Below are 45,604 nucleotides of genomic sequence, written 5' to 3'. Positions count from 1 at the left end.
GGGCGAACGGCCGCGGGCCGCCCGCAGGGGCGAACGGCCGCGGGCCGCCCGCAGGGGCGAACGGCCGCGGGCCGCCCGCAGGGGCGTGCGACCACAGGCCGACCGCAGACGCATGCGCCCACGGGCCGCCCGGGCCGTACGGCCGCGGGCCGCGCGCCCACAGGAGCGCCACAGCGGGCTCACCGGTCCTCCTGAGCCCGCCGCCCTACCGTCGGGGCACGCGCTCGCACAGGGGCGCGCCGACCGGAGGCGGGGCGACGATGAGCGGACGCAGGCAGCAGCAGGACGGGCAGGCCCGGCGGTGGGCGGCCGGGGCCTCCCTGTGGACGCGGGCGGTACGCGGCCCCTGGACCGTGGTCTGTGTTCTCGCGGCGGTCGTGGTCGGTCCGGCCGTCGCCACGGCCTCCGCGCTCGACCGGGCCAACGCCGCGCCGCTGCATGTACCGGCCCGGGAGGGCGCCAAGTCCCTTGTGTGACAAGGAAATCGGGCTTGTTTGCAACTTGGCGCAACGCTTCGGGCACCCTAACCTTTTCAGGGCAAAAGTGAGGCAGGAGTGAGTGACCGGCGGTCGGGTTGTGCCGCGCACTGGCCACTCCCGCCGTCGTCCTGCGGGGCTCCGCGCGTGTGCGGTACGGTGCGTGCGGTCCGGCGAAAGCGGGAATTACGGGGGTTTCCAGGCACGAAGCAGCCTCCAGCCGTACGGTCACCGACCGTGGGGTGAGGGGGAGTCAGGGGTGGGCGACGGTGACCTGCTCGCACTCGGCTGGCGCAAAAGCAGCGCATGTGATCCGTACGAGTGCGTGGAAGTCGCCCTGACGGACGGGGGAGTTCGGGTGCGTGTGTCGCATCGTCCGGACGGGCATGTCATCGCCTTCGAGGCTCCGGCCTGGGAGGAGTTCCTGCGCGCGTTATGCGGTAGAACCCTGGAAGGGCCGGCATGAGGGGGAGACTTCCGGCCATGGGACCGGGGCGAGGACAGGGACGGGGGTGGCTGTGCTTCGATTGGGCCCAGCAGTGACAAGACATCCGCATCACCACCAGAGTCCACTTCAGCCGCCTGGGGGCGAGATGGGGGAATCCGCCAATACACCGCTTCTTGCCGGGAACGCGGACCGGCCGCGGGGCAGAGCGCTACTGCCCCTGGTCGTCCTGCTCGTCGTCGGCTTCGTACTCACGGGCGGTACGGCGACGCTGGTGGGTGTGCTGCTGTCCCTGGCGGTGGCGCCGGAGTTGCGGCCGTGGGTGTGGGGGGTGTCGGGCGCGGTGACGGCGGCCCTCACGGGAGTGCTGCTCGACCGGGGAGCTACGGCTGCTGCTCGTCGCTTTCCGCAGCTGGCGGCTCGGGCTCAGGCGGACGGGCGGTTCCGGGCGTCGGAGTAGGGGCCGTCGGAGCAGGCGGGTTCTGGGAGCGGTTCCTGCGCCCGGTGCGTATTCGGCGGCCGGCGATGACCAGCGCGCCGGCGCCGCCGAACAGCCACATGCTCAGGTTCACCGCGCCCAGGGACGGGAACGAGCCCGGGGCGATCCGGTGGGCCAGGGCGTGGATGCCGACCGGGATGTGCGGCCGGACCCACAGCACACCGACGGCGACGAGCACCGCCAGAAACCTGAGCAGGGCGCGGGTCGAGCCGAGGACCGTGTGCATGAGGAAGAGCACCAGGTCGTAGAACGTGGGCGGCCGATCCGGCAGGACCTGCCGGGGCGGGGTGATGTCGTTGCCGCCCCCGGTCCCGCCGCCCGGCTGCGGCGCGGGCGGGTCGGGGTCCGGGTCCGAGGTCTCGCCCGGTATCTCCTCGCCGGCCGGCTCCGAGGGCTCGCCCGCGGGCCCGGCCACAGGTGTGCCGGGGCCGGCGCCGCTGCCCGCCCACCACTGCCGTATCCAGGTGAAGACACCCGCCACGGGCCCTCTCCGATCTCTGCCCGACTGTCTCCAGTGCGGTGGAACTGCTAGGACGGGTACTGGGCCAGCACCTCGTCGATGAAGCCGATCGCGTCGTCGCCGGACACGGCCTTGCCGCGGGACTCCTCGAACCTCGCCAGGTACTCGTCGACGGCCTCCTGGTCGTCACGGGTCGTCAGCGCGCCGCCCGGGCCCTCCACGAACAGCGCGTCGTCGCCGTCCCGGAACGTCAGTGCGATCGAGCCGCTGCGCAGCAAGGGGTGCACGCCCAGCGTGAAGGGCACGACGCTCAGCTCCACGTGCGGGATGCGGGCGACGGACGCCAGCCGCTCCAGCTGCTCGCGCATGGTGGCCGCCCCGCCGACCCAGCGGCGCAGTGCCGCCTCGTCGACCAGGAATCTGAGCCGCGGCTCGGCCGCCTCCTCGAGCAGCCGCCGCTGCCGCTCGGCACGCAGCCGGACGATCGCGTCGGTCCGGGCGGCCGGGCGCTCGCCGTCCGCCAGCAGTGCGCGGGTGTAGCCCTCGGTCTGCAGCAGGCCGGGGACGAGCGTCGGATCGTAGGCGGACAGTTCGTGCGCCGCGCTCTCCAGGCCGAGATAGGTGGCGAACTGCGGGGTCACCACCTCCCGGAACGGGGCCCACCAGGGCGGCCGGCGGCTCTCCCGGGTGGCCTGCTCCAGATCACGGCGGATCGTCTCGTCCGTCACGCCGTAGAGATCGAGGAGGGCGCGCAGGTCGGTCACGGACACCCCTACGGAGCCGCCCTCGATGCGGATGACCTTGGACGGTGACCAGGACAGGTGCTCGGCCACCTCGGGCTGGCTGATGTGTGCGTCATTGCGGTAGGTGCGCAGGGCGAGACGCACCCTGCGCCGTTCCAGAGCCGGATCTTTCGATGTCATCTCCTCGCGGTCCTGATTCTTGTCGAGGATGACTTCGAGCCGCCATCGGCAGGTTGCCACCTGGCAGACTGCCCGTGGCAGTCTGCTCGGGGCCTTCTGCTACCTGGCCGCCCTGCGGAATGTGGCTCAGCCTACCCCCGGCGCTCGGAAAACGTGGAACACGCCCCTGGCGCACGGTTTCTGACGGTGTGTCCCGTGGGGCGAGAGGTACTGGGGGAGCAGGTGAATCCGCAGCTCAGGCCGGGAAGAGGGCCGTTCGGCGGGTCGGATGGAACGTTTTCGGTCGAATCCCTCGGCCAAATCAGCCCTTGAAGCGCTCCCAAAGTTTGGGATAAAGCCCGGCGAGGACCGCCTCGTTCTCGAAGTCGACCGGCGTCCCGTCCGGCTCCGCGGGCGCCGGCGCAATACCCAGATCCGGGGCGACGGTACCGGTGAGCTGCTCGTACGCCTCGTCCGCCGCGTAGCCCAGCTCCTCGCCGTCGCCGTCGATCTCCTCGTCGAAGTCGCCCAGCAGCTCGGCCAGCGTGTCCGGCGCGTGCACGGCCCCCTCGAAGACCTCCCGCCCCTGGCCGATCAGCCAGCACCGGAAGAAGTCGAACGCGTCGTCGCTGGCCCCGTCCAGCAGCACCCACGCGGCCCCCCACAGGTCCCAGCGGTAGGCGCGGTTGTAGCGGGCCTCGAAGTGACGGGCGAAATCCAGCACCATGTCCGGGTCCAGCTGGAGCAGCCGGTCCACGAGCAGGTCGGCCTGCTCCTCGGGGTCGCCCTCGGCGGCCTCGCGGGTGGTGTCGATCAGCTCCCAGAACTCCGTCTCGTCCATCACGGCACCAGCATCGGGCCTCGGCCGGTGGGACGCACGCGGAGTGCAGCGGATCGTTATCAGGCGTCCGTACCGCCGTACAGCGCGGCCAGCCGGGCCGCGTCCCCCGCGAACCGCTCCCGCAGGCTCTCCGGGGCCAGCACCTCGGCCTCCGCCCCGAGCGCGGTCAGCTGCGTGTGCGCGACCTCCTCGGACTCCACCGGCAGCGTCACCGTCACCCAGCCCGCCCCGTCCGGCTCGCCCACCCCGCCCAGCGCCTCGTGCGCCGACATCGGATCGACGGCGTACCGCAGCCTGCGCACGCCCTGGGGGGACAGCCGTACGACCACCTCGGCGCGCAGGATCGAGCGCGCGAACCGCTCGGCCTGCTCGGCCCAGTGGCCGGGCAGATCGAAGTCCGGATCACGGACGAAGCGATCCTCCCGGGGATGCACGGCGCCGAACCGGTCGATCCGGTAGGTCCGGAAGGAGCCGCCGGCCGCCCGCGCGCACAGGTACCAGACCCCCGCCTTCAGCACTAGCCCGTACGGCTCCAGAAGCCGCTCCACCTCGTCCTCGCCCCGGCGGTAACGGGCGGTGACGCGGCGGTCGTCCCACACCGCCTCGGCGACCGCCGGCAGCAGCGCGGGCGTCTCCGGCTCCCGGAACCATGCCGGTGCGTCCAGATGGAACCGCTGAGCGGCGCTGTCCGGGGCGTCCCGCAGGGACGGCAGCAGGGCCGCGGAGACCTTCAGCCGGGCGGCGGAGGCGGCGTCCTCCAGACCCATCTCGCGCAGCGCCCCCGGCACCCCGCTCAGGAAGAGCGCCTCGGCCTCGCTGCGCCCCAGTCCGGTCAGCCGGGTCCGGTACCCGCCGATCAGCCGGTACCCGCCGGCCCGCCCCCGGTCCGCATACACCGGCACCCCCGCCTCCGACAGCGCCTGCGCGTCCCGCGTGACGGTCCGCTCCGACACCTCCAGCTCCCGAGCCAGCTCGGCGGCGGTCATCGAGGGCCGTGACTGCAGGAGAAGCACCATCTTGATGAGACGAGCGGCGCGCATGCCCTCCATGATGCCCGGGGCCACTGACACCGGGTGCCGATGCAAAACGTCAGCGGGCGCCGAGACGGGTTCGGCACCGCCGGGGACCGTCGTCGTGGTGTGAGGCGGTGCGGCGGGAAGGGGGCGGGGGGCTTGAAGGCCCCGGTCGTCCCTTCCCGCCGCAGCGGTGCTCGGTCACGAACGTGCGGTCCGGCGGTGCCGAACTCGGCGAAGCGACACCACTAGGCGCCCTGGAGGTCCTAGAGCCCGTACTTCTCCCGGGCCTCCTTGACCGCCGCGGCCTTCACCTCGCCGCGCTTGGCGAGCTGGGCCAGCGCCGCGACGACGATCGACTCGGCGTCGACGCCGAAGTGGCGGCGGGCGGCCTCACGCGTGTCCGACAGGCCGAAGCCGTCGGCGCCCAGCGAGGACCAGTCCTGCTCCACCCACTGCGCGATCTGGTCCGGGACCTGGCGCATGTAGTCGGAGACGGCCAGGACCGGGCCGTCGGCGCCCTGCAGGGCCTGGCGCACGTACGGCACCCGCTCCTCGCCGCGCAGCAGGGCCGCGTCGGCCTCCATCGCGTCGCGGCGCAGCTCCGACCAGGAGGTCGCGGACCACACGTCGGCGGCCACGCCCCACTCCTCGGCGAGCAGCTGCTGCGCCTGAAGGGCCCAGTGGATCGCCGTGCCGGAGCCCAGCAGCTGGATGCGCGGCGCGTTGGCCGGGGTGGTCACACCCGCGGACTCGGCCGTGTTGAAGCGGTACAGGCCCTTGACGATGCCCTCGTCGATGCCGAGCCCGGCCGGCTTGGCCGGCTGCGGCAGCGGCTCGTTGTAGACCGTCAGGTAGTAGAAGACGTTCTGGTCCTCGCCCGGCTTGGCCTCGCCGTACATCCGGCGCAGACCCTCGCGGACGACGACCGCGACCTCGTAGGCGAAGGCCGGGTCGTAGGTCAGGGCGGCCGGGTTGGTCGCGGCGATGACCGGGGAGTGGCCGTCGGCGTGCTGGAGGCCCTCGCCCGTCAGGGTCGTACGGCCCGCGGTCGCGCCCACGAGGAAACCGCGGCCGAGCTGGTCGCCGAGCTGCCACATCTGGTCGGCCGTGCGCTGCCAGCCGAACATCGAGTAGAAGATGTAGAACGGGATCATCGCCTCGCCGTGCGTGGCGTACGCGGTGGACGCGGCGATGAAGTCGGCCATCGAACCGGCCTCGGTGATCCCCTCGTTGAGGATCTGGCCGTTCTTGGCCTCCTTGTAGTACATCAGCTGGTCGCGGTCGACCGGCTCGTACGTCTGGCCCTTGGGGGAGTAGATCCCGAGGGACGGGAACAGTGACTCCATGCCGAAGGTGCGCGCCTCGTCGGGGACGATCGGCACCCAGCGCCTGCCGGTCTCCTTGTCGCGGACCAGGTCCTTGACCAGGCGGACGAAGGCCATGGTGGTGGCCACGTTCTGGGAGCCGGAGCCCTTGTCGAAGGAGGCGAAGGCCTTCTCGGCGGGCGCGGGCAGCGGGGCCAGCGCGTGCGTACGGCGGGCCGGGGCGGGCCCGCCGAGGGCCGCGCGGCGCTCCTGGAGGTAGCGGACCTCGGGGGAGTCGGCGCCCGGGTGGCCGTAGGGCACCACGCCGTCGACGAAGTCGCTGTCCTTGATCGGCAGGTCCAGCAGGTCCCGCATCGCCTTGAACTCGTCCACCGTCAGCTTCTTCATCTGGTGGTTGGCGTTCTTCGACGCGAAGCCCTCGCCGAGGGTGTGGCCCTTGACCGTCTGGGCCAGGATCACGGTCGGCGCGCCCTTGTGCTCCACGGCGGCCTTGTACGCGGCGTAGACCTTGCGGGCCTCGTGACCACCGCGGGAGAGGTGGAAGCACTCGAGGATCTTGTCGTCGCTCAGCAGCTTCGCCATCTCGGCGAGCGCCGGGTCCTTGCCGAAGAAGTCGGCGCGGATGTAGGCGGCGTCGCGGGTCTGGTACGTCTGGATCTGCGCGTCCGGCACCTCGCGCAGACGGCGTACGAGCGCGCCGGTGGTGTCGAGCTGGAACAGCTCGTCCCAGGCGGAGCCCCACAGGGTCTTGATGACGTTCCAGCCCGCGCCGCGGAACTGGGCCTCCAGCTCCTGCACGATCTTGAAGTTGGCGCGGACCGGGCCGTCGAGGCGCTGCAGGTTGCAGTTGATGACGAAGGTGAGGTTGTCCAGCTGCTCACGGGCGGCGAGCGCGAGGGCCGCCGTCGACTCCGGCTCGTCCATCTCGCCGTCGCCGAGGAACGCCCACACGTGCGAGGCGGAGACGTCCTTGATGTCGCGGTTGGTGAGGTAGCGGTTGAAGCGCGCCTGGTAGATCGCGGAGAGCGGGCCGAGGCCCATCGACACCGTCGGGAACTCCCACAGCCAGGGCAGGCGGCGCGGGTGCGGGTAGGAGGGCAGGCCGTTGCCGCCGGCCTCCTGGCGGAAGTTGTCGAGGTGCGCCTCGTTCAGGCGGCCGTCGAGGAAGGCACGCGCGTAGATGCCCGGGGAGGCGTGGCCCTGGATGTACAGCTGGTCGCCGGAGCCGGCGGCCTCCTGGGACTCCTTGCCCTTGAAGAAGTGGTTGAAGCCGGTCTCGTAGAGCCAGGCCGCGGAGGCGAAGGTGGCGATGTGGCCGCCGACGCCGTACTTCGAGCCGCGGGTCACCATGGCGGCCGCGTTCCAGCGGTTCCAGGCGGTGATCCGGGCCTCCATCGCCTCGTCACCGGGAACGCCCGGCTCGGCGGCGGTGGGGATGGTGTTGACGTAGTCGGTCTCGAGGAGCTTCGGCAGCGCGATGCCGCCCGCCTCGGCGCGCTCCAGCGTGCGCCGCATCAGGTACGCGGCGCGGTGCGGCCCGGCCTCCCGGGCGACGGCGTCCAGGGAGGCCTGCCATTCGGCGGTCTCCTCCGGGTCGCGGTCGGGGAGCTGGTCGAGCGCGCTCTGCTGGATGGCGTTGGGGTCGGTCATGTCGCCGCCTTCCTCAGTCGAAGGGGGTTCCCTCATCGGTAAGGGTTCGGGGGTGCCCTAGGTCTTTGGCAGGACAGGGCAGCGGACTTCGGTGGAAGTCCGTCGGCGACTGTAACTCCCTGATCGATGATCGATCAAAGGGGTGAGGGGCAAAACCTCTCGATTTCGAGAAAGTAGGCACGCGGTGCCTTCGTCGATGGCACCGGGTGACGCTGAAGCGCCTTGTTTTCGCAGGTGGGGCGGCGTCTGAGCGGGAGCGCGCTCTACTGAATCAAGCCCGCGGTGCGCAACCGAGGACGTGCGCCTTCACCAGCTCCGCGATCCTCGGATCCCGGCGCTTGAACGCCTGCACCAGCTCCTCGTGCTCCTCCGCGTACGACTGCTGCACCGTGCCCAGCCAGCGGATCGACAGCGCCGTGAAGACCTCGATGCCCAGGCCCTCCCAGGTGTGCAGCAGCACCGAGTTGTCCGCCGCGCGCACCAGCTCGCGGTGGAAGCCGACCGTGTGGCGCACCTGAGCCGTGCCGTCGGCCTTGCGGTCCGCCTCGTACAGCGCCAGGACGTGCGGCTCCAGGGCCGAGCAGTCCTCCGCGAGACGGTCGGCGGCCAGCTCCGCCGCGATGGCCTCCAGGCCGGCCCGGACGGGGTAGCTCTCCTCCAGGTCGGCAGCGGTCAGGTTCCGGACCCGGACGCCCTTGTTCGGGGCGGACTCGATCAGGCGCAACGACTCCAGCTCGCGCAGCGCCTCCCGGACCGGGGTCTGGCTGACCTCCAGCTCGGTGGCGATGCGGCGCTCCACGATGCGCTCGCCCGGCTGCCAGCGCCCGCTGACGATCCCCTCCACGATGTGCTCGCGGATCTGCTCGCGCAGCGAGTGGACGACGGGCGCGGTCATGAGGGCTCCTCGGCAGTGCGGACCCGGCGGGTCGGCGGGACCCTTAGACAATACGGCCGTGGCCCCGGACGGGAGGAGCACGGTTGCTATCGCCACAGGTGATGCCTGTTACAGAGGAGAGGTGCCCGCCAGGCGTGGAAGCATTCCGCTCCGCCGGCGCGGTGCTCCCGGGCGGAACGGCAACTCTGTTGCTCGCCGGGGACGTTGGAGCTCGTGACCGATCGGTGAATCCTGAGCGTGTCGAACCCGAATTCGATTAGGTTGGGTTCGGAGGACGTGACAGGCAGCCGAGGCTGAACGGAACGGGGGCGTGGTGGGCCGGAAGAAGGACCTGGCGGCCAAGAGCGAGGATCTGACCAAGCTGGCCGACGACCTCGGCGCCATGCAGGAGTACCTGACCCGGCAGGTCAAGCGCATGGACGGGCTCGTCGACGAGATCGAGGAGGGCTGGCAGGGGCCCGCGGCGGCCGAGTACCGCAAGCTCCACCACTCGGTGGCCGAGGACGCCGTCCGGATCCGCGAGGTCATGAAGAAGCTGGAGGAGGCCGTGCGGCTGAGCCGGGACGGGTTCACCGAGACGGAGCTCGAGGTACTGGCGCGCATGCGTGCCGTCCACGTGGACGTCGAGGCCGAGGCGGACAAGCTGTCCACGCCCGCCGAGGTGCCGCCGACGCGCCCGCGCAGCGGCCTCGACCGGCTGTGACACCGGCCGTAGCCGGGGAACGACGCGATGCAGGGCGGTGGCGCGACGGTGCTGCTGTCCGGAACGGGGGAGTGCGGCATGGAGGGCGGCAGCGCCGAGGACGACTACATAGCGGTCTCGTTCGGCACGTTGGAACATCTGACCGTCGAGCTCGACGACATCCTCAAGCAGCTCGACGGACAACTGGAGGACCTCTACGCGCGCCTGGTGCCGGTCGTCGCGTCCTGGCGGGGTGAGGCCCGCGATGTGTTCCTCGGCGAGCTCGACAAGTGGGACAAGTCGGCGAGGGATCTGCAGGCGGCCCACAAGTGGCTGCACGAGGTCGTGACCAGTGGTCATCGCGGGTACGCGGCCGCGCACAGCGCGGTGCTGCGGGGATGGGGCGGCGCCTGATGGCCGAGCAGCGGCCCACGGACGAGGAGCGCAAGAAGGAGCGGGCCGAGGCCCGGACCCGCTCGCCCAAGACGGAGGGCGGCGGATTCGACGTACAGCCGCCGCACCTGTACTACACCGCCCTCGTCGTGCGCGACGGGCAGTTCGACTACGACAAGGGCGCAACGGCACTGGTCGGGGTGCTGAACGAGTACAGCCAGTCGGCGGGCGCCGGCTGGGGCGCGGACGCCTTCTCGGCGGCGTACAAGACCGTGAACGAGAAGTTCCTGGAGCTCTGGGCGAAGAGCGTGGTCAGCGTGGGCGGGGTCGCGGTCGGCCTGACGGACACGGCGAACAAGTACCGCCAGGCCGACTGGCAGGCCCGCAGGATGCAAGGGCCCCCGACACCCCCGAAGGCGCCCCCGGCCGTCATCGAGAAGGCGCCCACGTACGGCCCGGTCAACGACATCAAGTGGTCCGGTACCGGCAAGGACGCGGACTCCTCGGAGATCGCCGGCATCCTCGGCGAGATCCCCGACTTCCTCGCCGATGTGATCCGGCCGGCCATCGAGCACGGCCTCAGGCTCGGCAAGATGCACGAGATCACGCCGGGGTGCCGGGACGAGGAGTTCAAGGACATGGCCACCGCCTGGGGTGCGGCCGCGAAGGCCGCCAAGGGCGCGTCCGACGACTTCAACGGTGCCATCAAGTTCATCACCAACAACAAGGGCAACGGTGAGTGGCAGGGCGCCATGAAGGCCTTCTGCCAGACCATCTGGGGCACCACCGAATGGGGCAGGACCTACGACACCCAGATGAACCGGGTCTCCATCGGCCGTAGCTGGAAGACGAACCGCAACGTCGTGCCCGCGAAGCAGCGGCCCATCATCGAGATCCTCCGCAAGACCGCGACCGCAGTGCAGGAGCAGCTCGACGCGCTGGCCGGGGTGGCCGTCACGACCAGGGAGACCACCACCCGGCTCGGCAAGGAGGCGGCGATAGCCACGGCCAAGGACCTGACCGAGGATCTTGACCCGTTCGAGATGACGCGGCTCGCGGCGACCATGGCGTTCGGCGAGATCATCATGAAGTTCCGCTCGCACATGGACGAGGCTGCGGCGAACGCGGCCGTCGAGAAGTACCACACGGCCTTCAGCGACGCCGCCGCCAAGCTGAACGAGCTGGAACCCGAGCTGGACGAGGCACTGCTCAGCGTGCCCACGTTCCTGGCGGAGGAGGCCCGCGCGGAGGGGTACGGAGCCCGCTCCCTCAACGACTTCAAGCAGGAACACAGCTGGCAGCGGCCCGAGAGCACGGTCCCGTACAAGTACTCCATCGATCTTGCGACCGAGGAGGAGCTATACGGTGGGCACAGTATCGACAAGCATGTCGGTCTGACGGACATCCAGCTGACGCAGCGGTTGCGGGACCAGGCGAGCGGAATGGGTGTGCCGGAGATTCCGGCGGCTTCCAGCTTCACCGATCTGGAATCGGCACAAAACTATACGCAGTACAACATCCGATCCAATTCGGCGGCGATCGACAAGTGGCTTCAGGGCAAGCCGCCGACTCCCCCCACGGAGGAATTCACGGTGGGAGCGGTCGACACCGGAAATCACGCGATTCCGGTGGTGACCGGGCGTACGGCGCAGGTGGTCGATGATCACCCGACGCCGGCGAAGGACGCCCACGGGGTCCTGACGGTCCTCAGGTACGAGCCGGGCCTGGACCCGCCCTTCGTCGTCCTGACGTCCATGCCCCAGTGATGTGCGAGGAGACAGTGGTGGCAGAACTCGACGAGCGGTCGTGGGCCGAGGCGATCGGGATGTACGCGCGCCGGTACACCATCGCCAAGGTGACGCGCAGAGAGCATGAGGACTGGGCGCTGGACGTGCACACCCTGATGCGCGGTGACTCGCCGGATGCCCGCGGCTGGCGTGTGAACGACTATCACGCGGGCGAGTTCGAAAGGCTCGATGACCCGTTCTACCCCTTTGTCGATATACCGGACGACCCCGCGAAGGCGGACGTCCTGAAGTCCCGTGTGCATGAAATTCCGCGCTCCTCCGCCAAGAAGTTCCTCGTAGCCCTTTCCACGCTGTGGCTCAACGTCGAGAAACATCCGGACTTCGAGGAACGCAGGCAGGGTCTCGAGGAGAAGGCCGACGTCATCCTGTCGCGTTTCCCTGAGGGTTCCCACTTCTACGCCAATACCGGGCGCGACAGTGCAAACATCGACTACTACAAGCGGATTTCAGGCTGCACCACAATTTCCCGGCACGTCTGGGACCTCGGCCTCTTCCTCGTCTCCGAGGCGGAGGTCGGGATGGTCTGGTCCTTCCACGCGTGGTGAACCAGACGCAGTCCGCCGCCGCATCGCCACGGGAGAAACCTTGCGCACCCGAACCGCCACCTACCCCGACCGTGAAACCGCCCAGTGGGCGACCCAGCACGTGGTCACCCGCAACGAACAGGTCATCCACAGCTGGCTGGCCCAGTCCACCCGGCGGCGGCTGACGATCGAGGCCGCCTGGCCGTCCCGGCAGGAGCCCGTCGGCAGGGTGCTGCTGCAGGCCATGATGCTGGCCGGCCGCGGAGCTGTCGACGTACGGGCCGCCCGGGTCGTGCTGCGCCGTGAGCCGTCCGCTGCGCACGGGTTCGCCGTGCACGCCAGCTTCCCCGTCTACCTGTGAAGGCAGTGGTCCGACCGTGGCGCTGACCCCCCTCGAACACGACCGCAGATACGGCGAGCTGGACCAGGTTCTGCGCGCCTACGTCGGTCGGCCCGCCGATGACACCGAGGAGAGGCCGAGCGCGGCCCTCACCGCCTATCTGCGGCACACCTGGCACACCCGCCCCTGGGCGCTGGCCGCGGCCGAGAGCCAGCTGCGGGAGTACGCGCGCACCCCGCCGGGGCGGCTGCGGGTCCGGCTCGGCGAGTTCTATGACCTGCCGGACGTGGGCCTGGCCGACGCGGAGATCCTCGACTGGCTGACGCTGCTCGCCGACCTCATCCGGCGCAGCGTCGAGGAGGGTCAGGCTCCGGCCCCGGCGAAGCCGGACACGCACTGGGAGTGGCATGCCAGGTTCCCCGAGCTCGGGCAGTTCCTCGGTGGCTGGTTCTCGCAGGACATGCCCGACGAGTTCGGCGGGCACGACGCGGCGGTGGACGACTACGCCGCGACGACCGACCGGCAGCTCGTCGCGCGGCTGGTGGGGGAGATCCGGGAACTGCTGGCCCTCGGGCTCGACGAGGGCGAGCACGCCGTGGGCGCCGCCGAGCTGGGCATGGAGGTCGAGGCCCCGGCCCCGTACGGCGTGAGCGGCTGGCTCGCGCTGGTGGCGGCACGCCTCGCATAGCGGCGTCCGCCTCGTACGACAAAGCCCCCGTCCGGAGAAGAACTCCGGACGGGGGCTTTGTCGTACTGCCTGATCAGGGAGATCAGAGGCCCAGCTCGACCTCGAACTCGCCCGCCTCCAGGATCGCCTTGACCGCCGTCAGGTAACGGGCCGCGTCGGCGCCGTCGACCAGGCGGTGGTCGTAGGAGAGGGTCAGGTAGGTCATGTCGCGGACGCCGATGACCGTACCCTCCTCGGTCTCGATGACGGCCGGACGCTTGACCGTGGCACCGATGCCGAGGATCGCGACCTGGTTCGGCGGCACGATGATCGTGTCGAACAGCGCGCCGCGCGAGCCGGTGTTGGAGATGGTGAAGGTCGCGCCGGACAGCTCGTCCGGGGTGATCTTGTTGGCGCGGACCTTGCCGGCCAGGTCGGCCGTGGCCTTGGCGATACCGGCGATGTTGAGGTCGCCGGCGCCCTTGATGACCGGGGTCATCAGGCCCTTCTCCGAGTCCACCGCGATACCGATGTTCTCGGTGTCGAAGTAGGTGATGGTGCCCTCGGCCTCGTTGATCCGGGAGTTGATGACCGGGTGGGCCTTCAGCGCCTGGGCGGCGGCCTTGACGAAGAACGGCATCGGGGAGAGCTTGACGCCCTCGCGGGCCGCGAAGGAGTCCTTCGCCTTGCCGCGCAGCTTCATCAGGCGGGTGACGTCGACCTCGACGACCGACGACAGCTGGGCCTGCTCGTGCAGCGCCTTGACCATGTTGTCGCCGATGACCTTGCGGATGCGGGTCATCTTGACCGTCTGGCCGCGCAGCGGGGAGACCTCCAGCGCCGGGGCCTTCCTGGCGGCGGCCGGAGCGGCTGCGGCGGCCGGGGCCGGAGCAGCGGCGGCGGCCTTCGCGGCCTCGGCGGCGGCGATGACGTCCTGCTTGCGGATACGGCCGCCGACGCCGGTGCCCTTGACGGCGGCCAGGTCGACGCCGTTCTCGGCGGCGAGCTTGCGCACCAGCGGGGTGACGTAGGCGCCCTCGTCGGTCGCCTGGGCGGCCGGGGCGGGCGCGGCCGGAGCCGGGGTGACCGGGGCCGGGGCCGGGGCGGGCGCCGGGGCGGCGGGAGCCGGGGCAGCGGCGACCGGGGCGGGCGCCGGAGCCGGAGCGGCGGGAGCCGGGGCCGGGGCAGCCGGAGCCGCGGGGGCGGCCGGGGCAGCGGCGGCGGGAGCCGGGGCCGGGGCGGCCGGAGCCGCGGGGGCGGCCGGGGCGGCACCGGGGGCGCCGATGACGGCGAGCTTGGCGCCGACCTCGGCGGTCTCGTCCTCGGCGACCACGATCTCCAGCAGCACACCGGAGGTGGGCGCCGGGATCTCGGTGTCGACCTTGTCCGTGGAGACCTCGAGCAGCGGCTCGTCGGCCTCGACGGAGTCGCCGACCGACTTCAGCCAGCGGGTGACGGTGCCCTCGGTGACGGACTCACCGAGCGCGGGCAGGACCACGTCCGTGCCCTGGGCGCCGCCGGCCGGGGCGGCAGCGGGGGCGGCCGGGGCCTCGGGGGCCGGGGCCGGCGCGGCGGGGGCCTCGGCGACGGGGGCCGGGGCAGGGGCCTCGGCGGCCGCGGGGGCCGGAGCGGCAGCGGGGGCACCCGTGCCGTCGTCGATGAGGGCCAGCTCGGCGCCGACCTCGACGGTCTCGTCCTCGGCGACCTTGATGGAGGCCAGCACGCCGGCGGCGGGGGAGGGGATCTCGGTGTCGACCTTGTCGGTCGAGACCTCGAGCAGCGGCTCGTCGGCCTCGACGCGCTCGCCCTCGGCCTTCAGCCAGCGGGTGACAGTGCCCTCGGTGACGCTCTCACCGAGCGCCGGAAGGGTTACGGAAACCGCCATGGTTTCGGTTGCTCCTAACGAATTGCGGAAGTCTGTGTCGTCGCGCCCGTGGACCGAAGGCTCAGTCGTGGGAGTGCAGGGGCTTGCCGGCCAGCGCCAGGTGCGCCTCGCCGAGCGCCTCGTTCTGCGTCGGGTGGGCGTGGATGAGCTGGGCGACCTCGGCCGGCAGCGCTTCCCAGTTGTAGATCAGCTGGGCCTCCCCGACCTGCTCACCCATGCGGTCGCCGACCATGTGGACGCCGACCACGGCACCGTCCTTCACCTGGACGAGCTTGATCTCGCCCGCGGTGTTCAGGATCTTGCTCTTGCCGTTGCCCGCCAGGTTGTACTTCAGAGCGACGACCTTGTCCGCGCCGTAGATCTCCTTGGCCTTGGCCTCGGTGATACCGACGGAGGCGACCTCCGGGTGGCAGTACGTCACCCGCGGGACACCGTCGTAGTCGATCGGGACGGCCTTCAGACCGGCCAGACGCTCCGCCACCAGGATGCCCTCGGCGAAGCCGACGTGCGCGAGCTGGAGCGTCGGGACCAGGTCACCGACGGCGGAGATGGTCGGAACGTTGGTCCGCATGTACTCGTCGACCAGGACGTAGCCACGGTCCATGGCGACACCCTGCTCCTCGTAGCCGAGGCCCTGGGAGACCGGGCCGCGGCCGACGGCGACGAGGAGGATCTCCGCCTCGAACTCCTTGCCGTCGGCGAGGGTGACCTTGACACCGTCCTGGGTGTACTCGGCCTTCTGGAAGAAGGTGCCGAGGTTGAACTTGATGCCGCGCTTGCGGAACGCGCGCTCAAGAAGCTTCGAGCTGTTCTCGTCCTCGACCGGGACGAGGTGCTTCAGGCCCTCGATGACCGTGACGTCCGAGCCGAAGGACTTCCACGCCGAGGCGAACTCGACGCCGATGACGCCGCCGCCCAGGATGATCGCGGACTTCGGCACGCGGTCCAGGACGAGGGCGTGGTCGGAGGAGATGATGCGGTTGCCGTCGATCTCCAGGCCCGGCAGCGACTTCGGCACGGAGCCGGTCGCCAGCAGGACGTGGCGGCCCTGGATGCGCTGGCCGTTCACGTCGACGGAAGTCGGGGAGGACAGCCGGCCCTCACCCTCGATGTAGGTCACCTTGCGGGAGGCGACCAGGCCCTGCAGACCCTTGTACAGGCCGGCGATGACGCCGTCCTTGTACTTGTGGACCGCCGGGACGTCGATTCCCTCGAAGGTGGCCTTGACGCCGAACTGCTCGCTCTCGCGAGCCTGGTCGGCGATCTCGCCCGCGTGCAGCAGGGCCTTGGTGGGGATGCAACCCCGGTGCAGGCAGGTACCGCCGACCTTGTCCTTCTCGATCAGGGCGACGTCCAGGCCCAGCTGGGCCCCGCGCAGGGCCGCGGCGTAACCACCGCTACCACCGCCGAGGATCACTAGGTCGAAAACGGTGCTGGCGTCGTTCGCCACGTCACGTCCTCCATGCATGTGCGCCGTAGGCCGGTCGACGATGACCGGCAGGCGGCTGGTGTCCGGCCGCTTGATGCTTCGGCCCTTCGGTGGGGGCCCTGTCCTGCCGGGCTCCATCTTTGCACTTGTTCGAGCCGTACGAGACGCCGGGCCTGGGTGTGAGACACCCCACGCTCACTTGAAAAGGAGGCACGGGGCAGCCGACCCGAAGGGGCGCGGGGCTGTATTCGATGTGCGGCTCCGCCGCGCGGGCGCGACCAGCGCCCACGCTCACCTGCTACGGGGACCGGCGACAGCCGGCCCAAAGGGGCGCGGGGAACTGCGCGACCAGCCCCCACGCCCCTGTGGTCGGTACTACGGATTCGGCCGGGCGGCCGGGCGACTCAGCCCAGGTCGCCCGCGGCCGTCAGCTCGGCCAGCCGCACCAGCGTCCGCACGGCGGAGCCGGTACCGCCCTTCGGCGTGTACCCGAACGGGCCGCCCTCGTTGAACGCCGGGCCCGCGATGTCCAGGTGTGCCCAGGTGATCCCCTCGCCCACGAACTCGCGCAGGAACAGGCCGGCGACCAGGCCGCCGCCCATCCGCTCGCCCATGTTCGCGATGTCGGCGACGGGTGAGTCCATGCCCTTGCGCAGGTGCTCGGGCAGCGGCATCGGCCAGGCCGGCTCGCCGACCTCCTCCGCGGCTTCGTACACCGCCGTACGGAAGGAGTCGTCGTTCGCCATGACCCCGAACGTCCGGCTGCCCAGCGCCAGCATCATCGCGCCGGTCAGCGTGGCCACGTCCACGATCGCGTCCGGCTTCTCCAGCGAGGCCGCCCACAGCGCGTCCGCCAGGACCAGGCGGCCCTCGGCGTCGGTGTTGAGGACCTCGACGGTCTTGCCGCTGTACATGCGCAGCACGTCACCGGGACGGGTGGCGGTGCCCGACGGCATGTTCTCGGCCAACGCGAGCCAGCCGGTGACGTTGACCTCGAGCCCGAGGCGCGCGGCGGTGACGACCGCGGCGAACACGGCGGCGGCACCGCTCATGTCGCACTTCATCGTCTCGTTGTGACCGGCCGGCTTCAGCGAGATGCCGCCCGAGTCGTAGGTGATGCCCTTGCCGACGAACGCGAGGTGCTTGTCGGCCTTCGGGTGCGTGTACGACAGCTTGACCAGGCGCGGGGCCGCGGCCGAGCCGCCGCCGACACCGAGGATGCCGCCGTAGCCGCCCTTGGCCAGGGCCTTCTCGTCGAGCACCTGCACCTTGAGGCCGTGCTCCTTGGCCGCGGCCTGCGCCTCGGCGGCGAACGCCGCGGGGGTGAGGTCGTTCGGCGGCATGTTGATCAGGTCACGCGAGCGGTTCAGCTCCTCGCTGACCGCGAGGGCCCGGGCCGCGGCACCCTTGTGGGCCGCGTCCCGCGGCTTGCCGCCCAGCAGCGCGGCCTCGGCCAGCGGTGCCTTGCCGTTCCTGGCCTTGGCGTCCTTGGCGCCGTCCTTGTAGGCGTCGAAGGTGTAGGCGCCGAGCACGACGCCCTCGCCGATCGCGCCGACGGCGCCGGGGCCGTCGACGGGCAGGGCGAACGCGGCCTTCTTGGACCCGGCGAGGGCCCGGGCGGCCAGGCCGGCCGCCTTGCGCAGCGCCTCGGGGTCGAACCCGGCGTCCTTCTCGGGCTCCGCGCCCAGGCCCACCGCCACCACGAGCGGCGCCTTGAAGCCGGCCGGGGCGGGCAGCTTCGTCAGCTCGCCCTCGGCACCCGAGGCGCCGAGGGTCTCCAGGACGCCGGCCAGCCTGCCGTCGTACGCCTTGTCCACGGCTTCGGCGCCCGGCGCGACGACGGGGCCCTTTGCGCCCTTGGCGACACCGATCACGATCGCGTCGGCCCGCAGGCCTGGCGCCGCGGCGGTGCTGAGAGTCAGAGCAGTCACGGTGGTGAAATCTCGCTTCCGATGTGAAGTTGCTGTGGCCGATGAGGGGTGGGTCGACCGGGCCCGAGAGCCGACCCTAGGTCCAGGCCTGGGGGTGTGTGGCCACCGGGGCCTTCACCCTGTCGGCGAACACCCGGAACGAGACTACGCGCGTGTGCCCGTTCGCTCATTCCTTCGGGTGTTCACCTGCGTGTGGCGTCGTGGCTGCTTCCCACCTCTGTGCGGTGGCGGGCTCAGCCACACTCGTCGGGTTCCGATGGGCCGGCCGCCCACCGCTTCACATGTTTTCCACAGATCCCCCGCGGTTTCACCGTGGGGGATCTTCTGGGGGGAGGAATGAGCCATGGCGCATCGAGCGCATCGCAGGAGAACCGCGACGCCACCGCGACGGCTGCCGCACTGATCACCCTGGGCCTGGCTGCGCCCGGCGCCTCGGCCGCCACCGACCCGCGCATCGATCTGCGGGTCCTGCTGGTCGACGACGGCGGCAGCCCGGTCGGCGCGATCACCGCACAGCTGAAGAGCGAGGGCATCCCGTACACCACCGTCGACCTGCAGGACTCCGGTCGTCCCGCCATCACCGGCACCTTCCTGGGCGACACGGTGGGCGGCCGGCCCCGCGCCAGGTTCCAGGGCGTGGTCCTGCCGAACGAGGCCCCGTTCGGCGCGGGCTCGGCCGAGCTGACCGCGCTGGAGTCGTACGAGAAGACGTACGGCATCCCGCAGGTCGACGCCTCCACCTGGGCCCATCCCGAGGTCGGCCTCGACTACACCGACCAGAACGGGTACGCCGGCACGCTCGACGGCCGCGAGGCGGCCGTCACCGCGGCCGGCAGGGCGGGCCCGTTCGGATACCTGGCGGGCGCCTTCTCCTTCGAGGACAACTCGCCCTCCGCGCCGGAGAGTTACGGCTTCGTCGCCCAGCCCCGCACCGGCTTCACCAGCTACGTCGACGTCCCTGTGCCCGGCGGCACCGGCACCGGCAGCCTGCTCGGCGAGTACGCCCACGACGGGCGCCGCGAGCTGGTGGTGACCTTCGCCTACAACCAGTACCAGCAGCAGTTCCGGGTGCTGGCCCGCGGCATCGTGGAATGGCTGACCCAGGGCGTCCACCTGGGGCAGGCCCGCAACTACTTCGCCGTCCACGTGGACGACGTCTTCGCGCCGGACGCCCGCTGGGACACCGGGCGCAACTGCACGCCCGGCGACTTCGACTGCGCGGGCGGCGGCGACACGGAGACGCCGATCCGCATGACGGCGGCCGACGCGCAGTACGCGGCCTCCTGGGAGCAGAGACACGGCTTCACGCTCGACATGGTGTTCAACGCGGGCGCCGGAGAGGAGTGGAAGAGCGAGAACGGCGGCAAGGACGCGCTGACCGACCGACTGCTCGCGGACAAGGCCGGATACCGCTGGGTCAACCACACGTACACGCACCTGTTCCTCGGCTGCGTCCAGGACACCTCGACCGTGCCGTGGAGCTGCGCGAAGAACGCCGACGGCTCGACGCAGTGGGTGAGCCGCTCCGACATCTCCGCAGAGATCTCGAACAACTACAACTGGGCGCTCCAGCACGGGCTGTCCGTCGACCGCAGCGAGCTGGTCACCGGCGAGCACTCGGGCCTGAGGACCCTGCCCCAGCAGCCCCAGGACAACCCCAACCTGGGGCCCGCCCTGGCCGCGAACGGCGTGAAATGGACCGCCTCGGACAACTCCCGCGAGTCCGAGCAGCGGGCCGTGGGCAACAGCGCGCTCACCGTGCCGCGCTACCCGATGAACGTGTACTACAACGCCGGCACCAAGGCCGAGACGGCCGACGAGTACAACTGGATCCACACGTCCGAGGCAGACGGCGGCAGCGGCCTCTGCGAGAACAATCCGACCTCGACCTGTCTCTCCCAGCCGCTGGACACGGCCACCGGCTACACCGACTACATCGTGCCCACCGAGGCCCACACCGACCTCGGGCACGTGCTGGGCAACGACCCCCGCCCGCACTACGCACACCAGTCCAACCTGGCCGAGGACCGCATCCTCTACCCGGTCCTGGACCGCGTGCTCGCCGACTACCAGGCGCTGTTCGCCGCCAACACCCCGATCGTCAACCTGCGGCAGAGCGCCATCGGCGCAGAGCTGCAGAACCGGGCCCGGTGGCAGACCGCGCTCGACAACGGCACGGTCACCGCCTACCGGATCGGCAACACGGTCACGGTCACGGCGCCCTCGGGCACCCAGATGCCGGTGACGGCACCGGAGGGGACCAAGCAGCAACAGCTGCTGGGCACGACCACCTTCGGCACGGCGTACGCGGGCGAGCGCTCGGCCTGGGCGACACCGGGTGCCCTGCAGTCGGCGCTCACATTGAAGTTGCCGTAGGGGGAGCGCCTCGAAGGGGGTGCGGGGCTGTGTCGATCTGCTCCAGTCCTTCGGCGCCGTCCTCGGCGCTGCGGCGGTCTGCTGCGCGGCCGCACTCGCCCAGACCCTGGCCCTGCTCACCCACGCGGGCGGCCCGCACGCCGTGGCGCTCGCCGTGTACGCGGCCGGGGCCCTTTGCCCAAGTGGCCCTCGTGTACGGCCTGTTGGGGCGGGTGAGCGTGCATCGCTGAGCACGCTGCTGGTGCCCAACTACGAGCATCCGGCCGTCCGCCCCGCCGAGTGGGCGGCGATCCTCGCGGCCGCGCCCCGCCTGTACGGCGTCGTCCTCAATCCGGCCGGCGGCCCGGGGGACTGCCCGGACGTTGCCTTCGCCGAGACCGTGGCCCGGCCGCGGTCGGCGGGCGTACGGGTGCTCGGCCACGCCGACACCGGCTACGGCACCAGGCCGTACGAGGGCCCCTGGGCGACGTACCGGCGCACGCCCCCGCAGCCCCGGCACCACCCGGTCGGGGTGCGGCTGTGCCGCCTGGTGTACGGCGTACCGTCCGGCGCGGACGTGGCCGCGGCCGCAAGCGAGCACCGTGGACTGCGCGGTGCCCGGCACGGGCGCTCACCCCTGGGGCACGCTGCCCCACGGTGTGGGCTCCACCCGCTGAAGGATCCCCTCGACCGAGGTGCCGGCCAGCAGGTCGGCGAGGGAGCGGCCGCCGGGGGAGAGCACCGGCAGCGCGTTGACCAGGAACAGCACCACCGCGGCGCCCCACACCACCACCGACAGCACGAAGTGGCCCTCGATCAGCAGCACACAGGCCAGGGCGTACACGGCGACGTCGGCGGCGGTGGTGACGACGGCCCGGCGCACGCACTGCCGGGACCGGCGCGGGGTGACCCGCAGCCCGAGCAGGCCCTTGCCGAGGGTGCGGCCGAGCAGCGCGAGACAGGCCCACTGGTAGAGGAACGTGGCGACGACGAGCGCGCCGAAGGCCTCCTCCACGTCGAGCACCGCCTTGTTCCACAGCGACAGACCGAGCGATTCGGAGGCGCCGACGACGTCACCGCGCGAGGTCAGCAGGTCGAAGCCGCCCCGGGTGGCCAGTTCCGGCACGTCGGTGACGAGCGCGGTGATCCGGTGGAAGGTGAGCACGGCGAGCAGCGAGGCCGCCGTCACCACCAGAGCGAAGTCGATGAACCAGGCCACGGCACGGCGCAGCTTCAGCACGGATGTCCCCCGATCACACTTTCCTTGTCCGTGTACCGGCGAAGCCTAACGACCCAGGGACAGCACCACGAGCGCGGTCGTCGCCGACGTCTCCGCGAGGGCGCCGAACACATCACCGGTGATCCCGCCGAACCGGCGCGTGCAGCGGCGCAGCAGGAGTTCGGCCGCGGCGAGGGACAACAGCACCGCGGCCGCCGCACGGAGCCCGCCGAGCGGGCCGAAAGCCGCCCCCCAGGCGGCCGCGCCGAGCGTGCACACGGCCGCGACGGCCAGCGCGCCCGGCACCGGCACCACCCCGGCGACCGCCGCCCCGAGCCCCTCCGGCCGGGCGGCCGGCACCCCGCTGCGCGCGGCCAGGGTGAGCGCCAGCCGGGCCGTGACCGCCGAGATCACCGCCGCCGCGGCGCCCCGCTGCCAGGACTCGCCGTACAGCTGCGCCAGCACGGCGACCTGGGCCAGCAACGCGACGACGAGGGTGATCACCCCGAACGGCCCGATGTCCGACTGCTTCATGATCCGCAGCGCGTCCTCGGCGGGCTTGCCGCTGCCCAGCCCGTCCGCCGTGTCGGCGAGCCCGTCGAGATGCAGACCACGGGTCAGCGCCGCCGGTACGGCGACCGAGGCGACGGCGGCGAGCGGTGCACCGGCGCCCAGGAGGAGGAGCAGCAGACCGAGCCCGGCCGCACCGCAGCCGACGACCAGCCCGGCCACCGGAGCGCCGAGCATGCCCCCGCGCGCGGCCTGCCGGTCCCAGCGGTGCACCCGGACGGGCAGCACGGTGAGCGTGCCGAAGGCGAAGCGGAGGCCGTCGAGAGCGGAGGTTGTGAACACCGGCGCAGGGTACCGGGCCGTCGTGAATGGGCTCGGCGACGCCGAAGACAAAGGGATGTCTACGGGTAATGTGCGCACATGGGGCACTGGTGGGAGCGGAACATCGTGGAGCCGGGCAAGCTCCCGCTGCTGCTGGCCCTGACCGCTTTCGTCGTCACCTTCCTCGTCACCCGGGTCATCACCCGGCTGATCCGGGCCGGCAGGGGGCCCTTCGGCAACGTCAGCGCGGGCGGGCTGCACATCCACCACGTGGTCCCCGGGGTGGTTCTGACGATCGTCGGCGGCTTCGGGGCCGTCGCCAGCGACCGGCACGGGGCCGGCGGGGCCGTCGCCGCGGTCGTCTTCGGCATCGGGGCGGGGCTGGTCCTGGACGAGTTCGCGCTGATCCTGCACCTGGACGACGTCTACTGGACCGAGGAGGGCCGCAAGAGCGTCGAGGCCGTCGTGCTCACCGCCGCCCTGGTCGGTCTGCTGCTGGCCGGGTTCTCGCCGTTCGGGGTCAACGACCTGTCCGCGGAGGAACTCCAGGACCGGGGCACCGTCATCGCCAACATCGGCGTGAACTTCCTCTTCTCCCTGGTCGCCCTGAGCAAGGGCAAGGCCCGCATCGCGATCTACGGCGTGGTGGTGCCCCTGATCGCGCTCGTCGGTGCGGTCCGTCTGGCCCGCCCCGGCTCCTTGTGGGCACGCCGCTTCTACGGCAACCGCCCCCGCGCCCGCGCGCGAGCCGTCCTGCGCGCCTACCACCACGACCGACGCTGGGCAGGGCCCCGGCGGGCCCTTCAGGACTGGATCGGCGGTAAGCCCGACCCGCGCCCGCTCCGGCTGCCCGGCCACCGGTGACGCCGCCACAGCCGGTAGCCGTGCCGGTGCCGCACCACCACCAGCAGGCACAGCGTGCCCACGGCCATCAGCGCGGCCAGGTGCTCCTTGCCCGCCAGGTTCTCCTTGAGCAGCACCTCGGCCACCATCGAAGCGGTCACCGCACCCGCCGTCACATAGGCGCCGTACCGCCAGGCGACGAACACGGCGAGCCCCACCACGGCCGCCGACGGACCGGTGTCCACGACGTGCGCGTCCGTCCAGGGAAGACCGAACGGGGCGTGCGGGCCGAGCGCGATGCCCAGCCGCGCGTACAGCGTCCCGGCGAGCGTGGCGACGTAGGCGATGGTCAGCGTGCGCCACCAGCCCAGGCAGATCTCGGCGATCCCGAACACCAGCAGGATCTGTGCGAGCGCACCCCACACCGGCAGGTCGAGTGCGGGGACGAACAGCGACAGGGGGGTGCGCAGGAGGGCCAGCCCCAGCGGGTCCTCGGCCCGTACGGCACCCACGTTCTGCACGAACTGATAGCCCCACGGCCGGTTCTGCACGTACTGGAGGAGGGCGGTCAGGCACACCGCCGAGACCGTCATCGGTGCCGCCCCCAGGTGCCGCTTGAGCAGGGGCTCGCGCACGGTGACGTACAACAGCCCCCACTCGGCACGGGCCCAGCGGGCGAGCGTCCTCATCAAGCGTTCCTCACCGGTGTGTGTCCAGGTGCCTGCGGTGCAGCCACTTCGGCAGTCCCGGCGCCTCCAGGAAGCCCTCCGCGCGGGCCGCGGCGAGGCCGATGCGCGGCAGGTCCGCGCTCTTCTCGAAGAGCAGGAACCGCGGCTCCCAGATGGGCCGGTACTTGGCGTTGGCGCGGTACAGCGACTCGATCTGCCACCAGCGGGAGAAGAAGCTGAGCAGCGACCGCCACAGCCTCAGCACCGGTCCGGCACCGAGGCGCGCGCCACGTTCGAAGACAGACCGGAACACGGCGAAGTTGAGTGAGACCTGCGTGATCTTGATCTCCTGCGCCCGGCGCAGCAGCTCGATGACCATGAACTCCATCAGCCCGTTCTCGGAGTCCCGGTCCCGCCGCATGAGGTCCAGGGACAGCCCGTGCGGCCCCCAGGGCACGAAGGAGAGCAGCGCGCGCAGTCTCCCGTCGGCGTCCGTGCACTCCAGCATCACGCACCGCCCGTCCTCGGGGTCCCCGAGCCGGCCGAGCGCCATGCTGAACCCGCGCTCGGTCGCCCCGTCCCGCCAGTCGTCCGCACGCTCGATCAGGTACGCCATCTCGCCTGCCGGAATGTCCTCGTGCCGCCGGATGCGCACCTCGTACCCGGCCCGTTTCACCCGGTTGTACGCCTGCCGGACGGTCCGCATCGCCCGTCCCTCCAGGGTGAACTCGGCCACCTCCACGATCGCCTCGTCGCCGAGTTCCAGCGCGTCCAGGCCGTGGCGGGCGTAGACCGTCCCCGCCTCCTCGCCCGCCCCCATCACCGCCGGGATCCACCCGTGCACCCGCGCCTCGGCCAGCCACGGCACGATGGCGCCGGGCCACGCCTCCGGGTCGCCCAGCGGATCCGCGGAGGCCAGGCTCACGCCGCCGACGACACGGTAGGCGACGGCCGCCTTGCCGGTCGGCGACCACACCACGCTCTTCTCCCGGCGCAGCGCGAAATAGCCGAGCGAGTCCCGCTCGCCGTGCCGCTCCAGCAGGACCCGCAGCCGCTTCTCGTCGTCCTCGGTGAGCGGGTCGACGGCGCGCCGGGAGCGGAAGGCGGCGTAGAAGACGGCGAGGACGAGGGCCGTGCTGAGCACGTTGACGGCCACGTTGGCCCAGTTGGGCGGCTCGATCCCGGGGAAGTGGTTCTCGTCCGCGGCCACCGACACCAGCCTGAGGGTGCCGTAGTGCCAGCGCTCCAGGAACGTCGAACGGGCCGCGTCCGGCGCCTGGTTGGTGATCGTCACCAGCACCCCGGCCAGCAGCGAGGCGAGCAGGCCGCCGCCGACGGCGACCGTCGCGGCGAGCCGTGGATTGGACCGGTCGCCCTTGGCGTAGAACTCCCGCCGCCCGGCCAGCAGGGCCGCGACGAACGCCGCCGTCAGCACCAGGGAGATCCAGTTCTGCGCGTACTGTCTGATCTCGGGGAATGCCATCGCGAAGGCGAACAGCACCAGGAAGGACCCGCTGAGCACCAGGTTCAGGATCCACGCGGCCCGCTTGCGCCGCCGCATGGTGATCGCGAGGAACGCGGTGAACAGGCCCGAGGCGAAGCCTGCCGTCAGCAGATACGGAGTGAAGTAGTTCTCCTGGTTGTGCCGGCGCACGTCCTGGCCCAGCGACACCCACACCGCGCTGAGGAAGTTGACGAAGGCGACAGCCCGCAGATACCAGACGGCGAAGGCGGCGGCCCGCCGGGAAGCCCCGGTGGACCGCCGCCCCTGCTCACCGGACTGTTCCGGCTCGTCCTGCTGTTCCGCGGCAATTCGGGCATCTCCCATGGGGGAGGATCATATGGGGCTGCCCCGACGAACCACACTTTTCCTGCCATGGCAGCCCGGCACCCTCGCCAAGGCCGCACATGTTCCGGTGCGATTCCGCGGACCCAGCCGCCCCTCCGCCCGGGCGCGAGGGACTACTCCTTCTCCTCCGGCTCCGTCTCCTTCGGCTCCTCCGACTCCTTCTCGGGCAGCTCGGCGGCCAGGGCGGCGGCGGCCTGCACCAGCGGCAGTGCCAGCAGCGCCCCCACGCCTTCGCCGACCTTCACACCCTGCGTCAGCAGCGGCTCCAGCGCCATCCGGTCCAGCGCCTTCGCCTGCCCCGGCTCCCCGCTGTCGTGCCCGGCCAGCCACCAGTCCGGCGCCCGGAAGGCCACCCGCTGGGCGACCAGCGCACACGCGGCGGCGACCACGCCGTCCAGAATCACCGGCAGCTTCCGCACCGCCGCCTGCAGCAGGAAACCCGTCATCGCGGCCAGATCGGCGCCGCCCACGGCCGCGAGCAGCTGCAACTGGTCCCCGAGTACCGGCCGTGCCCGTCGCAGCGCGTCCCGGATCGCCGCGCACTTGCGCATCCACGCCAGGTCGTCGATGGGCAGCCCGCCCCGCCCGGTCACCACGGACGCGTCGGTCCCGCACAGCGCGGCGATCAGCACCGCCGCCGCCGTGGTCCCGCCCACGCTCACATCGCCGAGCACCACCAGGTCCGTCCCCGAGTCGGCCTCCTCGTCGGCGACGGCGACGCCCGCCAGGAAGGCGGCCTCGGCCTCGTCCGGGGTGAGCGCGTCCTCGGTGTCGACACGGCCGCTGCCGCGCCGCACCCGATGGCGTACGACGTCCTGCGGGAAGGCGTCCGCCGGGCAGTCCAGGGCCATGTCCACGACCCGTACGGGCACGTCGAGGCGGCGCGCGAGCACCGACACCGGGCTGCCGCCCTCCAGCACCTCCCGCACCAGCTGCCCGGCACTGCCCGCGGGCCGCGCCGAGACGCCCAGTTCGGCGATCCCGTGGTCACCGGCGAACAGGACCACCCGGGGCCGCTCGACCGGCCGCACCGGTACGGCGCTCTGCGCGGCGGCCAGCCACTCGCCCAGCTCGTCCAGGCGCCCGAGCGAGCCGGGTGGCACGATCTGGCGCTCCCGCCGGGCCTCGGCGTCACGGCGCACGCCACCGTCCGGGCGCTCGATCAGATCGGAGAAGTCGTCCAGATTAAGGCTGCTCATTCGCCGAACAGTACCGGCAGCGAACGAACCCTTCCGCGCCACACCGCCACCACACCGCCACCACATCGTTGCACCCAAGATCGGTATCCCATACGTTCCGGTTTGCAGTGGAATGTCGCACAGGGAGCCGCCATGCAGCCCTCGCCCCTCGCCCCACGGGTCACCGGCCCGAACGACCCCTTCCAGGAGCCGCGCCGCGAGGACTGCCCCTGGTGCGGGTCCCCGCGCCTGCGCACCCGGATGCGCGCCACCGACCCACTGCGGCACCGGCCGGGCACCTTCGTCGTCGACGAGTGCCGCGACTGCCGCCACGCCTTCCAGAACCCCCGGCTCACGGCGGAGGGCCTCGCCTTCTACCACCGGGACTTCTACGAGAGACACCTGGAGGAGTTCGCCGCCCGCATCCTCTCCGCCCGCGCGGTGCGCCGCCGCCACCGCGCCGCGGCCCACGCGCTCTCGGCGCTCTCCGAACCGGAGAGCTGGCTGGACGTGGGCACGGGGCACGCCCGCTTCCCCGAGGCGGCGAAGGAGTTCTTCCCCTACACCAGCTTCGACGGCCTGGACCCGACGGCCCGCGTGGAACAGGCGTTGCTGGACGGCCGCGTCGAGGAGGCCCACCGGGGCTACCTGACCACCCCCGGGACGGCGGCCCGCCTGCGCGCCCGCTACGACGTGGTCAGCATGTTCCACCACCTGGAGCACGCCCCCGACCCGCGCTCCGAACTCCGCGCCGCCCTCACGGCGCTGCGCCCCGGCGGCCACCTCGTCGTCGAAGTCCCCGACCCGCGCTGCGCGTTCGCCACCCTGCTCGGCAAGTGGTGGCTGCCCTACGGCCAGCCCCGCCACCTCCACTTGATGCCCCTGGCCAACCTGCGTGCGGAGCTGGAGGCGCAGGGCTGCACGATCCTCGTCACGGACCGCAAGGCCCCCCACGTGCCCTACGACCTGTCAGCGGCCCTCTCCCTGGCCCTGGCCCACGTACCCGCACTCTTCAGGGCCTTGGCAGTGCCTGCGCTGGCGCTGGCCTCGACCCTGGACCACCTCATCGCCCCCCTCTCCCACCACACCCGCCTCTCCAACGCGTACCGGATCGTGGCCCGCAAGGGGGTGGGCGCCGTCGGGTAACCGCGGCCCGTGGGCGCCGTCGGGTGTGCGAAGCCGGTGGGCGCCGCCGTGCGACTGCGGGTGCGTGGGGGCTGATCGCGCTAGTTCCCCGCACCCCTTCGGGGCGCTCCTGGCCGCGGGTGAGCGCCCCCACCCCACCGCCCGGCCGCAGCGGACCGCGCCGCTCAACCCCGCAGGACCACAGCCTGTCCGGCCACCACCAGCAGCACCTGCTCGCACTCGCTCGCGAACGCCGCATTCAGCCGCCCGAGTTCATCCCGGTACCGCCGCCCGGACGCCGTCGCCGGCACGATCCCCGAGCCCACCTCGTTGGACACGGCCACCACGGTCCGCCGCGTGGCCCGCACCGCCGCCGCCAGCTCCCGCACCCGCTCGCGCAGCGCCTTCTCACCGCCGTCCGCCCACTCCGCGTCGTCCCACGCCCCGACCGCGTCCATCACATCCGTCAGCCACAGCGACAGACAGTCGATCAGCACCGGCGGCCCGTCCACGGCCAGCAGCGGCACCAGATCGGTCGTCTCCGTGGTACGCCACGACCCCGGCCGCCGTTCCCGGTGCAAGGCCACCCGCGCCGCCCACTCGGTGTCCCCGCCGCGCGTCCCGCCGGTGGCCACGTACAGCACCTCGGGGAAGGCCTCCAGCCGCCGCTCGGCCTCGACCGACTTTCCCGAGCGCGCCCCGCCCAGCACCAGCGTCCGCCGCGGCACGTCCGGCACCTCCTCGTAGGCCCCGACCGCCAGCGTCGTACCGTCCGGCACGGCCCGTGCCCCGGCCGCCGCGAGCTGCCGCCGCACCTCCGCGCCCTGCGGCACGTCGTGGTCGAGATGGACGGCGATCACGTCCGTCGTCGGCGTGAGCGAACCGACCGCCCGCAGACGGGCCAGTGCGTCCGGGCGGCCCACGACATCGGCCAGCACCATCTGGTACGTCTCCGCCGTCGCCTCCTCCAGGCCGGCCGGTGCCCCGCCCGGCGGCAGATACAGCAGCCGCTGCCCGTCCGGCCCGGTCACCGCGTATCCGGTGCCGCCCGCGTCCATCGCCAGGGCCCGCACCCTGTGCCCCGTCAGCAGCGCCAACTCCCGCCCGTCCGGCACCCGTACGGGCTGCGGCAGTCCGGCCGGCACCTCCATCGCGGGCCCGTCGTGCGGATGCGACAGCAGCACCTGCCGTACCCCGCCCAGCGAATGCCCCGACCGTGCGGCCGCGAACGCCGCCCCGGGCGTCAGGTCGAGCAGCAGCGCCCCGTCCACCAGCAACGCGGTGGCCGCCCGCGCGTCCGGCCCCAGGGCGGTCGCGCACACCGCGCAGGGACAGTCGAGGCGGGGCAGCCCCTCGGGGGCACCGGTTCCGAGCAGAGTCACTTCCACGAGATCGATTTTCCCCTGTCCTCGCAGGCGCCGCTCATCCGCAGCTTCCCAAGGGGCGCGGGGCCGTGTCGACATGCGGCTCCGCCGCGCGGGCGCGACAAGCCCCCCCGCCGGCGGATGATCCACAGCATCTAACGGCCGACCCGGCGGAGCGAATACGCTTTCCGCAGGCGTTGGATCAAAGGAGACCCATATGACGGCATGGACGTGGCGGTTCGAGAAGGCCGACGGGACGGAGGTCCAGCCCGCGGTGCAGCCGGAGGAGTTCACGACGCAGGGGGACGCCGAGTCCTGGATCGGCGAGCACTGGAAGGAACTGCTGGAGGGCGGCGCCGACCAGGTGCGACTGTTCGAGGAGAACACCGAGATCTACGGCCCGATGAACCTGCACGCCGACGCGTCGTAACCGGGGGGAGGGGTGGGGAGGGGCCTCCCTCCTCACTGCTCGCCCAGCGTCACCTCCGCCGTTCGCGCGGCGCCGTTGCGCTGGTAGGCCACCGTCGTTCGCTGCCCCGGTTTCGCCACCGCCAGCGCCTCGGACACATCCGTGGTCGTGGTGACCGGGGTGCCGCCCAGCCTGGTGACCACATCGCCCGGCCGCAGGCCCGCCCGGTCGGCCGCGCTGCCGCTCTTCACGGTGACCACCGCGGCCCCGGTCGGCCGGTAGCTGTCGTCCACGACCGTCCGCGCGGTGATGCCGAGCGCGGCCCGCCCCGAGTCGACGACCTTGCCGCTCCTGATGATCTGGCCGGCGACCGTCTTCACCATCGACGCCGGGATGGCGAACCCGATGCCCGGGGCCGCGCTGCCGCCCGGATCGGGGTCGGCGGCGGCGAGCGTCGGGATACCGATGACCTGCCCGTTCAGGTCGACCAGGGCGCCCCCGCTGTTGCCGGGGTTGATCGCGGCCGACGTCTGCACCATGTTCGCGATGGTGGCGCCCGTCCCGCCGCCGCTGCTGCCCTCGCTGACGGTCCGTCCGGTCGCCGACACGATGCCCTGGGTGACGCTGGAGGACAGCCCGAGCGGCGAGCCCATGGCCAGCACGATCTGGCCGACCTGCACCTTCTCGGAGTTCCCGAACGCCGCAGGCTTCAGCCCGTCCGGCACCTTGTCGAGCCTGAGCACCGCGAGGTCCTGGTCCGGGTACGAGTAGACCAGGCCGGCGGTGAGCGGCTCCTCGCTGTTGGCCGTGGTCACCGTGAAGGTCTTCTCGGAGCCGACCACGTGCGCGTTGGTGACGATGTGCCCCCGGCCGTCGTACACGACCCCCGAGCCCAGGTCATGGCTCGCCTCGATCTGCACGACGGACGGCAGGACCTCCTTGATGACCTTCAGGTACTGGCCCTGCAGGTCGCTCACGGAAAGGGGGAGCGCCGTCCCGGCGGTCGAACCGTCCTGTTCGGCGGGCGCCACCGGGGCCCTGCAGCCGAAGGTCAGGAGCGCGGCACACACGAGAGCGGTGACGGAGGCGACCCTCCACGGGGCACGGGTACGGGAAGCGTCCATGCCCCGAGTCTTCGCCGGGGTGAATCACCGGGCCCGTCGTGTACGTCCGAACGGGCTCAGCCCCGCACCCCGCACAGGTGCAGCAGCGCCGCGACCCCCCGGTACGGATCGGTCCGCCCGGCCCGTTCCTCGGCCGCCAGCAGTGCCTCCAGGTCCGCGGGGATCTCCGCGTCGTCCGCCGCCGTGTCGGTGAAGACCCGCACCCCGTACCAGGCGTGCAGCGGGGCCGCGATGCCGGCGAGCGTGGCGCTGAGCGCCGACAGCCGGTCGGCCCGTACGTCCAGGCCGAGGCGGTTGCGGTAGGCGGTGGTGCCGAACGCGGCCAGCGCGCCCGTCCAGTCCCCGGACAGGCCCGGCCGCATGGCGAGCGCGTCGCCGTTGCGCACCAGCAGCGACAGCAGGCCGCCCGGCGCGAGCATCCGGGCCAGACCCGCGACCAGCGGATCGGGCTCCTCGACGTACATCAGTACGCCGTGGCAGAGCACCACGTCGAAGCTGCCCGGCAGGAAGTGCACGCCGGTGTCCCGCCCGTCGCCCTGCACCAGCCGGACCCGCTCGCGGATGCCCTCCGGCTCACCGGCCAGGGCCTCGCGCGCGGCCGCGACCATCGTGGCGTCCTGCTCGACGCCGGTCACCTGGTGACCGAGCCGGGCCAGCCGCAGCGCCTGCGTGCCCTGGCCCATCCCCACGTCGAGCACCCGCAGCCGCTGCCCGACCGGGAACCGTCCGGCTATCTGCTCGTCGAGCTGCCGGGCCACCAGCTCCTGCCGTACGACATCACGCAGCCCGCCGAGCCCGTTCAGCCAGGACTCGGCCGCACCCCCGGTGAAGGCGTCTGCGCTCAGGGCCGCTCTCCGCGCTTGACCTGCGGCTTCGGCAGCCGGAGCCGGCGCATCTGGAGAGAGCGCATCAGGGCGTAGGCGACAGCACCCCGGCGGTTCTGGTCGGGGAAACGCTCCGCCAGCCGCTTCTTGAGCCGGAATCCGCTGACGGCCGCGTCGAGCACGATCAGCACGATCACGACGAGCCACAGCCACAGCGCAATCGCCTGGATCGAGGGCACCCGCACCACGCTCAGCACCAGGATGACCACGGCCAGCGGCAGGAAGAACTCCGCGACGTTGAACCGCGAGTCGACCCAGTCGCGGGCGAACTTGCGGACCGGGCCCTTGTCCCGGGCGGGCAGATAGCGCTCGTCGCCGCCGGCCAGCGCCTGGCGCTGCCGGTCCAGCGCCTGGCGGCGCTCCTCGCGCTGACGCTTGGCGGCGTCCTTGCGCGTCGTCGGCGTGTTGGCGACACTGCGGCGCTGGGACTGGGCCTCACTGCGCTTGGGCGTGGGCCTGCCCTTGGGGGCCTGCGGGTCTCGGGGCTGCTTGGAGTCGGTCACCGCCGCCTTGTCGGCGGGGGCCTTCTCGTCCTTGGCACGGCTACGGAACACAAAACCCAAGCGTAAGGGCTTCACGGGCATGGACCCCAGTCCAATGGGGAACGATCCGGCAACACCGGACGTCTGTAGGGGGACAGAGGGGACGTTGCAGACGCTTCATCCGGCGGCCACCGAGGAGCCGGGAGGGCCTCACCCCGAGGACCACCTACTCCTCACGCCGGAGCGATATTGTCCGCAGTCGTTCTTGGGGATGAGCGCATCACCCCCGGAACAGTGCGGTAATGGAGTCAGGGCCCGTACTGTGGGTTCTGTCGCAGCATCGGTGAGCTGGAGTCCGTCAGAAGGGGGCGCGCGAAGCCCATGAGCGGTGTCATGAAGCGTATGGGGATGATCTTCCGCGCGAAGGCGAACAAGGCCCTTGACCGGGCCGAGGACCCGCGCGAGACCCTCGATTACTCGTATCAGAAGCAGCTGGAGCTGCTGCAGAAGGTGCGCCGCGGCGTCGCCGACGTGGCGACCTCCCGCAAGCGCCTCGAACTCCAGCTCAACCAGCTGCAGCAGCAGTCGTCGAAGCTGGAGGACCAGGGCCGCAAGGCGCTCGCGCTCGGTCGCGAGGACCTGGCCCGTGAGGCGCTCTCCCGCCGGGCGGCCCTGCAGCAGCAGGTGACGGACCTGGAGACGCAGCACACGACTCTCCAGGGCGAGGAGGAGAAGCTCACCCTGGCGGCCCAGCGCCTGCAGGCCAAGGTCGACGCCTTCCGCACGAAGAAGGAGACCATCAAGGCCACCTACACCGCGGCCCAGGCCCAGACCCGTATCGGCGAGGCCTTCACCGGCATCTCCGAGGAGATGGGCGACGTCGGCCTCGCCATCCAGCGTGCCGAGGACAAGACCGCCCAGCTCCAGGCCCGGGCCGGCGCGATCGACGAGCTGCTCGCCTCCGGTGCCCTCGACGACCCCTCCGGCATGGCCAAGGACGACATCGCGGCCGAGCTGGACCGGATCTCCGGTGGTACGGATGTAGAGCTGGAACTGCAGCGCATGAAGGCCGAGCTCGCCGGCGGTTCGCCGCAGCAGGCGATCGAGGGCGGCACCGGCCAGGCTCAGTCCCAGCAGCACCCGCAGGACACCCCGCGCTTCGACAAGCAGTAGTCCGGCGCCGGGACCCCGAGCCGAGGAGGCCGACGTGATCGTACGGATCATGGGGGAGGGCCAGGTGAAGCTGGACGACTCCCACTTCGTCGAGCTGAACAAGCTGGACGACGAGCTGCTGGCGGAGATGGAGAGCGGCGACGAGGAGGGCTTCCGTCGCACGCTCGCCGCTCTCCTGGACTCCGTCCGGCGGCTCGGTGCTCCTCTGCCGGACGACGCCCTGGAACCCTCGGAGCTGATCCTGCCGACGGACGACGCCTCCCTGAGCGAGGTCCGGCAGATGCTCAACGACGACGGGCTGATCCCGGGCTGATCCCGGCGCGGGTCAGCCCAGCGTGAACCAGGTGGTGCGGGACTTCTGCCACTCCGGGTGGGTGAGGTCCTTCGCCTCGGTGCCGTCGCCGTAGAGGTCGGCGGACCCGTCGTCCGTGATCAGCTGCACCCGGGCCCCGGGGACGTCCAGATCGGGCACGGACACGACGGACTCCCAGCCGCCCGCGTCCGCGGTCGGCAGGTCCAGCTTCTTCACGGGCTGGTGCCCGGCCACCCCGTCCCAGGTGTACAGGGCGTACGGGTCGCTGTTGTCGTCGGCCGCCCAGGACCCGGCCAGGATCAGGAACTGGCCCTTGTCGTTGCGGCGCAGGTCACGGATGGACAGACCGCCGAGGTCCAGCTCGATGGGCGTACCGAACGTGGCCTTCGTACCGCGGACCACCTGGTCCATGTTGGTCACCGGCACGATCAGTGCCCTGCCGCCCGACTGCGGCGGCACCAGTGGGGCCCGGAAACCGACGTAGGCGGTGGTGGAGGAACCCGGCGCGAACTCCAGGCCCTCCACGTTGAAGCCGTCCACCTGCTTCGGGGTCTGTCCGGCGGCGGTCGCGGCGGCGAAGCCGTACCGGTCGCCGTTCGCCTCGTCCCAGGTCACCAGGTCGTCGCGCAGACGGTGCCCGGCCGTGCCGAAGGAGAGCGAGGTGGCCGCGCCCGAGCCGGAGACCGTGGTGGTGAACACCGTGTTGCGGTCGGGCTTGTACTCGCCGTCCTTGTTGTTGCCGAGCGAACCCGTCCAGTAGATCGTGTTCCCGACGCGGGTCGCGCCCTCGATGTCGACCTCCTTGTCGGCACCCAGTGCGCCGTCCATGTCCCAGGTCTTCACCGGGGCGCCGGAGGCCGCGCCGTTGTACAGGCGCAGGGTGTTGTCCTCGTCGTTGCCGACGACGATGTACCCGCCGCCGACGTCCACCGCGGCGGAGGCGTCCGAGGCGCCGGTGAGATAGCGGGCGTCGGCGGAGTACTGGACGCTCGGGGAAGCCGCGTAGTGCAGCGTCGTGGTGGCCGTCTTGCCGCCGAGCCCCGTCACCTTCAGCGTGAGGTCCGCGTAGCCCTGGGCGTGCGCGGTGACCGAGACGGTACGGCTGCCTCCGGTGCCCGTGACCGTGACGTCGGAGACGGCCGCCACGGAGGTGCGGGTGCTCCTGGTGGCCGCCACGGTCAGCGCGGAGGCGTCCGCGCCGCTCTGCGCGAGCGTGACGGTGACCGTCGGGTCGCCGGTGCTGCCGACCGCGCCCGACAGGTAGGCCGCCGACAACTTGATCGTCGGCGTGCCGTAGGTGACGGCCTGCGCGGGGGTGACCAGACCGGTCACCGAGACGAGCGCGAGGGCCGCGGCCGACCACAGCGCAGGACGGGACGGCGAGGAGGAAGGGCGCACGAGGGCTGCCTTTCGTCGACAGGACGCATCCGGCCGGACGGCGCGAATGCCGACGAGAAGGTTGAGCATGTACGGCCAACGGCGGGCGTCCGGTTTCCGTACCCTCCGCGAACAGCACGGGACAGCTGACGATCAGTGAGGCCGCAAGCGGGTGAGGCCGTGCGAATGTGCGGACCGGTGGGGGTTGATCGCGCAGTTCCCCGCGCCCCTTCGGGGCGCCTCTCCTGGTTGCGGGCGGTCGTGGGACGTTGCTGGTGAAGGCGTGCGTGTCTGCGGGCCGGTGGGGGCTGGTCGCGCAATTCCCCCCGCCCCTAAGGGGGTTGCGGTCGCTGCACCCTCAGAGTCCATGCACCTAGCCGCGGGCAGTCGTGCCGCTGGGCGGCACGGGTGGGCGCCCCCCGAGCGCCGGGGAGCGGCCCGGCGTCGGCCCCCCAGCACCGGCGCCTGACTGCTGACCCGCGCTGCAACGCGCCGTACTGTTCACAAGGTGAGCACTCTCGAGCGCGCCCGGTGCAGTCTCAAGGCGCACCCCCTCGCACTGGACGCGGCCATCGCCGCCGCCGTACTGGTGTGCATGGTCGTCGGCTCGTTCGTGGTGCCCCGCGGGGACAACGGCGTCACCTGGGGCGTCCGCACCCCGGACCCGCTCAGCCTGCTCCTGATGACCCTCGGCGCCGCCGCGCTCGTCTTCCGCCGCCGCGCTCCCAAGGCGGTCCTCGCCGTCACCGGGACCGTCTCCCTGATCGAGTTCTTCACCGGCGACCCGCGCGCCCCGGTCGCCATGTCCGCCGTCGTCGCCCTCTACACCGTCGCCTCGACCACCGACCGCACCACCACCTGGCGCGTCGGCCTGCTCACCATGACCGTGCTGACCGCCGCCGCCATGCTCGGCGGCACCCTGCCCTGGTACGCCCAGGAGAACCTGGGCGTGCTCGCCTGGACCGGCATCGGCGCGACCGCCGGGGACGCCGTACGCAGCCGCCGCGCGGTCGTCCAGGCCATCCGGGAGCGCGCCGAACGCGCCGAGCGCACCCGTGAGGAGGAGGCCCGCCGCCGCGTCGCCGAGGAGCGGCTGCGCATCGCCCGCGATCTGCACGACGTGGTCGCCCACCACATCGCGCTGGTCAACGTGCAGGCCGGGGTCGCGGCGCACGTCATGGACAAGCGGCCCGACCAGGCCAAGGAGGCCCTCGCCCACGTCCGCGAGGCCAGCCGTTCGGCGCTCAACGAGCTGCGCGCCACCGTGGGCCTGCTCCGCCAGTCCGACGACCCCGAGGCCCCCACCGAACCCGCTCCCGGCCTCAGCCGTCTCGACGAACTCGCCGGCACCTTCCGCAACGCAGGGCTCCCGGTCCAGGTGGCGCGCACCGACCACGGCACCGCGCTGCCGGCCGCCGTCGACCTGGCCGCCTACCGGATCATCCAGGAGGCCCTGACCAACGCGCAGAAACACGCGGGCCCCGACGCCAGGGCCGAGGTCAGCGTCGTACGCGTCGGACCGCACATCGAGGTCACCGTCCTGGACGACGGCGGGGGCGCGGGCGGTGAGCCGGGGGCCGGCGGCGGGCACGGGCTGCTCGGCATGCGGGAGCGGGTCACTGCCCTCGGCGGCACCCTGACCACCGGCCCCCGCTACGGCGGCGGCTTCCGCGTCCATGCGATCCTGCCGGTCAAGACCCGCACCACGGCCCAGGGGGAGCCCGCATGACGATCCGTGTCCTGCTCGCCGACGACCAGGCACTACTGCGCAGCGCGTTCCGCGTGCTGGTCGACTCCGAGCCCGACATGGAGGTGGTCGGGGAGGCGTCCGACGGCGCCGAGGCGGTCCGGCTGGCCAAGGAGCACAGCGCGGACGTCGTTCTCATGGACATCCGGATGCCCGGCACCGACGGCCTCGCCGCCACCCGCCTGATCAGCTCCGACCCGTCCCTCGCCGACGTCCACGTGGTCATCCTGACCACCTTCGAGGTGGACGACTACGTGGTCCAGTCCCTGCGGGCGGGCGCCTCCGGCTTCCTCGGCAAGGGCAGCGAACCCGAGGAACTGCTGAACGCCATCCGGGTCGCCGCGGGCGGCGAGGCCCTGCTGTCCCCGGCGGCCACCAAGGGCCTGATCGCCCGCTTCCTCGCCCAGGGCGAGGGCGACGACGGCCGCGACCCCGCCCGCTCCGAGCGGCTCGGCGCGCTCACCGGCCGGGAGCGGGAGGTACTCGTCCAGGTCGCCGGCGGCCACTCCAACGACGAGATCGCCGAACGCCTGGAGGTCAGCCCGCTGACGGTGAAGACGCACGTCAACCGGGCCATGGCCAAGCTCGGCGCCCGGGACCGGGCGCAGCTCGTCGTCATCGCGTACGAGTCGGGGCTGGTACGCCCGAGGATGGACTGACCTCCACCCGCACGTACTGCGCGCGGAGTAGGGGCCGGATAAGGAAATGGACCTGGGGCCTACAAGACGGCGCTCTGTCATGGCTCAGGGTGGTGGGGTGGGCGCCCACCAGCGCCTCCCGCTTCTGCCGCTCACGGAAACGAGACCCTGAACCATGTCCTGGCTGTCGAGATTCAGCCTCGCGCAACGGGCCCTGATAGGCCTCATGTCGATCGTCGCGCTCGTCTTCGGGCTGATCGCGATACCCCAGATCAAGCAGCAGCTGCTGCCCACCATCGACCTGCCCATGGTGTCGGTCATCGCGCCGTACCAGGGCGCCTCGCCCGACGTCGTCGAGAAGCAGGTCGTCGAGCCCATCGAGGACAACCTCCAGGGCGTGGACGGCGTCACCGGCGTCACCTCCACGGCCAGCGAGGGCAACGCCGTGATCATGGCGTCCTTCGACTACGGCAACAACACCAAGCAGCTGGTCTCCGACGTCCAGCAGGCCGTCAACCGGGCCCGCAACCAGCTCCCGGACGACGTCGACCCGCAGGTCGTCTCCGGCTCCACGGACGACATGCCGACCGTGGTCCTCGCCGTCACCTCCGGCAAGGACCAGCAGGCCCTCGCCGACCAGCTCGACAAGACGGTCGTCCCGACCCTGAAGGACATCGACGGCGTCGGCCGCGTCCAGGTCACCGGCACACGCGACCTCCAGGTCGCCGTCACCCCGAACGACGCGAAGCTGGCGCAGGCGGGTCTCACCTCCGCCGCCCTCGGCCAGGCCCTGCAGGCGGGCGGTGCGACCGTGCCGGCCGGCTCCTTCGACGAGGACGGCGCCAACCGCACCGTCCAGGTCGGCGGCGGCCTCACCTCGCTGCAGCAGATCCGGGACCTGATGGTCACCGGCGAGGGCGTCAAGAAGCCCGTGCGCCTCGGTGACGTGGCCACCGTGAAGGAGCAGCCGGCCCCGTCCGACTCCATCACCCGCACCGACGGCCGGCCCAGCCTCGCCGTCAACGTCACCATGGACCACGACGGCAGCGCGGTCTCCATCTCGAACGCCGTCAAGGACAAGCTGCCCGACCTGCGCAAGGACCTCGGTTCCGGCGCCAGGCTGACGGTCGTCAGCGACCAGGGCCCGGCCGTCTCCAAGTCCATCAAGGGGCTGACCACGGAGGGCGCGCTCGGCCTGCTCTTCGCCGTCCTGATCATCCTGGTCTTCCTGGCCTCGGTCCGCTCGACGCTGGTCACGGCGGTGTCCATCCCGCTGTCCGTCGTCCTCGCGCTGATCGTGCTGTGGACCCGCGACCTGTCCCTGAACATGCTCACCCTGGGCGCACTGACCATCGCCATCGGCCGGGTCGTCGACGACTCGATCGTGGTCCTGGAGAACATCAAGCGGCACCTGGGCTACGGCGAGGAGCGCAAGGACGCCATCCTGAACGCCGTGCGCGAGGTAGCCGGCGCGGTCACCTCCTCCACCCTCACCACGGTCGCCGTGTTCCTGCCGATCGGCCTGGTCGGCGGCATGGTGGGCGCCCTGTTCGGCTCGTTCAGCATCACGGTGACGGCGGCCCTGCTGGCCTCCCTCGTCGTCTCGCTGACGGTCGTGCCCGTCCTGTCCTACTGGTTCCTGCGCGCCCCGAAGGGCACCCCGAAGGACGCCGACGAGGCGCGCCGCCGGGCCGAGGAGAAGGAGGCGAAGAGCCGCCTCCAGCGCTTCTACGTCCCCGTCCTGCGCTTCGCCACCCGCCGCCGGTTCACCAGCCTGCTGATCGCGGTGGTCGTCCTGGTCGTCACGTTCGGCATGTCCGGACTGCTGAAGACGAACTTCTTCGACCAGGGCGAGCAGGAGGTCCTGACCGTCAAGCAGGAGCTGAAGCCCGGCACCAGCCTCGCGGCCACCGACGCCCAGGCCAAGCGGGTCGAGAAGCTGCTCGCCTCCACCGACGGGGTCAAGGACTACCAGGTCACCGTCGGCTCCTCCGGCTTCATGGCGGCCTTCGGCGGCGGCACGGACACCAACCAGGCGTCGTACCAGGTGATGCTGAAGGACTCGAAGTCCTACGACGACGTGCAGAAGCACCTCGAGGACGGGCTGAAGAAGCTCAAGGGCATCGGCACGACCACCGTCTCGGCCGGTGACGGCTTCGGCAACCAGGACCTCAGCGTCGTGGTGAAGGCCTCCGACCCGCAGGTGCTGAGCGAGGCCGCCGACCGGGTGCGCTCCACCGTGGCCGGGCTCGACGACGTCACCGACGTCACCAGCGACCTCGCGCAGAGCGTGCCGCGGATCTCGGTCAAGGCGGGCCCCAAGGCGGCCGCGGCCGGGTTCGACGACCAGAAGCTGGGCGCCGCGGTCGCGCAGGCCGTGCGCGGTACGACGGCGGCCAAGGCGATCCTCGACGACACCGAGCGCGACGTCGTCGTGAAGTCGGCCAAGCCCGCCACGACCCTGGCCCAGCTGAAGGCGCTGCGCCTCGGCCCGGTGAAGCTCGGCGACATCGCGACCGTGAAGCTGGTGGACGGGCCGGTGTCGATGACCCGCATCGACGGCCAGCGTGCCGCGACCATCAAGGCCAAGCCGACCGGTGACAACACGGGCGCGGTCAGCACCCAGCTCCAGTCGAAGATCAAGGCCCTGAAGCTCCCGGCGGGCGCCAAGGCGGAGATCGGCGGCGTGAGCTCGGACCAGGACGACGCGTTCAAGAACCTGGGCCTGGCGATGCTGGCGGCGATCGCGATCGTCTTCATGCTGCTGGTGGCGACGTTCCGCTCGCTCGTCCAGCCGCTGATCCTGCTGGTCTCGATCCCCTTCGCGGCGACGGGCGCGATCGGCCTGCTGGTCGCCACCGGTACCCCGATGGGCGTTCCGGCGATGATCGGCATGCTGATGCTGATCGGCATCGTGGTGACCAACGCGATCGTGCTGATCGACCTGATCAACCAGTACCGCAGGCAGGGCTACGGCGTCGTCGAGGCCGTGGTGGAGGGCGGCCGCCACCGTCTGCGCCCGATCCTCATGACGGCCCTGGCGACGATCTTCGCCCTGCTGCCGATGGCCCTGGGGGTCACCGGCGAGGGCGGCTTCATCGCCCAGCCGCTGGCCGTGGTCGTGATCGGCGGTCTGATCTCGTCCACGCTGCTGACCCTGCTCCTCGTCCCGACGCTCTACGCGATGCTGGAGCTCCGCAAGGAGCGCCGCGCGACGAGGCGGGCCGCGAAGAAGGGCGTACCGGCTCCGGAGCAGTCCGCCTCCGACGAGCCGGAGCCGGAGCCGGAGCCGGAGCCGGCGGGAGTCTGACAGACCCGCACCCGCGTCCCCTCCCTCACAGGCTTTTCCTATCCTGTGATCTCGAACTGCTCTGCGGGGGAGGGGGAACGGGGCGGTGGCTTTGCACGAGGGCGACCCCGGGTCGCTGGGTGGGTACCGGATCGTCGACCGGCTCGGCGCCGGCGGCATGGGCGTGGTCTACCGGGCGAGGGCCCGGTCGGGCCGTGAGGTCGCCGTCAAGGTGGTGCACGCCCAGTACGCCGAGAACGCCGTCTTCCGCGCCCGATTCCGGCAGGAGATCGAGGCCGTCCGCAAGGTGAGCGGCGCCTTCACCGCACCGGTGGTGGACGCCGACCCGGAGGCCGTCCGGCCGTGGATGGCCACCCAGTACGTGCCCGGCCGCTCGCTCTCCGCGGGCATCCGGGCCAACGGCCCGCTGTCCGGTGCCGAACTGCGACGGCTCGCCCTCGGCCTGGTGGAGGCGCTGCGCGACATCCACCGGGCCGGGGTCGTGCACCGCGACCTCAAGCCGGCCAACGTCCTGATGGCCGACGACGGTCCCCGCGTCATCGACTTCGGCATCTCGCGCGCGGCGGAGAACCAGACGCTGACCGAGACCGGGAACCTGATGGGCACCCCGCCCTTCATGTCCCCGGAACAGCTCACGGACGCCCGTTCGGTGGGGCCCGCATCGGACGTCTTCTCGCTCGGCGCCCTGGTCGTGTTCGCCGCGACCGGCCGTGGCCCCTTCGACGCCGACAACCCCTATCTGACGGCGTACCGGGTGATGCAGGAGGAGCCGGACCTGGCTGCGGTCACCGAGCCGCTGCGCACGGTCCTGTCCCGCTGCCTGGCCAAGGACCCGGCGGCTCGGCCCGCCCTCGACATGCTGGCCGCCGAGTTCGCGTCCGCCCTGCCCGAGTCGTCCGCCGACGATGCGTACACCGTCCCGCAACGTCACCAGGACCCGGAACCGACCCGCCCGCCGACCGCGGCCCCTTCCGCTTCCCCTTCCGGCTCCGGCCCGCTGGAGGCTTCGGCCGCGTCGGGCCCGGGGAGCGCACCGGCCCCGGCAGGGGCCGGGGCCGTCGGGGTCCTTCCGGTATCCGGTTCCGAGTCCGTGACCGGCCCGATGGTCCCCGAGCCTGCCCTCGGCCCGATGGTCCCCGAGCCTGCCCTCGGCCCGATGGTCCCCGAGCCTGCCCTCGGCCCGATGGTCCCCGAGCCTGCCCGCGGTCCGGCGGACGACGCCCCCGCGTCCCCGGCACGCAGCCGCCGACTGCCGTACATCGCCGGTGCGGTCGGCGTGCTGGTGGCCGCGCTCATGGCCTATCTGCTCGGGCCGCTCAAGGGCGGCGGCGCCGAGGCGGGCCACGCGCCGAGCCCGTCCGCCACGTCCCGCTGGCAGGCGGTGCCGGACGGCTGGCGCCCCTGGCGGACGACGGTGTTCGCGGACGCCGCCGGCGGAGTCGTCAAGGCGCCCGCCCCCGCGAGCGAGGGATCACTGTCCTGCGAGACGGCCGGCGGCGCTCTCTACTGCGCCGGAGACAGTGTCCTGCCGGTCCGTCTCGACGCACTGACCGGCAAGCTGCTCTGGCGCACCGACGACGGGCCGTCCGGCAGGAGCGCGAGCCGGTACGAGAACTGGATCCTCGGCGTGCACGACGGTGTGGTGCTCCTGCGCCGGAACTCGTTCCTCGACGTGGGGAGCGTCGCCCAGCCGTCCGTCGTCGCCCTCGACACCGGCACCGGCAGACAGCTGTGGTCCCGCCCGGTCGGGGAGGCGGCGGGCAATGCGCCGTACCTGGCCGCCGGTGTCGCCCTCGTACCCGACCGCGACGGTGGCCGGACCTTCACCGCGCGCTCCCTGCGCGACGGCACCAGCCGCTGGTCGGTGACCCTGCCTGCCGACCACGCCTGCAGTTTCCACGACCCCGGCGGGGGCCTGTACGCCGTGTGCAGCCGTTACACGGGCGCCCACCCGGAGACCCTGCTGCTCGCCGTCGACCGGACCGACGGCACGACCCGGGCGCTGGCCACCCTCAAGGTCCGCACCGAGTATCTCGGCGTCCTCGACGGCCGGCTGGTGTTCGCCGAGGAGGGTGCGCCGAAGAACTCCGGCCCGGACGACACCGCCTACGCGCGCGCGATCCTCGTCGACCCCAGGACCGGGGCACAGGACACGGTACGGCTCGCGGACAAGCCCACGGGGGCCGTGTCGCTCGTGGCCGGCATGCTCTGCTTCACCGTCTCCAACGGCCAGGTCACCGCCGTCTCACCGCGGACGGGCAAGCGGCTGTGGCGGACCCGGACGACCCTGGAGCAGCCGGGCAGCCCGGTGGCCGACGGACGGGGCCGCACGGTGTTCCTGCCCAGCGTCACCGGCCGGGTGGCCGCCCTGGACGCCCGCGCGGGCACGGTGCTCTTCGAGTCGTACCCGGGTGCCGACGGCGCCCAGAGCGGCTATCCCGCGCTGGTGTTCCGCGACCGGGGTGCGCTGACGGTGGCCGCTCCCGACGGGACGGTCTTCTCCCTCGACCCGGCGCACCCGGGCCGCACTCCGGCGTCGGCCTGAACGGGCACCCGACGCCGGAGGGACCGCGACCGGCTACGGCAGCGCCAGCATCCGCTCCAGCGCGAGCTTGGCGAACGCCTCCGTCTCCTTGTCGACCTCGATCCGGTTGACCAGGTTGCCCTCGGCCAGGGACTCCAGGGCCCAGACCAGGTGGGGCAGGTCGATGCGGTTCATGGTCGAGCAGAAGCAGACCGTCTTGTCGAGGAAGACGATCTCCTTGTCCTCGGGAGCGAAACGGTTCGCCAGTCGGCGGACCAGGTTCAGCTCGGTGCCGATGGCCCACTTGGAGCCGGCCGGGGCCGCCTCCAGCGCCTTGATGATGTACTCGGTCGAGCCGACGTAGTCCGCCGCGGCCACGACCTCGTGCTTGCACTCGGGGTGCACCAGGACGTTCACACCGGGGATGCGCTCGCGCACGTCGTTCACCGAGTCCAGGCTGAAGCGGCCGTGGACCGAGCAGTGGCCGCGCCACAGGATCATCTTCGCGGCCCGCAGCTCCTCGGCGGTCAGTCCGCCGTTCGGCCTGTGCGGGTTGTAGACCACGCAGTCGTCCAAGGACATGCCCATGTCCCGCACCGCGGTGTTGCGGCCCAGGTGCTGGTCGGGCAGGAACAGGACCTTGTCGCCCTGCTCGAAGGCCCAGTCGAGGGCGCGCTTGGCGTTCGACGAGGTGCAGATGGTGCCACCGTGCTTGCCGGTGAACGCCTTGATGTCCGCCGAGGAGTTCATGTACGAGACCGGCACCACCTGCTCGGCGATGCCCGCCTCGGTGAGCACGTCCCAGCACTCGGCGACCTGCTCGGCCGTGGCCATGTCGGCCATGGAGCAGCCGGCCGCGAGGTCCGGCAGGACGACCTTCTGGTCCGCGGAGGTCAGGATGTCCGCCGACTCCGCCATGAAGTGCACACCGCAGAAGACGATGTACTCGGCCTCCGGGCGCGCGGCCGCGTCCCGGGCCAGCTTGAAGGAGTCGCCTGTGACGTCGGCGAACTGGATGACCTCGTCGCGCTGGTAGTGGTGGCCGAGCACGAAGACCTTGTCGCCGAGCTTCTCCTTGGCCGCGCGGGCGCGCTCGACCAGGTCGGGGTCGGACGGCGAGGGAAGGTCGCCGGGGCACTCGACACCCCGCTCGCTCTTCGGGTCGGCCTCACGGCCGAGCAGCAGCAGGGCGAGCGGAGTCGGCTGCACGTCGAGCTCCGGGGTCTGGGCGGTGGTCACGACACGCACCCTTTCTACTTTTCGTCTAACTGACGCTATCTATCATAACTGCTTCACGTCACTTTGACGATGCCCATAGCGTCGGTGTGACGTGAATCCCGCCCGGACCCCGCCACGCTCCGCCAGGTCCCTCCACAGGCCGCTGTCCGCCTTCGCGGGCATGTGCGAGCATGAGGGCGGAAGGAAAACGCGACCACGCGAATGCCCGGCCCGGAATGAATCCGCGGAAACGCCGGTTGCACTGGTCGGCAAGCAGTCTCCGTACAACCCGGGAGAGATGTAGATGTCCGTATCGGACGAGACCACCACCGTCACCGACGGCATCATCCTGACCGACGCCGCCGCGTCCAAGGTCAAGGCGCTGCTCGACCAGGAAGGCCGCGACGACCTGGCGCTGCGCGTCGCCGTCCAGCCCGGCGGCTGCTCCGGCCTGCGCTACCAGCTCTTCTTCGACGAGCGCTCGCTCGACGGTGACGTGGAGAAGGACTTCGGCGGGGTCAAGGTCGTCACCGACCGGATGAGCGCCCCGTACCTGGGCGGCGCCACCGTCGACTTCGTGGACACGATCGAGAAGCAGGGCTTCACGATCGACAACCCGAACGCGACGGGCTCCTGCGCCTGCGGCGACTCCTTCAGCTGAGTCGGCCCCGGCCTGACGGCAAAGGCGGGGGGGGGGCGCCGGCCCGGGGGGCGCGCCGGTGACTGGAGGGCCGCCGAGGAGGGTGGGCCGATGTAGAGGGGCACCTGTGGGAGGCAGAGGGGGTGTGCGGACGACAGAAGGGGC

General features: G+C 71.7%; 40 protein-coding genes. 19 read left to right on the top strand and 21 right to left on the bottom strand.

Going from position 1 to position 45,604, the window contains the following annotated elements; translation table 11 throughout:
- Nucleotides 1-183, bottom strand: a 183-nt coding sequence (locus AB0H32_RS22375) for a hypothetical protein (protein ID WP_361123333.1), incomplete at its 3' end; no start/stop codon positions are given.
- Between the two features lie 77 nt (nt 184-260).
- Here AB0H32_RS22375 and AB0H32_RS22370 point away from each other — a divergent pair.
- Together AB0H32_RS22370 and AB0H32_RS22365 are read left to right on the top strand one after the other, a co-directional pair.
- A complete protein-coding gene (locus AB0H32_RS22370; RefSeq protein WP_361123330.1) occupies nt 261-476 on the top strand; it encodes a hypothetical protein in 216 nt (71 codons plus the stop codon).
- 82 nt (nt 477-558) lie between these two features.
- Nucleotides 559-942, top strand: coding sequence for a DUF397 domain-containing protein (locus AB0H32_RS22365; RefSeq protein WP_361123328.1), 384 nt, complete (start codon nt 559-561; stop codon nt 940-942).
- A 362-nt stretch (nt 943-1,304) separates the two neighbouring features.
- Here AB0H32_RS22365 and AB0H32_RS22360 read toward each other — a convergent pair whose 3' ends face one another.
- From AB0H32_RS22360 to AB0H32_RS22335, 6 genes are all read right to left on the bottom strand, one after another.
- Nucleotides 1,305-1,901: a hypothetical protein gene (locus AB0H32_RS22360; RefSeq protein WP_361123325.1), complete on the bottom strand. Its 597-nt coding sequence runs from the start codon at nt 1,899-1,901 to the stop codon at nt 1,305-1,307.
- A 47-nt stretch (nt 1,902-1,948) separates the two neighbouring features.
- Entirely contained in the window at nt 1,949-2,863 is a 915-nt protein-coding gene (locus tag AB0H32_RS22355; protein WP_361123322.1) for a helix-turn-helix transcriptional regulator, read from the bottom strand.
- Nucleotides 2,864-3,104: 241 nt separating this feature from the next.
- Nucleotides 3,105-3,623 carry a DUF4240 domain-containing protein gene (locus tag AB0H32_RS22350; protein WP_361123338.1) on the bottom strand — a complete coding sequence of 173 codons (519 nt, stop codon included), beginning with the start codon at nt 3,621-3,623 and terminating at the stop codon, nt 3,105-3,107.
- A 59-nt stretch (nt 3,624-3,682) separates the two neighbouring features.
- Entirely contained in the window at nt 3,683-4,663 is a 981-nt protein-coding gene (locus AB0H32_RS22345) for a WYL domain-containing protein (protein ID WP_361123319.1), read from the bottom strand.
- Nucleotides 4,664-4,902: 239 nt separating this feature from the next.
- A complete protein-coding gene (gene aceE / locus AB0H32_RS22340) occupies nt 4,903-7,614 on the bottom strand; it encodes a pyruvate dehydrogenase (acetyl-transferring), homodimeric type (RefSeq protein ID WP_361123316.1) in 2,712 nt (903 codons plus the stop codon).
- 271 nt (nt 7,615-7,885) lie between these two features.
- Nucleotides 7,886-8,509, bottom strand: coding sequence for a GntR family transcriptional regulator (locus AB0H32_RS22335; RefSeq protein WP_361123314.1), 624 nt, complete (start codon nt 8,507-8,509; stop codon nt 7,886-7,888).
- A 310-nt stretch (nt 8,510-8,819) separates the two neighbouring features.
- Here AB0H32_RS22335 and AB0H32_RS22330 point away from each other — a divergent pair, with 310 nt between their 5' ends.
- The 6 genes from AB0H32_RS22330 to AB0H32_RS22305 all read left to right on the top strand — a co-directional run bounded on the left by AB0H32_RS22330 (nt 8,820) and on the right by AB0H32_RS22305 (nt 12,944).
- Nucleotides 8,820-9,212, top strand: a complete 393-nt coding sequence (locus AB0H32_RS22330) for a WXG100 family type VII secretion target (protein WP_361123311.1) — start codon at nt 8,820-8,822, stop codon at nt 9,210-9,212.
- 78 nt (nt 9,213-9,290) lie between these two features.
- Nucleotides 9,291-9,605, top strand: coding sequence for a WXG100 family type VII secretion target (locus AB0H32_RS22325; RefSeq protein ID WP_361123335.1), 315 nt, complete (start codon nt 9,291-9,293; stop codon nt 9,603-9,605).
- On the top strand, nt 9,605-11,350 hold the full coding sequence (locus tag AB0H32_RS22320) for an RNase A-like domain-containing protein (protein WP_361123308.1): 1,746 nt from the start codon (nt 9,605-9,607) through the stop codon (nt 11,348-11,350). Before AB0H32_RS22325 ends, AB0H32_RS22320 begins: the two co-directional genes overlap by 1 nt.
- A gap of 17 nt (nt 11,351-11,367) precedes the next feature.
- Nucleotides 11,368-11,937, top strand: a complete 570-nt coding sequence (locus AB0H32_RS22315) for a hypothetical protein (protein WP_361123305.1) — start codon at nt 11,368-11,370, stop codon at nt 11,935-11,937.
- A 40-nt stretch (nt 11,938-11,977) separates the two neighbouring features.
- The gene (locus AB0H32_RS22310; protein WP_361123302.1) at nt 11,978-12,277 is read left to right on the top strand and encodes an RNase A-like domain-containing protein; all 300 of its coding nucleotides are present in this window, start codon (nt 11,978-11,980) and stop codon (nt 12,275-12,277) included.
- A 16-nt stretch (nt 12,278-12,293) separates the two neighbouring features.
- The gene (locus AB0H32_RS22305) at nt 12,294-12,944 is read left to right on the top strand and encodes a contact-dependent growth inhibition system immunity protein (RefSeq protein WP_361123299.1); all 651 of its coding nucleotides are present in this window, start codon (nt 12,294-12,296) and stop codon (nt 12,942-12,944) included.
- An 82-nt stretch (nt 12,945-13,026) separates the two neighbouring features.
- On the opposite strand, the gene sucB is transcribed toward AB0H32_RS22305, so the two are convergent.
- The 3 genes from sucB to AB0H32_RS22290 form a co-directional block, all read right to left on the bottom strand.
- The gene (gene sucB, locus AB0H32_RS22300; protein WP_361123296.1) at nt 13,027-14,808 is read right to left on the bottom strand and encodes a 2-oxoglutarate dehydrogenase, E2 component, dihydrolipoamide succinyltransferase; all 1,782 of its coding nucleotides are present in this window, start codon (nt 14,806-14,808) and stop codon (nt 13,027-13,029) included.
- Nucleotides 14,809-14,869: 61 nt separating this feature from the next.
- Entirely contained in the window at nt 14,870-16,258 is a 1,389-nt protein-coding gene (gene lpdA, locus AB0H32_RS22295; protein WP_361123293.1) for a dihydrolipoyl dehydrogenase, read from the bottom strand.
- A gap of 383 nt (nt 16,259-16,641) precedes the next feature.
- Nucleotides 16,642-18,168 carry a leucyl aminopeptidase gene (locus tag AB0H32_RS22290; RefSeq protein WP_361123290.1) on the bottom strand — a complete coding sequence of 509 codons (1,527 nt, stop codon included), beginning with the start codon at nt 18,166-18,168 and terminating at the stop codon, nt 16,642-16,644.
- Nucleotides 18,169-18,504: 336 nt separating this feature from the next.
- Here AB0H32_RS22290 and AB0H32_RS22285 point away from each other — a divergent pair, with 336 nt between their 5' ends.
- On the top strand, nt 18,505-20,544 hold the full coding sequence (locus AB0H32_RS22285; protein WP_361123288.1) for a hypothetical protein: 2,040 nt from the start codon (nt 18,505-18,507) through the stop codon (nt 20,542-20,544).
- Between the two features lie 610 nt (nt 20,545-21,154).
- Here AB0H32_RS22285 and AB0H32_RS22280 read toward each other — a convergent pair.
- Together AB0H32_RS22280 and AB0H32_RS22275 are read right to left on the bottom strand one after the other, a co-directional pair.
- Nucleotides 21,155-21,763 (bottom strand): RDD family protein, encoded by a 609-nt coding sequence (locus AB0H32_RS22280; RefSeq protein ID WP_361123285.1) that lies wholly within the window; start codon nt 21,761-21,763, stop codon nt 21,155-21,157.
- Between the two features lie 45 nt (nt 21,764-21,808).
- On the bottom strand, nt 21,809-22,594 hold the full coding sequence (locus AB0H32_RS22275; RefSeq protein WP_361123282.1) for an adenosylcobinamide-GDP ribazoletransferase: 786 nt from the start codon (nt 22,592-22,594) through the stop codon (nt 21,809-21,811).
- 78 nt (nt 22,595-22,672) lie between these two features.
- Between AB0H32_RS22275 and AB0H32_RS22270 the strand changes: the two genes are divergently transcribed.
- The gene (locus AB0H32_RS22270; RefSeq protein ID WP_361123279.1) at nt 22,673-23,437 is read left to right on the top strand and encodes a hypothetical protein; all 765 of its coding nucleotides are present in this window, start codon (nt 22,673-22,675) and stop codon (nt 23,435-23,437) included.
- Here AB0H32_RS22270 and AB0H32_RS22265 read toward each other — a convergent pair.
- The 3 genes from AB0H32_RS22265 to cobT form a co-directional block, all read right to left on the bottom strand.
- Entirely contained in the window at nt 23,377-24,105 is a 729-nt protein-coding gene (locus tag AB0H32_RS22265) for a hypothetical protein (RefSeq protein WP_361123276.1), read from the bottom strand. The two genes, AB0H32_RS22270 and AB0H32_RS22265, sit on opposite strands and share 61 nt — an antisense overlap.
- 10 nt (nt 24,106-24,115) lie before the next feature.
- Complete coding sequence (locus tag AB0H32_RS22260; protein ID WP_361123273.1) at nt 24,116-25,912, bottom strand: phosphatidylglycerol lysyltransferase domain-containing protein; 1,797 nt, start codon at nt 25,910-25,912, stop codon at nt 24,116-24,118.
- 134 nt (nt 25,913-26,046) lie between these two features.
- Nucleotides 26,047-27,132 carry a nicotinate-nucleotide--dimethylbenzimidazole phosphoribosyltransferase gene (cobT, locus tag AB0H32_RS22255; RefSeq protein ID WP_361123270.1) on the bottom strand — a complete coding sequence of 362 codons (1,086 nt, stop codon included), beginning with the start codon at nt 27,130-27,132 and terminating at the stop codon, nt 26,047-26,049.
- 132 nt (nt 27,133-27,264) lie between these two features.
- Here cobT and AB0H32_RS22250 point away from each other — a divergent pair, with 132 nt between their 5' ends.
- Nucleotides 27,265-28,257, top strand: a complete 993-nt coding sequence (locus tag AB0H32_RS22250; protein WP_361123266.1) for a class I SAM-dependent methyltransferase — start codon at nt 27,265-27,267, stop codon at nt 28,255-28,257.
- A gap of 164 nt (nt 28,258-28,421) precedes the next feature.
- Here the strand turns inward: AB0H32_RS22250 and AB0H32_RS22245 are convergent, their stop codons facing one another.
- Entirely contained in the window at nt 28,422-29,624 is a 1,203-nt protein-coding gene (locus AB0H32_RS22245) for a bifunctional adenosylcobinamide kinase/adenosylcobinamide-phosphate guanylyltransferase (protein WP_361123263.1), read from the bottom strand.
- A 193-nt stretch (nt 29,625-29,817) separates the two neighbouring features.
- Here AB0H32_RS22245 and AB0H32_RS22240 point away from each other — a divergent pair, with 193 nt between their 5' ends.
- A complete protein-coding gene (locus tag AB0H32_RS22240; protein WP_361123260.1) occupies nt 29,818-30,030 on the top strand; it encodes a hypothetical protein in 213 nt (70 codons plus the stop codon).
- Between the two features lie 32 nt (nt 30,031-30,062).
- Here the strand turns inward: AB0H32_RS22240 and AB0H32_RS22235 are convergent, their stop codons facing one another.
- The 3 genes from AB0H32_RS22235 to AB0H32_RS22225 form a co-directional block, all read right to left on the bottom strand.
- A complete protein-coding gene (locus AB0H32_RS22235; protein WP_361123257.1) occupies nt 30,063-31,133 on the bottom strand; it encodes a trypsin-like peptidase domain-containing protein in 1,071 nt (356 codons plus the stop codon).
- A 56-nt stretch (nt 31,134-31,189) separates the two neighbouring features.
- Nucleotides 31,190-31,891: a methyltransferase domain-containing protein gene (locus tag AB0H32_RS22230; protein ID WP_361123254.1), complete on the bottom strand. Its 702-nt coding sequence runs from the start codon at nt 31,889-31,891 to the stop codon at nt 31,190-31,192.
- Between the two features lie 83 nt (nt 31,892-31,974).
- Nucleotides 31,975-32,601, bottom strand: coding sequence for a DUF3043 domain-containing protein (locus AB0H32_RS22225; RefSeq protein WP_361123251.1), 627 nt, complete (start codon nt 32,599-32,601; stop codon nt 31,975-31,977).
- A gap of 279 nt (nt 32,602-32,880) precedes the next feature.
- Here AB0H32_RS22225 and AB0H32_RS22220 point away from each other — a divergent pair, with 279 nt between their 5' ends.
- Both AB0H32_RS22220 and AB0H32_RS22215 read left to right on the top strand, forming a co-directional pair.
- Nucleotides 32,881-33,672 (top strand): PspA/IM30 family protein, encoded by a 792-nt coding sequence (locus AB0H32_RS22220; protein ID WP_361123248.1) that lies wholly within the window; start codon nt 32,881-32,883, stop codon nt 33,670-33,672.
- A gap of 34 nt (nt 33,673-33,706) precedes the next feature.
- A complete protein-coding gene (locus tag AB0H32_RS22215) occupies nt 33,707-33,985 on the top strand; it encodes a hypothetical protein (RefSeq protein WP_361123245.1) in 279 nt (92 codons plus the stop codon).
- A gap of 12 nt (nt 33,986-33,997) precedes the next feature.
- On the opposite strand, the gene AB0H32_RS22210 is transcribed toward AB0H32_RS22215, so the two are convergent.
- Nucleotides 33,998-35,383 (bottom strand): DUF3616 domain-containing protein, encoded by a 1,386-nt coding sequence (locus tag AB0H32_RS22210; RefSeq protein ID WP_361123242.1) that lies wholly within the window; start codon nt 35,381-35,383, stop codon nt 33,998-34,000.
- 487 nt (nt 35,384-35,870) lie between these two features.
- Here AB0H32_RS22210 and AB0H32_RS22205 point away from each other — a divergent pair, with 487 nt between their 5' ends.
- The 4 genes from AB0H32_RS22205 (at nt 35,871) to AB0H32_RS22190 (ending at nt 43,602) form a co-directional block, all read left to right on the top strand.
- Nucleotides 35,871-37,091, top strand: a complete 1,221-nt coding sequence (locus AB0H32_RS22205) for a histidine kinase (RefSeq protein ID WP_361123239.1) — start codon at nt 35,871-35,873, stop codon at nt 37,089-37,091.
- Nucleotides 37,088-37,768, top strand: coding sequence for a response regulator transcription factor (locus tag AB0H32_RS22200; RefSeq protein WP_361123236.1), 681 nt, complete (start codon nt 37,088-37,090; stop codon nt 37,766-37,768). The genes AB0H32_RS22205 and AB0H32_RS22200 overlap by 4 nt, the downstream gene beginning before the upstream one ends.
- 154 nt (nt 37,769-37,922) lie before the next feature.
- Nucleotides 37,923-41,057 (top strand): efflux RND transporter permease subunit, encoded by a 3,135-nt coding sequence (locus AB0H32_RS22195; RefSeq protein WP_361123234.1) that lies wholly within the window; start codon nt 37,923-37,925, stop codon nt 41,055-41,057.
- Between the two features lie 85 nt (nt 41,058-41,142).
- On the top strand, nt 41,143-43,602 hold the full coding sequence (locus tag AB0H32_RS22190; protein WP_361123231.1) for a protein kinase: 2,460 nt from the start codon (nt 41,143-41,145) through the stop codon (nt 43,600-43,602).
- 33 nt (nt 43,603-43,635) lie between these two features.
- Here the strand turns inward: AB0H32_RS22190 and nadA are convergent, their stop codons facing one another.
- Nucleotides 43,636-44,820 (bottom strand): quinolinate synthase NadA, encoded by a 1,185-nt coding sequence (gene nadA / locus AB0H32_RS22185; RefSeq protein ID WP_361123228.1) that lies wholly within the window; start codon nt 44,818-44,820, stop codon nt 43,636-43,638.
- 283 nt (nt 44,821-45,103) lie between these two features.
- On the opposite strand from nadA, the gene AB0H32_RS22180 reads away from it, so the two are divergent.
- Complete coding sequence (locus AB0H32_RS22180; protein WP_016435777.1) at nt 45,104-45,460, top strand: iron-sulfur cluster assembly accessory protein; 357 nt, start codon at nt 45,104-45,106, stop codon at nt 45,458-45,460.
- The last annotated feature ends 144 nt before the right edge of the window (nt 45,461-45,604 follow it).

It is taken from the genome of Streptomyces sp. NPDC020362, from assembly GCF_040642095.1.
Lineage (GTDB): Bacteria > Actinomycetota > Actinomycetes > Streptomycetales > Streptomycetaceae > Streptomyces.
Note: the sequence above shows the minus strand (reverse complement) of the source record. Positions and strands in the feature narration are given on the sequence as shown.

Coding starts and splice junctions, on each gene's coding strand:
- AB0H32_RS22370 (WP_361123330.1), top strand. CDS start 261: ATGAGCGGACGCAGGCAGCAGCAGGACGGGCAGGCCCGGCGGTGGGCG.
- AB0H32_RS22350 (WP_361123338.1), bottom strand. CDS start 3,623: ATGGACGAGACGGAGTTCTGGGAGCTGATCGACACCACCCGCGAGGCC.
- AB0H32_RS22345 (WP_361123319.1), bottom strand. CDS start 4,663: ATGCGCGCCGCTCGTCTCATCAAGATGGTGCTTCTCCTGCAGTCACGG.
- aceE (WP_361123316.1), bottom strand. CDS start 7,614: ATGACCGACCCCAACGCCATCCAGCAGAGCGCGCTCGACCAGCTCCCC.
- AB0H32_RS22335 (WP_361123314.1), bottom strand. CDS start 8,509: ATGACCGCGCCCGTCGTCCACTCGCTGCGCGAGCAGATCCGCGAGCAC.
- AB0H32_RS22325 (WP_361123335.1), top strand. CDS start 9,291: ATGGAGGGCGGCAGCGCCGAGGACGACTACATAGCGGTCTCGTTCGGC.
- AB0H32_RS22320 (WP_361123308.1), top strand. CDS start 9,605: ATGGCCGAGCAGCGGCCCACGGACGAGGAGCGCAAGAAGGAGCGGGCC.
- sucB (WP_361123296.1), bottom strand. CDS start 14,808: ATGGCGGTTTCCGTAACCCTTCCGGCGCTCGGTGAGAGCGTCACCGAG.
- AB0H32_RS22285 (WP_361123288.1), top strand. CDS start 18,505: ATGAGCCATGGCGCATCGAGCGCATCGCAGGAGAACCGCGACGCCACC.
- AB0H32_RS22270 (WP_361123279.1), top strand. CDS start 22,673: ATGGGGCACTGGTGGGAGCGGAACATCGTGGAGCCGGGCAAGCTCCCG.
- AB0H32_RS22265 (WP_361123276.1), bottom strand. CDS start 24,105: ATGAGGACGCTCGCCCGCTGGGCCCGTGCCGAGTGGGGGCTGTTGTAC.
- AB0H32_RS22260 (WP_361123273.1), bottom strand. CDS start 25,912: ATGGGAGATGCCCGAATTGCCGCGGAACAGCAGGACGAGCCGGAACAG.
- cobT (WP_361123270.1), bottom strand. CDS start 27,132: ATGAGCAGCCTTAATCTGGACGACTTCTCCGATCTGATCGAGCGCCCG.
- AB0H32_RS22250 (WP_361123266.1), top strand. CDS start 27,265: ATGCAGCCCTCGCCCCTCGCCCCACGGGTCACCGGCCCGAACGACCCC.
- AB0H32_RS22240 (WP_361123260.1), top strand. CDS start 29,818: ATGACGGCATGGACGTGGCGGTTCGAGAAGGCCGACGGGACGGAGGTC.
- AB0H32_RS22235 (WP_361123257.1), bottom strand. CDS start 31,133: ATGGACGCTTCCCGTACCCGTGCCCCGTGGAGGGTCGCCTCCGTCACC.
- AB0H32_RS22225 (WP_361123251.1), bottom strand. CDS start 32,601: ATGCCCGTGAAGCCCTTACGCTTGGGTTTTGTGTTCCGTAGCCGTGCC.
- AB0H32_RS22220 (WP_361123248.1), top strand. CDS start 32,881: ATGAGCGGTGTCATGAAGCGTATGGGGATGATCTTCCGCGCGAAGGCG.
- AB0H32_RS22200 (WP_361123236.1), top strand. CDS start 37,088: ATGACGATCCGTGTCCTGCTCGCCGACGACCAGGCACTACTGCGCAGC.
- AB0H32_RS22195 (WP_361123234.1), top strand. CDS start 37,923: ATGTCCTGGCTGTCGAGATTCAGCCTCGCGCAACGGGCCCTGATAGGC.
- AB0H32_RS22180 (WP_016435777.1), top strand. CDS start 45,104: ATGTCCGTATCGGACGAGACCACCACCGTCACCGACGGCATCATCCTG.